The sequence below is a fragment of the Bordetella hinzii LMG 13501 genome (assembly GCF_001548475.1).
GTDB lineage: Bacteria > Pseudomonadota > Gammaproteobacteria > Burkholderiales > Burkholderiaceae_B > Bordetella > Bordetella hinzii.
In genome coordinates this window covers 112705-169325 of the sequence record NZ_LRUJ01000002.1, presented here as the reverse complement: position 1 = coordinate 169325, position 56621 = coordinate 112705, and the positions used below count along the sequence as shown (strand labels likewise).

General features: G+C 66.8%; 51 protein-coding genes, 4 tRNA genes and 1 pseudogene (2 of these 56 only partly in view). 27 read left to right on the top strand and 29 right to left on the bottom strand.

Translation table 11 applies throughout. From position 1 onward, the window contains the following. The 3 genes from pbpC to clpS form a co-directional block, all read right to left on the bottom strand. Positions 1–1042, bottom strand: partial view of a penicillin-binding protein 1C gene (pbpC, locus tag AXA74_RS02205; RefSeq protein ID WP_048940205.1) — the 5' end (the start) only. The gene continues 1115 nt to the left of window position 1, outside the view; 1042 of the gene's 2157 nt are visible here — the first part of the coding sequence; the start codon lies at positions 1040–1042; its stop codon lies off the left edge, out of view. Beyond that, positions 1039–6087: an alpha-2-macroglobulin family protein gene (locus tag AXA74_RS02200; protein WP_370736781.1), complete on the bottom strand. Its 5049-nt coding sequence runs from the start codon at positions 6085–6087 to the stop codon at positions 1039–1041. Before AXA74_RS02200 ends, pbpC begins: the two co-directional genes overlap by 4 nt. Before the next feature lie 240 nt (positions 6088–6327). Next, positions 6328–6642, bottom strand: a complete 315-nt coding sequence (gene clpS, locus AXA74_RS02195; RefSeq protein ID WP_029579595.1) for an ATP-dependent Clp protease adapter ClpS — start codon at positions 6640–6642, stop codon at positions 6328–6330. Positions 6643–6864: 222 nt separating this feature from the next. On the opposite strand from clpS, the gene AXA74_RS02190 reads away from it, so the two are divergent. Further along, positions 6865–7110 carry a cold-shock protein gene (locus tag AXA74_RS02190; RefSeq protein WP_012249572.1) on the top strand — a complete coding sequence of 82 codons (246 nt, stop codon included), beginning with the start codon at positions 6865–6867 and terminating at the stop codon, positions 7108–7110. A 133-nt stretch (positions 7111–7243) separates the two neighbouring features. Further along, positions 7244–7693 carry a DUF192 domain-containing protein gene (locus AXA74_RS02185; RefSeq protein WP_029579596.1) on the top strand — a complete coding sequence of 150 codons (450 nt, stop codon included), beginning with the start codon at positions 7244–7246 and terminating at the stop codon, positions 7691–7693. Positions 7694–7751: 58 nt separating this feature from the next. Here the strand turns inward: AXA74_RS02185 and pcaF are convergent, their stop codons facing one another. The 4 genes from pcaF to xseA all read right to left on the bottom strand — a co-directional run bounded on the left by pcaF (position 7752) and on the right by xseA (position 12651). After that, positions 7752–8957, bottom strand: a complete 1206-nt coding sequence (gene pcaF / locus AXA74_RS02180) for a 3-oxoadipyl-CoA thiolase (protein ID WP_029579597.1) — start codon at positions 8955–8957, stop codon at positions 7752–7754. A 105-nt stretch (positions 8958–9062) separates the two neighbouring features. Further along, entirely contained in the window at positions 9063–10397 is a 1335-nt protein-coding gene (locus AXA74_RS02175) for a chloride channel protein (RefSeq protein WP_080700843.1), read from the bottom strand. Between the two features lie 224 nt (positions 10398–10621). Beyond that, on the bottom strand, positions 10622–11200 hold the full coding sequence (sodB, locus tag AXA74_RS02170) for a superoxide dismutase [Fe] (RefSeq protein ID WP_032956670.1): 579 nt from the start codon (positions 11198–11200) through the stop codon (positions 10622–10624). 92 nt (positions 11201–11292) lie between these two features. Further along, the gene (gene xseA / locus AXA74_RS02165; RefSeq protein WP_029579600.1) at positions 11293–12651 is read right to left on the bottom strand and encodes an exodeoxyribonuclease VII large subunit; all 1359 of its coding nucleotides are present in this window, start codon (positions 12649–12651) and stop codon (positions 11293–11295) included. A 341-nt stretch (positions 12652–12992) separates the two neighbouring features. On the opposite strand from xseA, the gene AXA74_RS02160 reads away from it, so the two are divergent. The 13 genes from AXA74_RS02160 (at position 12993) to rpsT (ending at position 24175) form a co-directional block, all read left to right on the top strand. Then, the gene (locus tag AXA74_RS02160; protein ID WP_029579601.1) at positions 12993–13589 is read left to right on the top strand and encodes a MotA/TolQ/ExbB proton channel family protein; all 597 of its coding nucleotides are present in this window, start codon (positions 12993–12995) and stop codon (positions 13587–13589) included. After that, positions 13586–14002: an ExbD/TolR family protein gene (locus AXA74_RS02155; protein ID WP_032973124.1), complete on the top strand. Its 417-nt coding sequence runs from the start codon at positions 13586–13588 to the stop codon at positions 14000–14002. The genes AXA74_RS02160 and AXA74_RS02155 overlap by 4 nt, the downstream gene beginning before the upstream one ends. After that, positions 13999–15033 carry a tetraacyldisaccharide 4'-kinase gene (gene lpxK / locus AXA74_RS02150; protein WP_029579603.1) on the top strand — a complete coding sequence of 345 codons (1035 nt, stop codon included), beginning with the start codon at positions 13999–14001 and terminating at the stop codon, positions 15031–15033. The genes AXA74_RS02155 and lpxK overlap by 4 nt, the downstream gene beginning before the upstream one ends. Positions 15034–15058: 25 nt before the next feature. Next, entirely contained in the window at positions 15059–15238 is a 180-nt protein-coding gene (locus AXA74_RS02145) for a Trm112 family protein (RefSeq protein ID WP_029579604.1), read from the top strand. A 17-nt stretch (positions 15239–15255) separates the two neighbouring features. Further along, positions 15256–16020, top strand: a complete 765-nt coding sequence (kdsB, locus tag AXA74_RS02140) for a 3-deoxy-manno-octulosonate cytidylyltransferase (RefSeq protein WP_032977655.1) — start codon at positions 15256–15258, stop codon at positions 16018–16020. A gap of 165 nt (positions 16021–16185) precedes the next feature. After that, positions 16186–16842, top strand: a complete 657-nt coding sequence (gene adk, locus AXA74_RS02135; protein WP_032956681.1) for an adenylate kinase — start codon at positions 16186–16188, stop codon at positions 16840–16842. Between the two features lie 93 nt (positions 16843–16935). Continuing rightward, positions 16936–17694, top strand: a complete 759-nt coding sequence (locus tag AXA74_RS02130) for a 3-hydroxyacyl-CoA dehydrogenase (protein WP_029579607.1) — start codon at positions 16936–16938, stop codon at positions 17692–17694. Positions 17695–17754: 60 nt separating this feature from the next. Further along, positions 17755–19314, top strand: coding sequence for a murein biosynthesis integral membrane protein MurJ (murJ, locus tag AXA74_RS02125; protein ID WP_029579608.1), 1560 nt, complete (start codon positions 17755–17757; stop codon positions 19312–19314). Positions 19315–19595: 281 nt separating this feature from the next. Further along, on the top strand, positions 19596–20327 hold the full coding sequence (locus AXA74_RS02120; RefSeq protein ID WP_032964537.1) for a gluconate 2-dehydrogenase subunit 3 family protein: 732 nt from the start codon (positions 19596–19598) through the stop codon (positions 20325–20327). 9 nt (positions 20328–20336) lie between these two features. Further along, positions 20337–22118 (top strand): GMC family oxidoreductase, encoded by a 1782-nt coding sequence (locus AXA74_RS02115; protein ID WP_032977652.1) that lies wholly within the window; start codon positions 20337–20339, stop codon positions 22116–22118. A gap of 18 nt (positions 22119–22136) precedes the next feature. Next, the gene (locus tag AXA74_RS02110; RefSeq protein WP_029579611.1) at positions 22137–22511 is read left to right on the top strand and encodes a c-type cytochrome; all 375 of its coding nucleotides are present in this window, start codon (positions 22137–22139) and stop codon (positions 22509–22511) included. Between the two features lie 185 nt (positions 22512–22696). After that, positions 22697–23716, top strand: coding sequence for a FecR domain-containing protein (locus AXA74_RS02105; RefSeq protein ID WP_032959505.1), 1020 nt, complete (start codon positions 22697–22699; stop codon positions 23714–23716). Between the two features lie 195 nt (positions 23717–23911). Then, complete coding sequence (rpsT, locus tag AXA74_RS02100) at positions 23912–24175, top strand: 30S ribosomal protein S20 (protein ID WP_012417773.1); 264 nt, start codon at positions 23912–23914, stop codon at positions 24173–24175. Between the two features lie 123 nt (positions 24176–24298). Here rpsT and garL read toward each other — a convergent pair whose 3' ends face one another. The 6 genes from garL to AXA74_RS02070 form a co-directional block, all read right to left on the bottom strand. Next, positions 24299–25066: a 2-dehydro-3-deoxyglucarate aldolase gene (garL, locus tag AXA74_RS02095; RefSeq protein WP_029579614.1), complete on the bottom strand. Its 768-nt coding sequence runs from the start codon at positions 25064–25066 to the stop codon at positions 24299–24301. A 46-nt stretch (positions 25067–25112) separates the two neighbouring features. Continuing rightward, positions 25113–26108 carry a Bug family tripartite tricarboxylate transporter substrate binding protein gene (locus tag AXA74_RS02090; protein WP_029579615.1) on the bottom strand — a complete coding sequence of 332 codons (996 nt, stop codon included), beginning with the start codon at positions 26106–26108 and terminating at the stop codon, positions 25113–25115. Positions 26109–26198: 90 nt separating this feature from the next. Continuing rightward, the gene (araD, locus tag AXA74_RS02085) at positions 26199–27941 is read right to left on the bottom strand and encodes an L-arabinonate dehydratase (protein ID WP_032956799.1); all 1743 of its coding nucleotides are present in this window, start codon (positions 27939–27941) and stop codon (positions 26199–26201) included. 14 nt (positions 27942–27955) lie between these two features. Further along, positions 27956–29044, bottom strand: a complete 1089-nt coding sequence (locus AXA74_RS02080) for an Ldh family oxidoreductase (RefSeq protein ID WP_051593900.1) — start codon at positions 29042–29044, stop codon at positions 27956–27958. 81 nt (positions 29045–29125) lie between these two features. Continuing rightward, positions 29126–29863, bottom strand: a complete 738-nt coding sequence (locus AXA74_RS02075; RefSeq protein ID WP_032956804.1) for a FadR/GntR family transcriptional regulator — start codon at positions 29861–29863, stop codon at positions 29126–29128. Positions 29864–29926: 63 nt separating this feature from the next. Then, positions 29927–30856 (bottom strand): dihydrodipicolinate synthase family protein, encoded by a 930-nt coding sequence (locus tag AXA74_RS02070; protein WP_029579619.1) that lies wholly within the window; start codon positions 30854–30856, stop codon positions 29927–29929. A gap of 222 nt (positions 30857–31078) precedes the next feature. On the opposite strand from AXA74_RS02070, the gene AXA74_RS02065 reads away from it, so the two are divergent. Both AXA74_RS02065 and AXA74_RS02060 read left to right on the top strand, forming a co-directional pair. Continuing rightward, positions 31079–32023 carry a Bug family tripartite tricarboxylate transporter substrate binding protein gene (locus AXA74_RS02065; RefSeq protein ID WP_223850598.1) on the top strand — a complete coding sequence of 315 codons (945 nt, stop codon included), beginning with the start codon at positions 31079–31081 and terminating at the stop codon, positions 32021–32023. 85 nt (positions 32024–32108) lie between these two features. Continuing rightward, positions 32109–33062 (top strand): 2-hydroxyacid dehydrogenase, encoded by a 954-nt coding sequence (locus AXA74_RS02060; protein ID WP_029579621.1) that lies wholly within the window; start codon positions 32109–32111, stop codon positions 33060–33062. A gap of 55 nt (positions 33063–33117) precedes the next feature. On the opposite strand, the gene AXA74_RS02055 is transcribed toward AXA74_RS02060, so the two are convergent. Continuing rightward, positions 33118–33408, bottom strand: coding sequence for a DUF3579 domain-containing protein (locus tag AXA74_RS02055; protein ID WP_029579622.1), 291 nt, complete (start codon positions 33406–33408; stop codon positions 33118–33120). A 158-nt stretch (positions 33409–33566) separates the two neighbouring features. Between AXA74_RS02055 and AXA74_RS02050 the strand changes: the two genes are divergently transcribed. The 3 genes from AXA74_RS02050 (at position 33567) to argG (ending at position 37180) form a co-directional block, all read left to right on the top strand. Continuing rightward, positions 33567–34748: an aspartate aminotransferase family protein gene (locus tag AXA74_RS02050; protein WP_029579623.1), complete on the top strand. Its 1182-nt coding sequence runs from the start codon at positions 33567–33569 to the stop codon at positions 34746–34748. Between the two features lie 55 nt (positions 34749–34803). Then, a complete protein-coding gene (gene argF, locus AXA74_RS02045; protein ID WP_032956815.1) occupies positions 34804–35745 on the top strand; it encodes an ornithine carbamoyltransferase in 942 nt (313 codons plus the stop codon). A 97-nt stretch (positions 35746–35842) separates the two neighbouring features. Next, the gene (gene argG, locus AXA74_RS02040; RefSeq protein ID WP_029579625.1) at positions 35843–37180 is read left to right on the top strand and encodes an argininosuccinate synthase; all 1338 of its coding nucleotides are present in this window, start codon (positions 35843–35845) and stop codon (positions 37178–37180) included. A 67-nt stretch (positions 37181–37247) separates the two neighbouring features. Here the strand turns inward: argG and AXA74_RS02035 are convergent, their stop codons facing one another. The 13 genes and pseudogenes from AXA74_RS02035 to rnr all read right to left on the bottom strand — a co-directional run bounded on the left by AXA74_RS02035 (position 37248) and on the right by rnr (position 50368). Next, positions 37248–38435: an FkbM family methyltransferase gene (locus tag AXA74_RS02035; RefSeq protein ID WP_029579626.1), complete on the bottom strand. Its 1188-nt coding sequence runs from the start codon at positions 38433–38435 to the stop codon at positions 37248–37250. 27 nt (positions 38436–38462) lie between these two features. Next, positions 38463–38585, bottom strand: a pseudogene (locus AXA74_RS24835) (pentapeptide repeat-containing protein); the annotation flags it as partial. A gap of 114 nt (positions 38586–38699) precedes the next feature. Further along, positions 38700–40580 (bottom strand): potassium transporter Kup, encoded by a 1881-nt coding sequence (locus AXA74_RS02030; RefSeq protein WP_029579627.1) that lies wholly within the window; start codon positions 40578–40580, stop codon positions 38700–38702. Further along, entirely contained in the window at positions 40564–41685 is a 1122-nt protein-coding gene (locus AXA74_RS02025; RefSeq protein ID WP_029579628.1) for a sensor histidine kinase, read from the bottom strand. Before AXA74_RS02025 ends, AXA74_RS02030 begins: the two co-directional genes overlap by 17 nt. A gap of 50 nt (positions 41686–41735) precedes the next feature. Next, a complete protein-coding gene (locus AXA74_RS02020) occupies positions 41736–42407 on the bottom strand; it encodes a response regulator (RefSeq protein ID WP_029579629.1) in 672 nt (223 codons plus the stop codon). 99 nt (positions 42408–42506) lie between these two features. Continuing rightward, the gene (locus AXA74_RS02015; RefSeq protein ID WP_032977649.1) at positions 42507–42977 is read right to left on the bottom strand and encodes an ExbD/TolR family protein; all 471 of its coding nucleotides are present in this window, start codon (positions 42975–42977) and stop codon (positions 42507–42509) included. Further along, a complete protein-coding gene (locus AXA74_RS02010) occupies positions 42977–43888 on the bottom strand; it encodes a MotA/TolQ/ExbB proton channel family protein (RefSeq protein ID WP_029579631.1) in 912 nt (303 codons plus the stop codon). Before AXA74_RS02010 ends, AXA74_RS02015 begins: the two co-directional genes overlap by 1 nt. Before the next feature lie 21 nt (positions 43889–43909). After that, positions 43910–44695, bottom strand: a complete 786-nt coding sequence (locus AXA74_RS02005; RefSeq protein ID WP_029579632.1) for an energy transducer TonB — start codon at positions 44693–44695, stop codon at positions 43910–43912. A gap of 264 nt (positions 44696–44959) precedes the next feature. Further along, positions 44960–45035 (bottom strand) — tRNA-Val (locus AXA74_RS02000). Between the two features lie 113 nt (positions 45036–45148). Next, positions 45149–45421: an HU family DNA-binding protein gene (locus AXA74_RS01995; RefSeq protein ID WP_005012769.1), complete on the bottom strand. Its 273-nt coding sequence runs from the start codon at positions 45419–45421 to the stop codon at positions 45149–45151. Positions 45422–45747: 326 nt separating this feature from the next. Next, positions 45748–46992 (bottom strand): cystathionine gamma-synthase family protein, encoded by a 1245-nt coding sequence (locus AXA74_RS01990; RefSeq protein WP_029579633.1) that lies wholly within the window; start codon positions 46990–46992, stop codon positions 45748–45750. Positions 46993–47043: 51 nt separating this feature from the next. Continuing rightward, on the bottom strand, positions 47044–47784 hold the full coding sequence (gene rlmB / locus AXA74_RS01985; protein ID WP_029579634.1) for a 23S rRNA (guanosine(2251)-2'-O)-methyltransferase RlmB: 741 nt from the start codon (positions 47782–47784) through the stop codon (positions 47044–47046). 109 nt (positions 47785–47893) lie between these two features. Next, positions 47894–50368, bottom strand: coding sequence for a ribonuclease R (rnr, locus tag AXA74_RS01980; protein WP_126623590.1), 2475 nt, complete (start codon positions 50366–50368; stop codon positions 47894–47896). Between the two features lie 130 nt (positions 50369–50498). On the opposite strand from rnr, the gene AXA74_RS01975 reads away from it, so the two are divergent. Beyond that, a tRNA-Leu gene (locus AXA74_RS01975) sits at positions 50499–50583 on the top strand. Positions 50584–50746: 163 nt separating this feature from the next. Here AXA74_RS01975 and AXA74_RS01970 read toward each other — a convergent pair. Next, positions 50747–51373 (bottom strand): tRNA-uridine aminocarboxypropyltransferase, encoded by a 627-nt coding sequence (locus tag AXA74_RS01970; protein WP_032977667.1) that lies wholly within the window; start codon positions 51371–51373, stop codon positions 50747–50749. A gap of 156 nt (positions 51374–51529) precedes the next feature. Between AXA74_RS01970 and AXA74_RS01965 the strand changes: the two genes are divergently transcribed. Further along, positions 51530–51614: transfer RNA gene (locus AXA74_RS01965), tRNA-Leu, on the top strand. Between the two features lie 150 nt (positions 51615–51764). After that, positions 51765–51849: transfer RNA gene (locus AXA74_RS01960), tRNA-Leu, on the top strand. Positions 51850–51945: 96 nt separating this feature from the next. Here AXA74_RS01960 and AXA74_RS01955 read toward each other — a convergent pair. Continuing rightward, positions 51946–52395 (bottom strand): GNAT family N-acetyltransferase, encoded by a 450-nt coding sequence (locus AXA74_RS01955; RefSeq protein ID WP_029579637.1) that lies wholly within the window; start codon positions 52393–52395, stop codon positions 51946–51948. A 112-nt stretch (positions 52396–52507) separates the two neighbouring features. Here AXA74_RS01955 and AXA74_RS01950 point away from each other — a divergent pair, with 112 nt between their 5' ends. From AXA74_RS01950 to AXA74_RS01935, 4 genes are all read left to right on the top strand, one after another. Further along, positions 52508–53449 carry an AEC family transporter gene (locus AXA74_RS01950; RefSeq protein WP_029579638.1) on the top strand — a complete coding sequence of 314 codons (942 nt, stop codon included), beginning with the start codon at positions 52508–52510 and terminating at the stop codon, positions 53447–53449. A gap of 2 nt (positions 53450–53451) precedes the next feature. Further along, positions 53452–54735, top strand: coding sequence for an arsenic transporter (locus tag AXA74_RS01945; RefSeq protein WP_029579639.1), 1284 nt, complete (start codon positions 53452–53454; stop codon positions 54733–54735). Between the two features lie 114 nt (positions 54736–54849). After that, positions 54850–56073, top strand: coding sequence for a YeeE/YedE family protein (locus AXA74_RS01940; protein WP_032977646.1), 1224 nt, complete (start codon positions 54850–54852; stop codon positions 56071–56073). A gap of 144 nt (positions 56074–56217) precedes the next feature. Next, positions 56218–56621, top strand: the beginning of a protein-coding gene (locus AXA74_RS01935) for an FMN-binding glutamate synthase family protein (protein WP_029579641.1). Its footprint extends 1255 nt past the window's final position; 404 of the gene's 1659 nt are visible here — the first part of the coding sequence; it begins with the start codon at positions 56218–56220; the stop codon falls past the right edge of the window.

Sequence of the window (56621 nt, the reverse complement as noted above, 5' to 3'; positions counted from 1 at the left end):
TGGACCCCGGCGAGCGCACGGCGCGCACCATGTCAACGTGCGCATAGCGGCTATCGTCGGAGAAATCCGCCGAACCCGCATAGGCTTTGATCTCCAGGCTGTCGTTGTCCATCACCAGCACGGCCATGGACACCTTGGGCGGCAGACTATCGACGCGGTCAAGCAGCATGCGCTCGACCGTGGCCTGCATGTCGGCGTCCAGCGTGCTGGCCACCACTGTCTGCCCCCGCGGCTGGCCAGCCAGCAGGCGTTGCGCCGCCAGGGGCGCCAGCCAGCGCGCCCTCAAGGGCGGCGCCACCACATTCTCGATGCGCGCATCGGCCACCCGTCCGGCCGGCCAGATCGACAAGGCCTGCATGCGAGCCAGCACTTTGTCGCGCGCCAGCCGCGCGGCCTCCGGATGCCGGTCGGGGCGCAGGCGCGACGGCGCCTGCGGCAAGGCCGTGAGCAACGCCGCCTCGGCATCGCTCAGGTCGCGCGCGGACTTGCCCAGCCACAGGCGCGCGCCCATCTCCGCGCCCTCGACGATGCCGCCCATGGGCGCATGCGCCAGGTACATCGCGAGGATCTCGTCCTTGCTGTAGTGCATCTCCAGCTGCAGCGCGCGCCAGACCTGGCGCGCTTTGGCCCGCAGGCTGCGCGAGGGCTGCCCGGCCAGCGCCGGATCGAGCATGCGCGCGACCTGCATGGTGAGTGTGGAGCCGCCGGAAACAATGCGGCCATGCGCGGCCCATTGCCAGCCGGCGCGGGCCATGGCCCAGGGATTGATCCCCGGATGCCAATAGAACCAGCGGTCCTCGTAGGCCAGCAAGGTCTGCAGATAGCGCGGCGAGACCTGTTCGGGCGTGACGGGATACCGCCAGACGCCATCACGGCTGGGATAGTTGCGCAAAGGCGTGCCATCGGCGGCAATGACCACGCGCGCGCCCGCCGAGCCGGCCGACGGCAGCGGGTAGACCCGGTCCAGCACGAACAGGGCCGCCAGCGGCAGCGCCGCCAAGGCGGCGCCGGCCAAAGCCAGGCGCCGCCTGCGCCGCGTCATTTGCGCGGCTGCCTGTCGCGGATCTCGATGCTGCTCCATGTGTCGCCCACGCCGCGCAGCTCGGGCCGGTACATGTCTTCAGCGACCACCGAGGGCACACTGTAGCGGCCTGGCGACACCACGCGCGCCAGATAGAAGATATCGACCTTGCCCCGTCCCAGCGTGGCCGCCGCGACATAGCGGTCATCGCGGAACTCGCGATGCTTGATATTGGGATTGGCCATTGCCTCGGCCACCCGGCGCCCGCCGATCTGCCAGTCCTGCATCTCAGGGCTTTGCGAGAGGTTCAGGTTCTCCACTTCGAAGCCGGCCGGCACGCGGTCCACGATGAGCGCATCGGGCACATACTGCGTGGCATCGGCCTGGATCCAGACCACCAGCATGTCGCCGGTCTGCAACAGGCCGCCATCCCAGGCGCTGCCGTCAGGGCGATACCAGCCGCGCTGTAGGCCGATGACATCATTGCGGGGCGCCGGCGCGGTCCGGGGCGTGCCCTGGGCATCGAATTCCACGAACAGCGATTGATTGCCCGTATTGCGCAGGCGCGTGGCCGCCAATTCCGCCGGCCCGATCTCCAGGGTCTGATCCTGCGGGCTGGACAGATTGCGGCTGGTGCCAGCCTGTTGCAGCATGGCCTGCCAGGGCGCGGCCCGGTCGCCGCCGGCCGAATTGGCCGCCAACAACAAGGCCATTTGTTCCTGCGTGGACAGATAGGAGCGGTTCCCCATCCGGGCCGCGGCCTGCTCGAGCAGGTTTTCGCTGCGCGCATCGCGCAAACCGTATTGGTTCAGCAGGGCGTAGGCTTGGGCATAGTCGCGCACGCTGCTGCCGTAGTCGCCCAGCCACTCATCGTAATAGCCGGAACCGCGGCGCGTGATGCCATAGGCGCGCGTCATGCCTTGCTCCAGCGCGGTCTTCATGCGGCCCTCATCGCCCAGCAGCTTGAACGCCGCCGCCAGCTGGATGAGCGGCAAGGGGGAACGCGCCCGCTCGCCATAGTTGTCGAACAGCTGCCTGACCGTGGACAGCGGCGCCTTGCCGTCCCGCGCCAGCGCCAGGGCGGCGGCGGCCAGACCGGCGAAGCGGCGGTGGTCGTTGCGCAGCACCTCCGCGCTGCTGCTGTCGAAACGGCCGCTCTCCAGGCCCTTGCGCAGATTGGCCGACCACGTGCCGAAGTTGTTGGGCGTCTGCTGCAACTGTTCCAGCAGCCACTGCCGGGTGCGTTCCAGGCCGCTGTCGGGCACGTTGAAGCCGCGGTCCCGGGCGTCCTGCATGAAGCCCAGCGCATAGGCCGTCAGCCAGACATCGCGCGAACTGTAATCGCCCCACAAGGAGTAAGCGCCCGTCGCCCCGCGCATGCCCGACAGGCGCGCCAGCGCACCGTCTATCTTGGCTTGGCGCTCGGCCAGGGTGCGCGGCGTCATCCCGAAGCGTTTGGCCGCGGCCTCATCGATGATGACCCAGGGCAGTGTCGCGCTGATGGTCTGTTCGGTGCAGCCATAGGGATAGTTCAACAGGCCCTGCACCAGCCGGTTGACGTTCAGCGGCGGGCGGTTGGACAGGGTCATCGACGCCGTGACCGAGTCGGCATGCCAGTTGGCCAGGAGGTCGGCGGGAGGGGTCCACTCCTCGCCGGGATTGAGGCGGATGCGGCGCGCCCGGCGCTCGGCCGCATAGGCCGGCTGCACCTGCAGCACCGACTCGCGCGTGATGTCCAGGCCATCGCCCTGGACCACCAGGCGCATCAGTCCCAGGCCATAGGAACCCGTCGTGGTCGCGACAAAACGCAGCGTCGCGCGTTCCTTGTCCTTCAAGGTCACGGTGCGGGTGCTGTCGGCAATGGCCAGCGGATCGAGTGCCTGCAGCTTGACCGTGAGCTTGCGCGTCGCGCCGCTCAGATTGGTCAGGTCCAGCGCCACCGCGGCCTGGTCGCCCGGCGTGATGAAGCGCGGCGTGTTCAGTTCCGCCACCACGGGCGCCGCCACCATCATTTCGGTTTCGGCGCTGCCGTAGCGCTCCGCCGAGAACGCCACGGCCATCAGGCGCAAGGTGCCATTGAAGTCGGGCACGTCAAGCTTGATCTCCGCTTCGCCCTGCGCATTGAGCGCCACCACGCCCGAGAACAGATCCACCAGCTTGACCTTCTTGGGCAGGCTGCGGCTGTCGCCGCGCATGGCCGCGTCGCCACCCCACTTCAGGCGCCCCTGGGTGCCGTCCATCTTCTCGATCAACTTGCCGTACATATCCAGCAGCTCCGGCGCATAACGGTGCTTGCCGAAGAAGAAGTCCATGGGATCGGGGGTCGCGTACTGATTGATGTTGAGGATGCCGACATCCACCGCCGACAGCGTCACATAGGCCTTGCCTCCCGAGGCGCCATCGACCTTCACGCGCACCGTGGCGGGCTTCTCGGGTTCGACCTTGGCCGCCGCGCTCAGGCTGACGGCCAGCTTGCGCTCGGCGCTGGCCAGCGGCAGGTAGGCCAGGCCCAGGGCGCGGGCCGGGGTCACGCGATCGCCCTCGCTGCCCGGCCGGAAGACCGTGGCCGATACATAGAGATCGTGACGCTTCCAGGCCGCGTCGACCGGGATCTCGACCTCGGTACCCGTGGCCTTGACCGCCAGCCATTGCGACCACAGCATGCGGTCGCCTTCCACCGTGATCAGGGCCTGGCCGTCGTGCGGCGGCACGACCGTCATGCGAACCTTGCCGCCCGGCTTGGCCGGCAGGTCCTGCAGCTTGAGCTGCACGCGGTCCGGCCGGTTGCCCACGGCATCGGCGTCTTGCGCATTCCAGCCGGCATAGAAGCGATAGCGCGCCACCTGACCGGTCTGCGGATCGGCGATCTCCAGGCGATAGCGGCCCCACTTCACATCTACTGTCAACGAGGCGCGCTCGCCGATGTCAATGACGCGCGAATCCGTCAACTCCTCGGTTTCGGTGTAACCGCTGTTCCAGCCGCGCTGGTCGTCGAAACGCCAGTAGTACTGGCGTTCTTCGCGGTACAGGCGCACCTGGGCGCCATTGACCGGCTGCGGCTTGCCTTCGGCATTGACGCGGATGATTTCGAAACCGGCCGGCGCGCCTTCGCGCGCCACATCGCGGTCAAACAGCGGCCGCAGGCCGATGAGCGTATCGGCCGGCCAGACGCTGCGCTCGATGGAGCGGACCACGGGCCGCCCGCCCGACTCGAGCAGGCTGACCGACAGGCGGACCTTCAGGGGAGAACGGGCCTCGCCCGCCTGGGGATCAACGCTGATCTCGCCATGCCCGCGCTCGTCCAGCTCGCTGTCGGGCAGCTCCTCGAAACGGCGCAGCGTGTCATCGGCGACATCGCCGAAAACAAAGCCCGGCCATTGCCCGGGCAAGGCGATGCGGTCGCGCTTGACCTGGAAACTGGCCAGCACGCGGTTGCCCGCGGCGGGCGCGCCATACAGATAATCGCCCTGCAATGCCACCTGCCAGGTCTCGTCGGGGGCCAGGACCGGCTGCTCCGAGGTCAGGGCGAGTTTCATGCGCTCGGGCAGGAACTCTTCGACCTGGAACTTCCAGCTGGCATCCGGGATCCGCGCCGCGGGGTCCACGCGCAGTTCCAGCATCCAGGTGCCGGTCTGGGCGTCCTGCGGGATATCGATGACCTGCTCGACATAGTTGGGCAGGTCCTTGGCCGGATGCCACAGGGTCGTGCGCGTCACCCGGCCGTCCGGGCGCTTGATGGTGGCCGTCAGGGGGCTGGCCGGCAAGGGCCGCCCGTCCGGGTCGCGCGCCAGCACCGAGACATGGAATTGCTCGCCCGGCCGGTACAGATTGCGCCCGGCATAGACAAAGAGATTGTTGTTGCGGGCCGGGTGACCGCCGATATCGTATTCCGAGAGGTCCAGCGCCGGCTCGCCCAGGGCCAGCAGCGTCATTTCCTTGCCGCGGGTGGCGCGCATCACGCGCGCATTGGCATGCGAGCCGTCAAAACGCACATGGCCCTGGGCGTCCGCGTCGGCCTGGGCCAGGGACTTGCCCGCGCCATCGACCAGTTCCACGCGCACCCCGGACAGCGGCTGGCCCGTCTTCAGGGACACGGCATAGGCTTCGCTGCGATCCGGATAGCGGCGCGCATGCAGGCCGATATCGCTGACGTAGAAGTAGGTGGTCTGGTACTCGTAGCGGAAACGGCCGGGCTGGCTCATCACCGCGATATAGATGCCGGGATCCTGCAATTCCTTGATGTGCTCGACCGGCAGAAAGGTCACGTGACGCCGGTTGGGCTTGTCGTCGGTCACGAAACGCCCCTGGTAGACACTGGTGGTCAGCGTATTCAGGCGATCCAGGTCCCAATTGCTGACCGATCCCTTCAGGCTGCGGTTGTCCGCATAGCGCCAGTCGTCTTCCTCGGGGCCCTCATCGTCGTCCTCGCTGGCGCCGCTCTTGCGGCCGATGCCCAGCACCGTGTCAAAGAACTCGGGCACCCGCTGCGGATCCACGCGCAGGAACTGCACATCGACCTCGGGCATGTTGACGGTCGCCACCGGCAGGCCGCCATTCTGGCCCGCGGGCAAAACGACGCCGCGGCTGGCGAAGTAGAACGAAGGCGGCATGGCCTGCGTGGCGACATCGCAACGCGCCGCCTCGGGCAAGGCGCCGACCGACTCGCCGCCGGGCAAGCCCTCGCGCACGCTGATGGCATAGCGCTTGAGGGGTTGCACATAGGGGAAATACACCACGCGGGGGTTGTCGCCGACGACCCAGCCACCCTGGACGGCGCGTCCCTTGGGTACGGCCTGGCCGGTACTGGCCTGGCTCTGGCCACTGCCGGCGCTGTCATCCGCATCTTGCGGGGCCTCACCCAGCTCGGTCACCTGGAGATAGCGTCCCAGATCCGCCTTGCGGTCCACGGGCTGGGTGAACGTGAGCGCCAGTGCCAGGCTGTCGTTGTATTGGCGCGGCTGGCAATTCAACGCGGCGAAGGGATCGGGCTTGCCCACCGTGGCCTGGCCGGCCGGCTTTGCCGCCGGCGCGCCCGGCGAGGCGGCCTGTTCAGCGGCGGCAATCACCGACTGCTCGGCCTGCCGCGCGGCCTGCGGCGAAACGGACTGCGGCGCGGGCCCGCGCCCGGCCAACCATCCCAGCCCCACGGCGGCGGCCAGAATGACCGCGCCCCCCACTCCCAGCCAGACTTTCTTTTTATTCGCCAAGGCGCACCTCATGCTGCTACGTCTTAGACCGCCGCCAGGACACTGGCCGCAACGGCCTTACTTTAAAAAGGGAATATCGGGCGTCGGCCGCCCCGCGGACTACACCGGTTCCATAATGCACTGCAAGGGATGTTGCCGAGCCCGTGCATACTGCGCCACCTGCGCGATCCGGGTGGCTGCCACATCGCGTGGATAGACACCACAAACGCCACGGCCTTCGTGATGGACCTGCAACATGATCCGGGTGGCTTCTTCCTGGTTTTTGCCAAAGAACTTCTGCAGGACCTTCACCACGAATTCCATCGGGGTGTAATCGTCATTGAGAAGCACGACCTGGTACATCGGCGGCGGCGCGGTGCGCGCCGGCTGTTTTTCGACCACGACATCGTGCTGCGAATCCAAGGTAGAACTCATAGGGCGGCTATTCTATTTAATCGGCCAAATATTCGCGTCACACTTACTCAAAATTACACACAGACATGCGTAGTTTCCATACTTGACGCCAGAAAGAAAAGGAGCGCATTATCCATGCATTCGGGAGCCTTTCAACTCGTTGTAGGGCGACCGTTCCCGGATGGGCTTCAGGCCAAGCCACGGCCCCTTCGTCCAACATACGATTCAAAAGAGGCAGTCCGCATGTCTGACACGACCGCAACCGCCGTCCAAGGGGACAATCCAAAATCCACCGGAACCGTCAAGTGGTTTAACGACGCGAAAGGTTTTGGCTTCATTACACCCGACGATGGCGGAGAAGATCTTTTCGCGCATTTTTCGTCTATCCAGATGAACGGTTTCAAAACCCTCAAGGAAGGCCAGAAAGTCGCTTTCGAGATTATCCAGGGTCCGAAAGGCAAGCAAGCACTCAATATTACGTCGGCCTAAGCAACCCTGACAGACGGTATTATGCAGGCGGAGCCCCGGCTCCGCCTTTTCATTTGCAACCGGCCGGGATGCAACTTTGCGCCACGGCTGGCGGTCCATAGCCGGTATCCACCGACTCCTTTAGCTGTCGTACATGCAGATCCTCTCCGCCCTGATGCGCCCGGCCGTCCTCGCCCTGGCGCTTGCCCCCCTGTCCGCCATGGCCGGCGGCCCGCGCCAAGGCACCCTGCCCACCACGCAATTGTCCACCGGCATCCACGTCATCCAGGCCGAAGTCGCCGATACGGAAGACAAGCGCCGCATCGGCCTGATGAACCGCCAGGAACTGCCAGGCAACAGTGGCATGCTTTTCGTGTTCGAGGCGCCCGACCTGCAGTGCTTCTGGATGCGCAACACGCCGCTGCCGTTGTCGATCGCCTTCATCGCCGATGATGGCACGATATCGAACATCGAAGACATGGCGCCGCAGACCGACGACGCGCATTGTTCGCGCAAGCCCGTGCGCTATGCGCTGGAGATGAGCCAGGGCTGGTTTGCCCAGCGCGGCGTGAAAGCAGGCGCCAAGATCGACGGGCTGCCGTAAGCGCGGCGCCCCATATGCAAAAAAAGGAGCCTCGCGGCTCCTTTTTTTGTGATGCGGATCAGACGCGCTCGACGATGAGCGCGATACCCTGCCCCACCCCGATACACATGGTGCACAGCGCGTAGCGGCCGCCCGTGCGGTGCAGCTGATTGATCGCCGTGGTCGCCAGGCGGGCGCCGCTGGCGCCCAGGGGATGGCCCAGCGCAATGGCGCCGCCGTTGGGATTGACGCGGGCATCATCGTCGGCAATGCCCAGGTCGCGCAGCACGGCCAGGCCTTGCGCGGCGAAGGCTTCATTCAGTTCGATGACGTCCATCTGGGCCAGGGTCAGGCCGGTCTGGGCCAGTACCTTGCGGGTGGCGGGCGCCGGGCCCATGCCCATGATGCGGGGCGCCACGCCGGCGGTGGCCATGCCGACCACGCGCGCGCGCGGCGTCAGGCCGTGGCGGGCGGCGGCCTTCTCGTCGGCCAGCAGAAGCGCGGCCGCGCCGTCATTGACACCCGAGGCATTGCCCGCCGTCACGCTGCCGCCCTCGCGCACCACGCCCTTGAGCTTGGCCAGCGCTTCCAGGCTGGTCTCGCGCGGATGCTCGTCCTTGTCGACGATGAGGGCATCGCCCTTTTTCTGCGGGATGGACACCGGCGTGATCTCGGCATCGAAATAGCCCTCCTTCTGGGCGCGGGCCGTCTTTTGCTGGCTGGCCAGGGCGAACTTGTCCTGGTCGGCGCGCGAGATATTGAAGTCGTCCGCGACGTTCTCGGCGGTTTCGGGCATGGAGTCCACGCCGTACTGGGCCTTCATCAGCTTATTGACGAAGCGCCAGCCGATGGTGGTGTCGAAAATGGCGGCATTGCGCGAAAACGCGCTATCGGCCTTGCCCATGACGAAAGGCGCGCGGCTCATGCTTTCCACGCCGCCGGCCAGCATCAGGCCGGCTTCGCCGGCGCGGATGGCGCGCGCGGCCGTGCCGATGGCGTCCAGGCCCGAGCCGCATAGGCGGTTGATCGTGGCGCCGGCCACTTCGATGGGCAGGCCGGCCAGCAGCGTGGCCATGCGGGCCACGTTGCGGTTGTCTTCGCCAGCCTGGTTGGCGCAACCGAAAATCACATCGTCAAGCTCTTCCCAGCGCACATTGGGATTGCGCGCCATCAGCGCCTTGATGGGAATGGCCGCCAGGTCATCGGCACGCACCGACGACAAGGCGCCGCCATAGCGGCCAAAAGGAGTACGGATCGCATCGCAGATAAAGGCTTGCTGGGTCATGGCTAGTCAGAAAATGAATAGGTGAAACGGGATCGCGGCCATGTTACCGCAGCGTTTCCGGCGCCATCCTGGTGCGGCCGCAGATGTCCAGGCTACGGACGCTGTCTATGGCTTGGACACCTCGGGCGGCCTGGATGCCAGGCGGCGCGCGGCCTCCAGCTGGGCGACACGGCGGAAACGGCCGGCCGAGAAATGATAGAAAGGCTGCGGGCAGAACTGGCGCGACACCACCGAAGCCAGCAGCGAGCCGGCCAATAACCAGAACAGCATGGGCTGGCTGCCCGTCATTTCCATGACCACCACGCTGGCGGTCAAGGGCGACTGCGTGGCGGCGGCCAGGAAAGCCGCCATGGAGATCAGCACCAGCACTTTGCCGTCGACGCTGCCGCCTGTCCATAGCCATAGCTGGTGCCCCAGGCCGGCGCCGGTGGTCAGCGCCGGGGTGAAGATCCCGCCCGGGATGCCGGCCCAATACGAGGCCACGGTAGCCGCGAGCTTGGACAGCCCGAAACCCGCTGGCGCCGCGCCATCGGCAAGCAGCACGGCCGCCGTGCCATAGCCCGTGCCGTAGGTCGCGCCCTGGCTGGCCAGGCCGATCAAGGCCACGGCCAGCCCCAGGCCGAAGGCCGCGGCGATGGGACGGCGGCGCACGGTCTCACGCCAGGCCTGGGGCAATACGCCGGTCAGGCCCTTGCCCAGCAGGCGGGCGAACAATCCTCCCAGGCAGCCATTGAGCAGGCCGCAGGCAGCGACCCACCAGATCATGTGTTCGGCCAGGGCCTGCCCCCCGAACACGCCGAAATAGGGATTGTTGCCCGCCAGCGCCACCACCATGAAGCCGCAGGCCAGCACCCCCAGCAGCACCAGGCGCTGCCAGCGCAGCACGGCGCCCCGTCCCAGTTCCTCGATGGCGAAGATCACTCCGGCCAAGGGCGCGTTGAAGGCCGCCGCCAGGCCGCCGGCCGCGCCGGCGGCGATCAGTTCCTGGGCATGGAAGCCGCGCATGCGCAGCCCCAGGCGCCGGCACAGATTGCCCCAGGACAGCATGACCGCCGCGCCCACCTGCACCGAGGGCCCCTCGCGCCCGATCGAAGCGCCGGCCAGCATGGCCAGGAAGGCGAGCGGGATTTTCCAGAGCGTCTGCCGCAAGGACACCAGGCTGGTCTGCGCCGGGCCCGGACGCAGCGACAAGGCGGCGATGACTTGCGGGATCCCGCTGCCGGCGGCCTGCGGCGCGTAGCGCAGCGTCAGCCAGCGCAGGCCGGCCAGCGCGCAGGGCAGCACGATGAGCGCCAGCCAGCCGTGGGCGCCCACCCATTGGCGGTTCCAGTCCAATGCCCAGTCCGCCAATTGGGCAAAGCCCATGGAAACCAGGGCCACCAGGGCCGCGCCTGCCAACAGCAGCGACACCTGCAGGCTTTTGCGCGACAGGCGCCGCATCTGCCGGGTCTTGCGCCGGGCCAGGCGCCGGGCGCGGGCCCAGGCATGGGCCAGGCGCGAAGAGGAAGAGGTCTGAGACATATTCTTTTTGTGGCGGGACAGGCCAACCATACCCACCACCGCCGTGACAGGCGCCTGATAGCGCGGCCGGCGCCCAAAAGACACGGCCCGGCAGGAGCCGGGCCGTCGATCGTGCAGGGCGCGCCAGGCGCGCCGATTGCCAATCAGGCGAAGTTCTTCGCGGCGAATTCCCAATTCACCAGGGCCCAGAAGTTTTCCAGGTACTTGGGACGGGCATTGCGGTAGTCGATGTAATAGGCGTGTTCCCAGACGTCACAGGTCAGCAGCGCCTTGTCGGCCGTGGTGAGAGGCGTGGCGGCGTTGCTGGTGTTGACGATGTCCAGCGAACCGTCGGCCTTCTTGACCAGCCAGGTCCAGCCCGAACCGAAGTTGCCGGCGGCCGACTTGTTGAAGGCTTCCTTGAAGGCGTCCACGCTGCCCCACTTGGCCTTGATGGCATCGGCCAGCGCGCCGCTGGGTTCACCGCCGCCGTTGGGCGAGAGGCTGTTCCAGTAGAAGGTGTGGTTCCAGACCTGGGCGGCGTTGTTGAAAATGCCACCGGAGGACTTCTTGACGATGTCTTCCAGCGACGCGGTCTCGAACTCGGTGCCCGGAATCAGATTGTTCAGGTTGGTGACGTAGGTCTGATGGTGCTTGCCATAGTGGAACTCCAGCGTCTCCTTGGAGATGCGCGGGGCCAGCGCGTCCAGCGCGTAAGGCAGAGGGGGAAGAGTATGTGCCATAGTCGGTTCCTTCTTTGTTGAATGCACGATCAAGCCCTTCGATTGTATCGGCTCTTCGCGAGGTTTCGCCTTAACCCAGGCTCGGCGCGGGGTTAACGGCTGGATTCAATCTCCGTGACATCGGCACGCACCCTGCCCTGGGCCAGATCAATGCTCACGCGCTCGCCCACCGCCAGCGCGCCGGCCTGGCTGACGACCCGCCCCCGGGCATCGCGCAGCACGGCGTAGCCGCGCGCCAGCGTATGTTCGGGATCCAGGGCGCGCAGTTGTGCGGACAGGGCCTGCAGGCGCGCCCGCCGCTGGGCCAGCAGGCCTTGCTGGCCGCGCGCCAGCCTTTGCATCAGCCCCAGCACGCGGTCCAGCGCGCGCGCCGTCTGCGGCGCGCGGCGCGCCACGCGCTGGCTCAGCGCAGCCAGGCGGCTGCCGCTGGCGGCCAGCGGGCGCTGGGCCGCCGAGGCCAGGCGGTGCCGCAGCGTGTTCAGGCGTTCGCGCTGATGCGCCAGCCGCTGCGCCGGCGAGATCAGCTGGGCGCTGGCCCGGTCCAGGCGCTGGGCAGCCTGCTCCAGGCGGCGCTGCTGCGCCCGCGCCAGGCGCGAGGCCGCGTGGCCCAGCGAGGCCAGCAGCTCGGCCCTGGGCACGCAAGCCAGTTCCGCCGCGGCCGTGGGGGTGGGCGCCCTGACGTCGGCCACGAAATCGGCGATGGTGAAGTCGGTTTCATGGCCAACGCCGCTGATCACCGGCATGGCGCATGCGGCCACGGCGCGGGCCAGGTCCTCATCGTTGAAGCTCCAGAGATCCTCGATGCTGCCGCCGCCGCGCACGAGGAGCAGCGTGTCGACTTCCTGGCGGGCGCTGGCCGCGCGCACCTGGGCCGCCAGGCGGTCGGCCGCATCGGCGCCCTGGACCGGCGCCGGATAGATCACGATCTCGACCTGGGGCGCGCGGCGCGCCAGCGCCGACAGCACGTCGCGCAGCGCCGCCGCATGCAGCGACGTCACCACGCCAATGGCGCGCGGCAGCCGCAGCGGCGCGCGCTTGCGTTCGGGATCGAACAGCCCCTCGGCCGCCAGTTTGTCCTTCAGGCGCAGAAAGGCCTCGTACAGGTCGCCCACGCCAGCGCGGCGCATGGCATCGGCCTGCAGCTGGTAATCGCCCCGGGGTTCGTAGAGCGACACGCGGGCGCGCACCTCCACCTGGTCGCCGGGACGCGGCACGAAACCGACCGCCGAGGCGCGGCTGCGGAACATGACGGTGCGCACCGACGCGCGGGCGTCCTTGAGCGTGAAGTACCAATGGCCGGAAGCGGCCTGCGTGAAGTTCGAAACCTCGCCGCGAACCCATATTGGCGGGATGTTGCGCTCCAGCAATTGCCCCACGGCTTGGTTCAGCTGGGCAACCGACAGGATATCCCGCGCAAATACGTCATCTTTGACAGCAAATCCAATTGTCATGGGGCTCGGAGCGGCGAAATGTGTCCACAGGGCTTGAAATTGCGGGCTCGCATGATAGCGCAATCCATGCCGGCCTGCCGGCTGCCCGGAGCGCCTTGATTTTCCGTGCAAGCCGTTGATTTATATGGATTTAATACAAACATCATATTGCGCAAAAGGGGCGCAATCCACCCTAAACCCAAGACGGGCGTGTGTTTCCAGGAAGTTTTGCACAGAATTATCCACAAAAACTGTGGATAGCTTGCCCTGTCCCCGCGACTTGCCACTGATGCCGGCCCGCCGTTACATTGCCGCCTTATAAGCCTTGCGGCCGACCGGCCGCGACCACAGGAGCACCCGTCTTGCTATCCCTCTTGCGCGATGCCGGCTGGCCGATCTGGCCCTTGCTGGCGACCTCCATCCTCGGCCTGGCCCTCATCCTCGAAAGAGTGCTGTCGCTGCGCCGCTCGCTGGTGATGCCGCGCGGCCTGGGCGAGCAAGTTGGCGAAATGCTGCGCAACCATGAGGACAGCCCGGAGGCGCTGGCCCGCCTGGAGCGCAACTCGCCTTTCGGCCGCATCCTGGCCGAGGTGCTGCGCATGCGCCACGCCCCGCGCGAGAGCTTGCGCGACGCCGTCGAAACCGTGGGACAGGGTGTCGCCCAGGAGCTCAACCGCTATATCCCGGCCATCGGCACCATCGCCATGGTCGCACCCCTCATGGGCCTGTTCGGTACCGTGGTGGGCATGATAGAGATCTTCGGCGCCTACAGCCCGGGCAGCACCGACCCGGCCCAGCTGGCCCACGGCATCTCCGTGGCCCTGTACAACACCGGCTTCGGCATTCTCATCGCCATTCCCGCCATGATCGCCCATCGCTACTTCCGCAGCCGCGTGGACAACTACATGAGCGCCATGGAACAGGCCGCCGCGCGCCTGGCCCGCGGAGTCCGGCCATGAACTTCCGCCGCCGCCGAGGCCCGCAGGATGAGCTGGACATCAATTTCATCCCGCTCATCGACGTGCTGCTGGTCATGCTGATCTTCCTGGCGGCCACGACGACTTTCGCCCGCTACAGCCAGCTGAAGGTGACCCTTCCCCAGGCCCAGGCCGAACAGCTCCAGCCTCCGGCCACGCTGGAGATCGCCGTGAGCCAGGATGGCCATTACGCGCTCAACGGCATCCTGCTCGACAGCAGCGACCCGGCCGCCATGGCCCAGGCCCTGCGCCAAGCGGCCGAAGGCAGGCCCGATGCCGTGATCGTCATCAACGCCGATGCCCAGGCCACGCACCAGTCGGTGGTCAACGTCATGCAGGCCGCGCGCGAGGCCGGCATCGGCCGGGTCAATTTCGCCGCCCAGGCCGCCCGGTGAGGATCCGCGATTTCCTGCACCGCGAGGTACAGCGGCAATGGCGCCGGGGCGGCTGGCTTTCCACCCTGCTGACTCCCTTGTCCGCGCTGGCCGGCCTCGCGGTGCGCCACAAGCGCCAGGCCTACCTGGACGGCCGCAGGACCGGCTGGCGGGCGCCGGTACCGGTGGTCGTGGTAGGCAATATCTACGTCGGCGGCACCGGCAAGACCCCCGTGGTGGTGGCCATCTTGCAGGGCCTGCGCGCGCGCGGCTATACGCCCGGCATGGTGAGCCGCGGCTATGGCGTGCGCATCGAGGGCCCGCCGCGGGTGGGCCAGGGCGAGCTGCCCGCGGCCGCCTTCGGCGACGAGCCCGCCCTCATCGCCGCGGCCACGGGCGCGGCGGTGGCCGTGCATCCGCGCCGCGCCGAGGCGGCCCGGGCCCTGCTGGCCGCCCACCCCGAGATCGATGTCATCGTGGCCGACGACGGCCTGCAGCACCTGGCCTTGGCGCGCGACATCGAAATCGTGGTCCAGGACGAACGCGGCACCGGCAACGGGCGCCTCCTGCCCGCCGGACCGCTGCGCGAACCGCCCAGCCGGCTGGCCGAGGTGGACGCCGTCATCACCAATCTGAACACCGGTCCGGGCCGCGCGCCCCAGGATGGCCCGGCCCGCCAATGGGCGATGTGGCTGGAGCCGCAGGAGGCCCGCCGGCTGAGCGATGGACAGCAGCGGCCTTTGTCGGCCTTCGCGGGCCAGAGCGTGGCGGCGGCGGCCGGCATTGGCAATCCCGGCCGGTTTTTCCGCACCCTGGAGAGCGCGGGGCTGGTGCCCACGCCGCGCCTGGCGCTGCCCGACCACTACGACTACGCCGACTCGCCTTTCGCCGGCCTGCGCGCCGACGCCATCTTCATCACCGCCAAGGACGCGGTGAAATGCGCTGGATTCGACGACCCCCGTCTGTGGTCGGTCCAGGTCCAGGCGCGCTTTTCAGAGCCGGATTTCCTGGACTGGCTCGACAACCGCCTGCGCGCCCTGGCCCCGCGCTAGCCGCGTTCTGCTTTAGAATTCAGCCATGGAATCCCGCCTTCTCGACATCCTCGTGTGCCCGCTGTGCAAGGGCCGTCTCGAATTTCTGCGCGCCGAGGGCGAGCTCGTCTGCCACGCAGACCGCCTCGCCTTTCCGGTCCGTGACGGCATTCCCGTCATGCTGGAAAGCGAAGCCCGCTCGCTTGACGCGGCCACCGGCAGCTGAGCCCGCGAGCCCCGACCTTGAGCTTCGTCGCCCTCGTCCCCGCCCGCGCCGCCTCCACGCGCCTGCCTGACAAGCCCCTGGCCGACATCGCCGGCAAACCCATGGTGGTGCGCGTGGCGGAACGCGCCGCGCGCTCCGGCGCGGCCCAGGTCTGCGTGGCCACCGACGATGTCCGGGTCGAACGCGCCGTCATCGAGCATGGCTTTCAGGCCGTGATGACCCGCGCCGACCATCCGACCGGCACCGACCGCCTGGCCGAGGCCGTGCGCCTGCTGGGCCTGGCCGACGACGCCATCGTGGTCAATGTGCAGGGCGACGAGCCCCTGATCGAGCCGGCCCTCATCGACGCCGTGGCCGGACGCCTGGCCGCCACGCCCTCGGCCGACATCGCCACCTGCGCCTGTCCGCTGGCCGGCGCCGAGGCGCTGTTCAATCCCAATGTGGTCAAGGTGGTCTGCGATACCCAGGACCGCGCGCTGTATTTCTCGCGCGCCCCCATCCCCTGGGCGCGCGATGCCCTGGCCGGCGGCGAGCGCGTCATGGCCCCCGGACTGCCCGCCCTGCATCACATTGGCCTGTACGCCTATCGCGTCGGCTTTCTTCTCCGTTATCCCACCCTGCCCCAAGGCCAGCTGGAACGCTTCGAATCACTGGAGCAGTTGCGCGCCATGGAGTATGGGCACAGTATTGTGGTTCACCGAAGCCCGGCCGCGCCGGCCGCCGGCGTCGACACGCCGGCAGACCTCGAACGGGTACGCGCCATCTACGCCGGAGGGATGTAGCACGGGCCGTGCACGGCCGTGGCGCGCCGTCCTCCGCAAATGGAGCCAGATCAAGGAATCCGCGCGCACTAAGGGTTATTTCCAATGGCGCTGTCTCACATGGGCTGCTGCATTGCGGCATAATCGCCCCCGACCACAAAAAAAACCACCTCTTCAGGAGCACTTATGCGTCTCATCTTGCTCGGCCCTCCGGGCGCTGGCAAAGGCACCCAGGCCGCCTTCATCACGCAGGCCTACGGGATTCCGCAAATTTCCACTGGCGATATGCTCCGCGCGGCCGTCAAGGCCGGCACGCCCTTGGGCATCGAAGCCAAGAAGGTGATGGACGCGGGCGGCCTTGTGTCGGATGAGATCATCATCGGCCTGGTCAAGGACCGCCTGAACCAGCCCGACTGCGCCAAGGGCTATCTGTTCGACGGTTTCCCGCGCACCATTCCGCAGGCCGACGCCCTCAAGGACGCCGGCGTCAAGCTGGACTACGTGGTCGAGATCGCCGTGCCCGACGAGGACATCGTCCAGCGCATGAGCGGCCGTTGGGTGCATCTGGCCAGCGGCCGCACCTACAACGTGCAATCCAATCCGCCCAAGGTGGCTGGCAAGGACGACGTGACCGGCGAGCCCCTGACCCAGCGCGACGACGACCGCGAGGAAACCGTGCGCAACCGCCTGGCCGTCTACCAGAAGCAGACCCGGCCGCTGGTCGACTACTACGCCGGCTGGGCCGCCCAGGACGCCGCCAGCGCCCCGAAGTATCGCAAGATCTCGGGCGTGGGTTCGGTCGACGAAATCAAGGCCCGCCTGGCCGCCGCGCTGCAAAGCTGAGGCATACCCGCCGGCTGCCCTGCCCAGCGCGAGGCAGCCGGTTTTCTTTGCCCGCCGCTCCCGGCCGGGCTTCGGACTTCTTTGAGATCTGACATGGAAATCGCCAACAAGGTATTCATCGTCACGGGCGGCGCATCCGGCCTGGGCGCCGGCACCGCCCGCATGCTGGTCGCCCATGGCGGCAAAGTCGTCATCGCCGACCTGCAGGACGAACCGGGCCAGGCCCTGGCCAAGGAGCTCGGCCAGCGCTACGTGCACTGCGACGTCACCCAGGAAGCCGATGGCAAGGCCGCCGTGGCCGCCGCCCTCGAGCTCGGCCCCCTGTTCGGCCTGGTAAATTGCGCCGGCGTGGCGCCGGCGGCCAAGATCGTCGGCAAGAATGGCGCCCACCCGCTGGACCTGTTCCAGAAGGTGGTGGCCATCAACCTGGTCGGCAGTTTCAACATGATGCGCCTGGCCGCCGAGGCCATGAGCCAGAATGCGCCCGAGCCCACGGGCGAACGCGGTGTGCTGATCAACACCGCCTCGGTCGCGGCCTTCGACGGCCAGATCGGCCAGGCCGCCTACGCCGCCTCCAAGGCCGGCGTGGCCGGCATGACCCTGCCCATCGCGCGCGATCTCGCCAAGACGGGCATCCGCTGCATGACCATCGCCCCGGGCATTTTCGGCACGCCCATGATCTTCGGCATGCCCCAGGAAGTCCAGGACTCGCTGGCCGCCAGCATCCCCTTCCCCGCCCGCCTCGGCCGTCCCGAAGACTACGCCAAGCTGGTGCACAGCATCATCACCAACGACATGCTCAATGGCGAGACGATCCGCCTCGATGGCGCGATCCGGATGCCGCCGAAGTAAACTGCCCGGCAGTCCCGCGCGCCGGCCACGGCCGGCGCGCTTTTTCACTCAAGCGTTCCCATGGCATTGTTCCGCTCGGCCGCAACGGTCAGCAGCTTCACGCTGCTCTCGCGCATCACGGGGTTGGTCCGCGACATCCTGATCGCGCGTGCATTCGGCGCCGGCGCCCTGACCGATGCCTTCTGGGTCGCTTTCCGTATTCCCAACCTGCTGCGGCGCCTGTTCGCCGAAGGCGCTTTCGCGCAGGCCTTCGTGCCCATCCTGGGCGCTGCGCGCACGCGCCATGGCGACCAGGAAGTCCGTGTCCTGCTGGACCGCGTGGCCCTGCTCCTGACCCTGGCCCTCATGGCCGTCACGGTGGCGGGCATCCTGGCCGCGCCCTGGGTCGTGACGGCCATGGCCAGCGGCCTGCGAGACAGCGCGCGCGCCACCGAATTCGGCGCGGCGGTCTGGATGACGCGGGTGATGTTCCCCTACATCCTGTGCATGTCGCTGGTGGCCTTCGCCTCCGGCGTGCTCAACACCTGGCGCAAGTTCGCCGTCCCGGCCTTCACGCCGGTGCTGCTCAATCTTTCCATGATCGCCGCCGCCATCTGGCTGGCCCCGCGCATGGAGGTGCCTATCTACGCGCTGGCCATCGGCGTGATGGCCGGCGGCGTCGCGCAGTTGGTCATCCAGTGGGCCGCCCTCGCCCGGTTGGGCCTGACGCCGCGCCTGACGCCACGGGTGCGCCAGGCATGGGCCGATCCCACCGTGCAGCGCATCCTCAGGCAGATGGCCCCGGCCACGCTGGGCGTGTCGGTGGCGCAGATCTCGCTGCTCATCAACACCAACATTGCCACCTGGCTCAAGCCGGGCAGCGTGACCTGGCTGTCCTTCGCCGACCGCCTGATGGAGTTCCCGACTGCGCTGCTGGGCGTGGCGCTGGGCACGGTGCTGCTGCCCAGCCTGTCGGCCGCCCACGCCCGCCAGGATCAGGCCGGCTACAGCGCCTTGCTGGACTGGGGGCTGCGCATGGTGCTGCTGCTCGGCCTGCCCGCGGCGCTGGGCATGATGCTGCTGGCCGACGGCCTGGTCGCCACGCTGTTTCACTATGGCGCCTTCCAGGCCGGCGACGTACAGCAGACCCGGCTGGCCGTCATTGCCTATTCCGTGGGCCTGATCGGCCTGCTGTCGGTCAAGATCCTCGCGCCTGGCTTCTATGCCAAACAGGATATCCGCACACCCGTGAAGATCGCGATTCTGGTGCTGGTCATGACCCAGCTCATGAACGCCGTCTTCGTGCCGATGATGGCGCACGCCGGCCTGGCCCTGGCCATCGGCCTGGGCGCCTGCCTCAATGCCCTGATGCTGCTTACCGGCCTGCGCCGCCGGGGCGTCTACCAGCCCGGGCGACAGTGGCTGCGCTTTGTCCTGCGCATCGTGCCGGCGCTATTGGCGCTGGCCGCCGTGCTGCTATGGGCCGACCGCCACATCGACTGGATCGCGCTCAAGCACTATCCCCTGCTGCGCGCCGGCTGGCTGGCCGCCGTGCTTGCCGCCAGCGGCCTCGCCTACTTCGGCGTGCTGTTCGCCCTGGGCTTGCGGCCGCGCGATTTCAACCGCCGCGCTGCCTCCTGACCCCGCTTGTTCAGCGGAAATTAAGCTGACAGGCCTAGGCTTGTTGCGTCCTGCCAGTGCAAGTGTGATCCAGGGGTCCTTAGCCGCGCCGTGTCTGCTACGCCCGAGTCCTGAACCTTACGCTGCCTCCTGCCGCAGAGCATCGCGGCCGTCGCAACGCCTTGTGTCGGTGCTCTGAACGCGACGTTATCTATCCCCTTCCGATGACATTCGCCCTCGCCATGGCGCTGGCGGACCCTGCCTTGTCCACCCGGAACAGCAAGCACTACACGGAGGGGTTTATGGAAGAGTTCAAGGAAGGCCGCCGCGTTTTCCTGCGCGGCGCGGTGATCGGAGGCACGGCCGCGGCCGGCGCCGGCCTGCCGCTGGCGGGATTGGCGCAGCAGGCGGCGGCGCCCGCCGCACCCGCGCCGGCCGCCGACGACACACCGGCCGGCTATGTCTTTCTCACGCCCGAGGAAGCCGCCTTTGTCGAAGCGCTTGTCACGCACATGGTGCCGGCCGAAGGCGGCTTGGGCGGCAGCGGCATGGACCTCGGCCTGCATACCTATATCGACCGCGCCCTGGCCGGCAACTGGGGCAAGGGAGACCGTCTCTACCAGCAAGGCCCCTGGCAGCTGGGCACGCCCAACCAAGGCTACCAGCTGGCGCTCTCGCCAGCCGAGCTCATGCGCGCGGGCATCCTGCAGACCAATGCCTACTGTAGCAAGAAGTACGAAGGCAAATCCTTCGACATGGCCAGCGAGGCCCAGCGCGAGGAGGTGCTCAAGGGGCTGGAGGCCGGCAACATCGCCTTCGATGAAGGGCCGCCTTCCAAGGTCTTCTTCGCCATGCTCTACCAGCTCGTCATGGAAGGCATGTTCGCCGACCCGATCTACGGGGGCAATCACGATAAGGCGGTGTGGAAAGACATGGGCTTTCCCGGCGTGGTCGCCACGCACGCGCGCAACATCGTGGACTTCAAGAACAAGCCCTTCCCGAACAAGCCGCTGAGCATCGCCGACCTGGCGTAGGAGCACGACATGGCCAAGAAACTCCCCGAAGTCGACGTCGTGGTCATCGGCATGGGCTGGACCGGCGGCATTCTGTCCAAGGAGCTCGCCGAGACCGGCCTGAAGGTCGTGGCGCTCGAGCGCGGCGAGCATCGCGCCCCCGCCGAGGACTTTTCGGTGCCCCATATCCGCGACGAACTCAACTTCAGCACGCGCCACGGCCTCATGATAGACACCCGGCGCGACACCCTCACGGTGCGCAACAACATCAAGGAAACCGCGCTGCCCATGCGCCGCCTGGGCTCCTTTCTGCCGGGCGACGGCCTGGGCGGGGCCGGTTCGCACTGGAACGGCCACACCTGGCGCTGGACCGACCATGAGTTCAAGGTCCGCTCGCTGTATGAACAGAAATACGGCAAGAAATTCATCCCCGCCGACATGACCGTCCAGGATTGGGGCATCACCTATGCCGAGCTGGAACCCTTCTACGACCGCTTCGAATATGTGGCGGGCATATCGGGCACGGCCGGCAACGTGGGCGGCAAGAAGATGGAGGGCGGCAATCCCTTCGAGGCCGAACGCAAGCGCGACTACCCCCTGCCCGCGCTGGAGCGCAGCCATGCCTGTGATCTATTCGATGCGGCGGCCAAGAAAGCGGGCTACCACCCCTTCCCCATGCCCACCTCCAACGCCTCCAAGCCCTACACCAATCCGGACGGCTCGGTGTTCGGCCAATGCCAGTACTGCGGCTTCTGTGAGCGCTTCGGCTGCGAATCCAACGCCAAGGGCAGCCCGCTGATCACCGTCATCCCGCTGGCCAAGAAACAGCCCACCTTCGAGCTGCGCACCCACGCCTGGGTCACCAAGATCGTCATGGACAAGCAGAAGAAGATGGCAACGGGTGTGGAGTACACCAACATCAGCACCGGCGAGCAGCTGTTCCAGCCCGCCAAGCTGGTGGTCCTGGCCGCCTATGCGCTGAACAATGTGCACCTGATGCTGCTCTCGGGCATCGGCAAGCCCTACGATCCGGCCACGGGCAAGGGCGTGGTGGGCCGCAACTACTGCTACCAGACCGGCGCCGGCGCGACCCTGTTCTTCGAGGAAGGGCATATTTTCAATCCCTTCATGTCCACCGGCGGCCTGTCCACCGTGATCGACGACTTCCACGCCAACTGGGACTTCGACCGCTCGCAGCCCGATGCGCGTTTCGTGGGCGGCTACACCATCAGCGGCGGCATGTACCATGGGCGGCCCATCGAATACCACCCCGTGCCCGCCGGCACGCCGCGCTGGGGCAAGGCCTGGAAGGAAGCGGTGCAGAAATGGTATCTGCGCGCCATGAGCATCGGGTCCTCGGGCAGCGTGATGGCCAACCGCTACAACTTCCTCGACCTGGATCCCACCTATCGCAATGCCATCGGCCAGCCGCTGATGCGCATGACCTTCGACTACAAGGAGAACGAACAGCGCATCTCGGCGCATGCGGCCAAGATCATCAACGAGATTTCGCGCTCGATGAACCCCACGCATTTGAACGAAGCCAAGGCGCGCATGTCATGGTCGGTCGTGCCCTACCAGAGCACGCACAACACGGGCGGCACCATCATGGGCACCGACCCGTCGCTGAGCGTGACCAACAAGTACGGGCAATGCTGGAACGCGCACAACCTCTTCATCTGCGGCGCGTCGCTGTTCGGCCACAACGCGGCCTATAACCCCACCGGCCCGGTGGGCGCGCTGGCCTATCACACAGCCGACGCGATCAAGGGCAAATACCTCAAGCAACCCGGCGCGCTGCTGCACGCCTGATCCAAGGAGTTGGCAATGATGAAGACATCGACAAGCCTGGCCGCCCTCGCCCTTGCCCTGTCCTGTAGCCCGGGCGCCTGGGCCCAGGACAAAGTCCTGGACCTTGGAAAGCAGGCCTATCAGGAGTGCATCGCCTGTCACAGCGTCAAGGCCGGCGAAAACGGGGTCGGTCCCAGCCTGGCCGGCGTGTTCGGCACCAAGGCGGGCGAGGTGCCGGGCTTTCGCTTCTCGGGCCCCATGAAGCGCAGCGGATTGACCTGGGATGCGGCCACCTTGGACAAATACCTGGAGAATCCGCAGGCCCTGGTGCCGGGCACGCGCATGCCCTACTCGGGCATGGCGGACGCGGAAAAACGTGCTGCCCTGGTCAAATACCTCGAAACCTTGAAGTAAAGCCTGAAATACGGATACTATATTTCGCTATATTGCAACAAAACGAAAAGACCACTCAAAAAAGTGGTCTTTTCGATTGGTGGAATGCAAAGAGCCTGCTACGCTAGAGTAAGGTTTGGTAAAAAAGACTATGATTTATTAACCGCATTACTGAGGCCCCCGCGGGGTCCAGCGTGGAAAAAGAAGTGATATCCACCGACATACCGCCGCTCTCGGACCAGGTAATTGATTGGTTGCTCCTGCTGCGTTCCGGCCGAGCAACCCGGCGCGATTACGCGAATTTCATGGCATGGCGTGAAGCCAGCCCCATGCACGAGAGCGCCTGGCAGCAGGTTTCCCAGACCCTGGGCAATTCCATGGCCGGACGGCTGGGGGATGCCTATCCCCTGGGCTACCAGGGCCATGCCGCGGCGGCACAGCCCCGTCCGCCCGCATCCGCCCAGCCCATGCCGCCGCCCGAAGAAGCGCCCGCGCCGTCGCGCCGGCGTTTCCTGGCGGGCGCGCTGGCCGTGACGGCCGCGGCCGGCGCCGGCGCGCTCGTCGCCGTGCGCGATTTCTATCCCTTGTCCAGCGTGGCGGCGGATGCCGCCACCGCCACCGGCGAACGCCGCCGCTACCAGCTCACCGATGGCACCGAACTGCTGCTCGACGCCCGCAGCCGCGTCAACCTGGAGTTCACGGCCACCTACCGCCGCCTGATGCTGCTCGAGGGCGCGGTGGCCGTGACGGCGCCCGAAGACCCCAACCGGCCTTTCCTGGTGCAGACCGCCGAAGGCGTGGTGCGCTCTTCGGGCAAGCGCTACATGGTGCGCCAGCAGGCGCGCCGCACCCTGGTCGTCGCCCACGAAGGCGATCTGGACGTCGAAACCGTGGGCGGCACGCGCGGCAGCATCCCGCAAGGCACGGGGGCCCGCTTCGATGCCGCGCGCCTGGACGCCGCCCGCAGCGAGCTGGCCACGGAGGCCGCCTGGGAAGGCGGCTGGATCAACGCCAACGGGCGTCCCTTGGCCGAAATCGTCGCGGCCCTGCGCCCCTATCGCCACGGGACGCTGCGCGTGTCCATGGCCGCGGGCGGCCTGCCGGTCACCGGCATGTACCCCCTGGACGATTCCGAGGCCGCGCTGCAGGCCTTGGGCGAGCGCATGCCCATCGCCATCCAGCGCCTGACCCCCTGGTTCGTCTCCATCAACGTGGCGGCATCCTGATCCGCCCCCGCTAAATCCCCGCGCCCTCGCCGCCCTGGCCGGCTCGCGGTACACTAGCGCCTGCAAGACGTCGCCGGCAGGCCACAAACACACGGCGCTGCCCGGCCAAAAAAAGCTTTGTCTCAAGGGACTTGCATTCTCCGGCAAGCTTGATACAATATCCGACTTTGCCGAATTCACTAAACTCTAAGCAACATGGCCAATACCGCCCAAGCCCGCAAGCGCGCTCGCCAATCGGTTGAGCGTAACAAGCACAACTCCAGCCTGCGCTCGATGCTGCGTACCGCGATCAAGCGCGTTCGCCAAGCCATCGCTACCGGCGACAAGGCTGTGGCTGGCGAGACGCTGCGCAAAGCCAGCAGCGTTATCGACCGCGTGGCTGACAAGAACATCATCCACAAGAACAAGGCCGCTCGCCACAAGAGCCGCCTGGCCGCCGCCGTCAAGGCGCTCGCCTAAGCAGCTATGCCGCCCTTGGCCCTGGTCCGCGACCGGGGCGCACGGGCAGCATATGAATGCGGCAAAAAAAAGGATGCCCACGGGCATCCTTTTTGCATGGGCGGCTCCCCGCCGCCTGGGCGCTCAAGTCGGAAACGCCTCGCGCAGACCGAAGACGGCCTGCTTGAAGACCCCGATATCCGTGCCCACCGCCACGAAGTGCATGCCCATATCCAGATAGCGGCGCGCGTCGGCGGCCACCGGCGCCAGTATGCCCACCGCCTTGCCGGCCGCGTTGACACGCTGATAGAGGTAGCGGATGGCCTCCTGCACTTCGGGATGGCCGGGGTTGCCCAGATGGCCCAGGGCCGCCGCCAGATCAGACGGGCCGATAAAGACACCATCCACCCCTTCGACGGCCGCGATATCGTCCACGGCCTCGATGCCGGGCCGGCTTTCGATCTGCAATAACACGCAGATATTGTCATTGATGGTGTGCAGATAGTCTGGCACGGTGCCGTAGCGGTTGCTGCGATGCAGGCCCGCCACGCCGCGCATCCCTTGCGGCGGATAGCGCGTGGCCGCCACGGCCTGCCGCGCCTGCTCTTCCGATTCGATGAAGGGAATGAGCAGGTTGTAGAAGCCGATATCCAGCATGCGCTTGATCTCGACCGGATCATTCCAGGAAGGCCGGCCCACCGGCGCGCTCTGGCTGGCCAGCAAGGACTGCAGCTGCTGGACGAAGCCCGGTATTTCATTGGGCGCGTGCTCGCCATCGAGCAGCAGCCAGTCGAAGTCCGCCAGGCCGGCCAGCTCCGCGGTGAGATGGCTGGGCATGGAAAGCCAGAAGCCGATGAGGCGCTCGCGCGCCAATATCCGCTGGCGGAAGCGGTTGGGCAATGGTGAAGTCATGGAGTATCCACTAGGCAAAAAAGACATCTGGCCGGTCGGCCGGTACTCAATCCATGCGGGCGCCCGAGGCCTTGGCGGCCTTGCCCCATTTCTCGATTTCTGCGCTGACAAAGGCCGAAAAGGCCTTGGGGTCATTGCCGACCACGACAAAGCCCACTTTTTCCAGCTTGTCGCGCAAGGCGGGCTCGGACATGGCCTTGACCGTGGCGCCATGCAAGCGCTCGATCACCGCGGGCGGCGTGCCGGCGGGGGCCGACAGGCCGAACCAGGATTCGGCGGCGAAGCCAGGATAACCGGACTCGGCGATGGTGGGGATATCGGGATAGGCCGGATTGCGCTTGGCGCTGGCGACGGCCAGCGCCCGCAGCTTACCCGCCTGCACCTGCGGCAAGACGTTGTCCTGGTTCAGGAAGAGTACGGACACCCGGCCCCCTATGGTATCCGTGATGGCCGCGGCGCCTCCCTTGTATGGCACGTGGACCAGGTTTATGTCGGCGGCCTGCTTGAGCATTTCCATGGCCAGATGGCCGGATGAGCCGTTCCCCGAGCTGGCGTGCGTGTACTTGCCGGGGCTGGTCTTGGCCAGCTTGATGAATTCGGCAAACGTGCGGCCCGGAAACTCCGGGTTGGCGACCAGCACATTGGGGCCCGTGGCCAGCAGCGAAATGTGCGCGAAATCCTTGTCCCTGTACGGCATGGACTGGTAGAGCGCATAGTTGATGGCATTGGAGCCCACGCCTGACAGCAGCAGCGTGTAGCCATCGGGCGCGGCCTTGGCCACGACGTCGGAGCCGATATTGCCATTGGCGCCGCCCTTGTTCTCCACAATGACGGTCTGCCCCAGCTCCTTGCCGAGTTCGGCGGCCAGCAGCCGGCCCACCGCATCGGTGCTGCCCCCCGGCGGGAATGGCACGACCAGGCGCACGGGCTTGTCCGGCCAGGCCGCGGCCGTAGCCGGCAGGCTGGCGAACAGGCCCGCCGAGGCGATCAGGGCCGCCAGGGCGCGGCGGCGATTGATGAACAGGGATTTACGGCGCAGCATGCTGTTGTCTCCTCGTGCCGGCCCGGCCGGCATCTTATGTATTGAGCAAGTCTGAAACCGGCGGGCCGCAAGGCCCGCCCACCACTGGGGTCAATGAATTTCCGGTTCTCCCGGCTCGGCGGTCTTGCGCGTTTGCAGGAAGTCGAAATCGCAGCCGCTGTCGGCCTGGCCGATATGCTTGAGATACAGCACGCCGAAGCCGCGGTCGAACTTGGGCGCCGGCGGCTGCCAGGCCTGCCTGCGGGCCGCCATCTCGGCATCCGTAATGAGCACGTCGATACGCCGCGCCGGCACATCCAGGGCGATCAGGTCGCCCGTGCGGACCAGCGCCAAGGGGCCGCCCACATAGGCCTCGGGTGCCACGTGCAGCACACAGGCGCCGTAGCTCGTGCCGCTCATGCGCGCATCCGAGATGCGCACCATATCGCGCACCCCTTGCTTGAGCAGCTTCTGCGGAATGGGCAATTGCCCCCACTCCGGCATGCCGGGCGCTCCCTGGGGGCCGGCATTCTGGAGCACGATCACGCTGTCGGCGCTGATATCCAGGTCGGGATCGTCGATGCGCTCGGCCATGTCGTTGTAGTCCTTGAAGACCACGGCCGGGCCGGTGTGCACTTGCAGCCTTTCCTCCATGGCGGGCGGCTTGATGACCGCGCCGTCGGGCGCCAGGTTGCCGCGCAGCACGGCCAGGCCGTCGCATGGCACCAGCGCCTGCTCGCGGCCACGGATGACATCGTCATTGAAGACGCGCGCCCCGGCGATGTTCTCGCCCAGGCTGCGGCCATCGACCGTGCCCTGCCCCAGGTCCAGCAGGTCGCCCAGCTGCACCAGCAAGGCGCGCAGGCCGCCAGCGTAATAGAAGTCTTCCATCAGGTATTTGCCGGCCGGCCGCAGATTGGCCAGCACGGGCGTGCTGCGCGCCAGCGCGTCAAAGCGGTCCAGGTCGAGATCGAAGCCGGCGCGGCGCGCCATGGCGATGAGGTGGACCACCGAGTTGGTCGATCCGGACAGGGCCAGGACCGCGCGCACGGCATTGTCGAACGAGGCCGCGCTCAGGAAATCGCTGGGCTTGAGGTCCTGCCAGACCATTTCGACAATGCGCTTGCCGGTCAGGCTGGCCATCTGGCCATGGCGTGAATCGGGCGCCGGAATCGACGAATAACCCGACAGGCACAGACCCAGGGTCTCGACCGCCGCCGTCATGGTCGACGCGGTGCCCATGGTCATGCAGTGGCCGGGGGAACGGGCGATGCCGTCCTCCACGCCCTGCCAGTCATCCTCGGTGATATTGCCGGCGCGCAGCTCGGCCCAGTATTTCCAGGTATCCGAACCCGACCCCAGCGTAACGCCGTTCCAGTTGCCGCGCAGCATGGGACCCGCCGGCACGAATATCGTCGGCAGGTCCATCGAGATCGCGCCCATGAGCAAGGCCGGCGTGGTCTTGTCGCAGCCGCCCATGAGCACACAGCCATCGGCCGGATAGGAGCGCAGCAGCTCCTCGGTCTCCATGGCCAGCAGGTTGCGATACAGCATGGTGGTGGGTTTCTGGAAGGGTTCCGACAGGCTCATGGCCGGCATCTCCACCGGAAAGCCGCCCGCCTGCCAGATGCCGCGCTTGACCTCCTCGACCCGCTGCTTGAAATGGCTGTGGCAAGGATTGATGTCGCTCCAGGTGTTGATGATGGCGATCACCGGTTTGCCGGCATAGTCGGAACGGTGATAGCCCATCTGGGCCGTGCGCGAACGATGGCCGAAGGAGCGCAGGTCTTTCACGCCATACCAGCGATGGCTGCGCAGCTCTTCGGGCAGCTTGCGCTTGGGGGATTTGCTCATTGTGCTGTCTTCCTCTATTGGAGTCCCAATACATAGCGCGCGCCGCTGCGCTCGCAGATCGCGCGCAATTTTTCATCCAGTGCCCGCGATATCGGCACGCCCGCCGCATCTCGCCGCCGCGCCTCGGCCGCCTCCGGGTCGCCGGGCACCAACACCGGCGCCTGCGGATCGGCCGCGGGTGTATCGCGCATGGTATCGATCAGCTCGTCCATCTCGTCTTCGAAAGAGCCCGCATCGCGGAAGGCATCGGGATTGAGGGCGAGGAAAAAATGCCCCACGTCATCGCCTTGCCCGGGCCGGCGCCTGCGCGCATGCCTGGCGGCCAGGGCGCTGCCGCCCAGCGTGCCACCCAGGGTCTGGGCCAGCAGGGCCAGGCCATAACCCTTGTGGCTGCTCATGGCGGCCGTGCCGCCCAGGGGCGTGAGACCGCCTTCCTCGCGCTTGAACAGGAATTGCATGGCCAGGCCAGCGTCCGTCACGCTATGGCCCTGGCCGTCCACGGCCCAGCCTGGCGGCAGGGTCTTGCCGTAGAAGTCATAGACTTTGACCTTGTTGGCCGCCACGGTCGTGGTGGCCATGTCGAGGACCAGGCCTTCGTTGTGCGTGGCGGGTGCGGCGAAGGCCAGCGGATTGGTCCCCAGCATGGGCATGGCGCCGCGCGTGGGCACCATGATGAGCGTGGTGGCGCTGCTGGCCACCAGACCGACCAGGCCGCGCGCCAGGGCCAGCCGGGCGTAGACACCGGCCGCGCCGAAATGATGGGAGTTGCGCACCGAGACCGCGCCCACGCCATGGCTCAATGCCTTGTCACAGGCCAGGTCCATGGCCTGCTGTGACACGGGATGGCCCAGGCCGCCCATGGCGTCGAACAAGGCGCTGGCCGTGCCCTCGCGCACCAGGCGCGGCCGCGCACGCAGCTCCAGCGTGCCGGCGCGCCATTTTTCTTCGTACATAGGCAGCATGGAGATCCCATGCGAATCGACGCCCAGCCGGTCCGTCTCGGCCATCAGCCGCGCGCTGGTGGCTGCGAGGTCCTGGGGCATGCCCCAGGCGGCCAGGACCCTCTCGATCTGTTCGCGCACCCGCGCCACGGTGGCGCGCATGCCTGCTGCTTTGTCGTCTTGCACCGCTTGTCTCCTTCGGGATCCGCCGCCCGGGTCTGCCGCCCGCTGGCGCCATGAGTGTCAGTCGCGCTCCCTGTCGACCAGCCTGTGCCGTGCCTGGCCCAGGTGGAATTGCATCGCCACGCGCGCGCGCTCGCCATCCTGCGTCCGGATGGCCGCCAGGATGGCCGCATGCTCGTCGGCCACGCGCTCGGCGCGCTGGCGCGAACCGGTGCGCGTCAGGTTCAGGGCCAGCCTCATGAAGCCGCTGATGGACTCATGGATCGTCTCCAGCACGCCCAGGTAGAAATCATTGCCGCTGGCCTCGGCGATGCTGGCATGAAACGCCAGGTCCGCCTCGGGCGACACCCTGCCGCCGGCCAGCATGGCCACGAAAGCCTCATGCGCCTGCTCGATATGCTGGAGCTGCTCGTCGCTGCGCCGCAAGGCGGCCAGGCGCGCCGCATCGCCTTCCAGGGCCACGCGCACCTCCTGGGCGCGCAGATAGGCCCCCACGTTCTGCACATCGGGAAAGGTCTTGAGCCGCGGCGCGGGCTGATGGCTGACGAAGGTGCCCAGGCCTTGGTGCGCGGTGATCAATCCATCGGCACGCAGCCGCAAGAGCGCTTCGCGCACCACCGGCCGCGACACGCCGAAGCGGTCGCAGATTTCGTGTTCGGATGGCAGCTTGTCGCCCACGCTCAGCCGCCCCGACGCGATCTGCTCGAAGATCTGTCCGTAGAGCTGGTCGGCCAGGCGCACGCGCTGGCCTCTTTCCAGCGGCGCCGGCTCATCCCCTGTGTGTTTCGTCGTGGCCACGCGGACTCCTGGAAATAGGCGGGCAGGCAGCCGCTATGGTACCCGGGCCGCGCCGCGGAAGCATCAAGCGGCCACGACCTTGCCATCCTGGGCCAGCAAGGCCCGCGCCACCGGCGCGACGCGCTCGCGCTCAGCCGCGTCCAGCCCGCTCAGCAGCGGCAGCATGGGTCCCATGTCCGCCACCCCGGCCAGCGTCACGGCGTCATGCAGCACGCGGATGGGACTGATGCCGTCACGGCAGTCCTCCAGCGGGAGATAGGCCGCGCGCAGGCGTTCGGCCTCATCGAAGCGCCCGGCATGCAAGCTGCGCAGCAACTGCATCGAGCCGCGCGGCGCCACGCACACCGATCCCGAGGTAAAGCTCTTCAAACCGAACTGGCGGAAATGCACGATGGCAGGCCGCTCGCCGATGCCGCTGACCACATAGCGCGCATCCACATCCTTGAGCAGCGACGCCAGATACGCATCCTGCGCGGGATCGTCGCGCACCACCGCATACTTGATGGCCGCGATGCGGCCTTCCTCGATCAGGCGGGCCAGCGTGGCGGGCGCCATGTAGTCAGCCGACTTGATGTAGATCACGGCCGGGCGGCCCAGCGCGTCGCTGAAGCGGCGCACGCCTTCGGCCAGGCCAGCGTCCGTATAGGGAAAGGACATGGGCAGCAGCATGGCCGTCGGAAACGCGCGCGCGCGCAGGATGCGGGCCTGGTCGATGAACTTGCCATAGTCAGGCCCGGCCGAAGGCAGCACCCAGGTGTCGGCCCCCGCGGCGTCGGCCAGCGCGTCGATGACGCTGGCGTATTCGCTCACTGCGATGTTGTAGAAATTGGCGTTGCCGCCGTACATGACATTGCGCACGCCCCCCTCCTCCAGATGCCGCAGCAAAGCCCGGTTGGCCGGCAAATTCAAGGACAGGTCGGCATGGCGCGCCAGCGGCGGCACGGCGATCACGGAACGTTGCAGGTCGGCGGCGGTAACCGGGCTGGTCTTCATGGCGGCGCAAACTCCAGAAAAAATGATGGGGGGCGGGCTTTCACTTGATTGACAAGCATACTACCAATACCTATATTTGTTTTACAAGTGGCAGTCCCATGAAGGCGCCCCGCTGCGCAGCAAGATCACAAGCGATCCCGCGTCGCGTGCCACGGGAGCGCTCGGTCCATGCACGCGACCCGAGGAGACAAGGTGAATCGCTTTCTGCAAACCTGCGCGGCCATGACCCTGGCCGCCTGCGCCGGGTGGCCCGGCGCCGCCCCCGCCGCTTATCCCGAAAAACCCGTCACCATGATCGTGCCCTTCGTGCCGGGCGGGTCTTCCGACATCACCGCGCGCGCGGTCACGCCTGGCCTGTCGCAGCGTCTGGGCCAGACCTTCGTGGTGGAAAACAAGCCCGGCGCCAATAGTTCGATCGGCGCGCAGGCCCTGGCGCGCGCCACTGCCGACGGCTACACCATGATGGTGGGCTCCATCGGCACCTTCGCCATCAACGAGGCGCTCTACCGCAACCTCTCCTACAACCCCAGCAAGGACTTCCAATATCTCACCCAGGCTGTGCGCAACCCCAACGTCCTCGTTGCGCCGCCGAACTTCCCCGCCAACAACGTGGCCGAACTGGTTGCCTATGCCCAGCAGAATCCCGGCAAGGTCTCCTATGCCTCGTCGGGCACGGGCTCATCGGATCACCTATCGGCCGTCATGTTCCGCCAGCGCACTGGCACCACGGGCGTGGACGTGCCCTATCGCGGCGGCGGCGCGGCGATCGCCGACCTGATCGGCGGCCAGGTCAATGTCTCCTTCCAGAACCTGGGCGCGGTGCAAAGCCATATCAAGGCAGGCAAGCTCAAGGCCCTGGCGACCACCGGCCAGGCGCGCATCGCGGAACTGCCCGATGTGCCCACCCTGGCCGAGGCGGGCGTCAAGGATATGGTGGTCTATTCCTGGCAGGGCTTTGCCGTGCCGCGCGACACGCCGGCCGCCGTGGTTACGAAACTGGCCGACGCCCTGCGCGAGACGCTGCGCGACCCGCAAGTCGCCAAGACCCTGCAGGGGCTGGGCTTCGAAGTGGTGGCCAATACGCCGCAGGAGTTCACCCGTTTCCAGCAGGAAGAGGTCAAACGCTGGAAAGACGTCATCGGCAAGAGCGGCATCTCGCTGGAATGATGCGGCCCCGCCCCGGGCGCGCCGGCAGGCGCCCCGGGAATCAAGTAGCATTTTTGCTTTGCCATTTCCCCCAACGTTGAACGCCATGACAAGCAAGCATCGCATCATCCAGGTCGGCTCCCTGGCCGGCTCCCCCTCGGCCAATCAACGGCTGGCCGACAGCTACGACGTGATCGAGCTCTGGAAGTACGAAGACCGCCAGGCGGCCCTGGCCCGATTCGGCCCCGGCGTCACCGCGCTGGTCACCTCGGCCAATATGGGGGCCTCGGCCGAACTCATCGCCGCCCTGCCCGACCTGAAGGCAATCTGCAGCTGGGGCGTGGGCTACGAAACCATCGACGTCGAGGCGGCCCGCCAACGCGGCGTGCAGGTCAGCAATACGCCCGACGTGCTCACCGACTGCGTCGCCGACCTGGCCTGGGGCCTGTTGATTGCCGCGGCCCGCCGCATGGGCCAGGGCGAGCGCTTCGTGCGTGCCGGCCGCTGGGGCCAGGTCCATGGCAGCATCCCGCTGGGCATGCGTGTCAGCGGCAAGAAACTCGGGGTGGTCGGCCTGGGGCGCATCGGCGAGGCCATCGCCCGCCGCGGCCTGGGGTTCGACATGCAGGTGCGCTACCACAACCGGCGGCGGCGCGACGACGTGGACTACGGCTACGCCGCCAGCCTGACCGAGTTGGCCGAGTGGGCGGACTTTCTGGTGGTGGCCACCGTGGGCGGCCCCAGCACCCGCCACCTGGTGGGCCGCGAGGCGCTGCGCGCGCTTGGCCCCAAGGGGATCATCGTGAATATCGCCCGCGGCCCGGTGATCGACGAGGCCGCCATGGTGGCGCTGCTGGAATCTGGCGAACTCGGGTTCGCGGCCCTGGATGTCTTCGAGCACGAGCCCAAGGTCCCGGATTTCTTCAAGACCACGGACCAGGCCGTCGTACTGCCGCATATCGGCAGCGCGACCACCGAGACCCGCATGGACATGGAAAACCTGATGCTGGACAACCTGGCGGCCTACTTCGCCACCGGCAAAGTGATCACGCCGGTGTGACGCCCCATGGGCAAGGCCCCCGAGGGGGCCTTGTCATCCAGCACGCCATTTTCGCCTAAACTTCGCGTTCTTCGGTCTTCAGGCCATTATCACGCGCGAAATCGACCACGAACTTATAAGCGAGCGGCTCCAGTTCGCGCAGGCGCTGGTCGACCACGATGCCGCGCACGCCGTCGATCACGACGGGCAGCACATAGGGCGAATACGTGAGATGGTTGCCGGCGCTGCCAGGCGGCCGGAACTGAGCCATGACGCCAGCCAGGCGCTCCGCCCAGTCGCTGGGACGGAAACGCGCACCGCTTTCGGTGACGCCATGAATAACGAATTGTTTGACGCGAGTTGCCATGGAACCTTCACAACGGGCTGCGCGCGCGGACGCCGGATCGGCCGCGTCTCAAACATGCGACCCGCGCCGCGAATTGTATATGATTGATCCTTTGGTCCGCTTCCGCCCTAGGGCATGAAGGGGCCGCATCCCTGGTTTTTCCCGTGGAGAACACCGCGATGAGCTCGCCGTTGGCCAATATCTATTCCCGCCTGCCGGTGTCCTTCACCCACGGCGAAGGTGTCTGGCTGTGGGATCCCGAAGGCCGCAAATACCTCGATGCCCTGGCCGGCATCGGCGTGTCCTGCCTGGGCCACGCCCACCCGCGCCTGGTGCGCGCCATCTCCGAGCAGGCCGCGCGCGTCATCCATACCTCCAATATCTACGAGGTTCCCCAGCAGACCGCCCTGGCCGCCCGCCTGAACGCGCTGTCCGGCATGGAAGAAGTCGCCTTCAACAACAGCGGCTCGGAAGCCAACGAAGCCGCCATCAAGCTGGCCCGCTACCACGCCTACCAGCGCGGCAACTCCCATGCCCACATCATCACCATGGAGTCGTCCTGGCATGGGCGCACCCTGGGCACCCTGGCGGCGACCGGCAGCGAGAAGGCCCGCAAGGGCTTCGAACCGCTGCCCACCGGCTTCATACAGGTCGCCTACAACGATCTGGCGGCCGTGCGCGCGGCGGGCGACCGCGAAAGCCGCGTGACCGCCGTGCTGCTGGAAGTCCTCCAGGGCGAAGGCGGCATCCGTCCCTCGGACATCGCCTACCTGCGCGGCCTGCGTGAACTCTGTACCGAGCGCGGCTGGCTGCTCATGATCGACGAAGTGCAGTCCGGCATCGGGCGCACCGGCAAATGGTTTGCTCACCAATGGGCCGGCATCCAGCCCGACGTCATGACGCTGGCCAAAGGCCTGGCCGGCGGCGTCCCGATCGGCGCCATGCTGGCGCGCGGACCGGCCGCGGGCGTGCTCACCCCGGGCAGCCATGGCACGACCTTCGGCGGCGGCCCGCTGGCCTGCGCGGCCGGCCTGGCCGTGCTGGACGCCCTCGAGCAGGACGGCCTGCTGGACAATGCCGAATGCGTGGGCGCGCATCTGCAGGAGGCGCTGCGCCAGGCCCTGGCCGGCGTGAAAGGCGTCACTGACGTGCGCGGCCGCGGCCTCATGCTCGGCATCGAGCTCGAACGCCCCTGCGGCGTGCTCGCCCTGCGCGCCATGCAGGCCGGCCTGCTCATCAACGTCACGCGCGACCGCGTGATCCGCCTGCTGCCCCCGCTCATCCTGAGCCAGGCCGAGGCCGATCAAATCGTCGCAATCCTCGTGCCTCTCATCAAGACCTTCCTGGCCGAACAAGCATAATCACAGGCGGCGCGGCCACGAGCCGTGCCGCCGCCCATCGACCTGTGACCTCACCATGACTCCTCCCACGACGCAAAACGGCCCCCTGCGGCATTTCCTGCAGTTCAAAGACCTCACCGCCGCCGAGATCGGCTACGTCCTGGACCGCGCCCGCATCATCAAGGACAAGTTCAAGCGCTATGAGCCCCATATGCCGCTGCACGACCGCACGCTGGCCATGGTGTTCGAGAAGGCCAGCACGCGCACCCGCGTCTCCTTCGAGGCCGGCATGTACCAGATGGGCGGCTCGGTCATCAACCTGACCTCCAATGACTCGCAGCTCGGCCGCGCCGAGCCCATCGAGGACACCGCGCGCGTGATCTCGCGCATGGTCGACATCGTGATGATCCGCACCTTCGAGCAGACCCGCATCGAGCGCTTTGCCTCGCATTCGCGGGTGCCCGTCATCAACGGCCTGACCAACGAATACCACCCCTGCCAGATCCTGGCCGACCTGTTCACCTATATCGAACACCGCGGCCCCATCGCCGGCAAGATCGTCGCCTGGGTGGGCGACGCCAACAACATGTCCTACACCTGGCTGCAAGCCGCCGAGATGCTCGGCTTCACGTTGCATGTGTCCACCCCCGCCGGCTACGAACTCGACCCGGCCCGGGTCGGCAACCCGCCGGCGTCGGTGCTCAAGCAATTCAAGGACCCCATGCAGGCCTGCCAGGGCGCGCACCTGGTCACCACCGATGTCTGGACCAGCATGGGCTACGAGGCCGAAAACGAAGAACGCCGCGCCGCCTTCGCCGACTGGTGCGTGGACGCCGAAATGATGGCCGCCGCCGACCCGCAGGCCATCTTCATGCACTGCCTGCCCGCCCACCGGGGCGAAGAAGTCACCGGCGAAGTCATCGATGGCCCGCAAAGCGTGGTCTGGGACGAAGCCGAAAACCGCATGCACGTCCAGAAGGCCCTGATGGAGTTCCTGCTCCTGGGCGAACTGCGCTGAGGCCTGCGACCCGACCCGCCGGCTGACAGGGGGCAAACGCGCTAAAATAGCCAGCTTGAGCCCCCGCCGTCAGCCTTTTGACGCTTTCGATCACACAATGACTACCATTCTCCCGAACCTTCCCACCGGCCAGAAGGTCGGCATTGCCTTCTCCGGCGGCCTGGACACCAGCGCGGCCCTGCTCTGGATGCGCGAAAAAGGCGCTATTCCCTACGCCTATACCGCCAACCTGGGCCAGCCCGACGAGCCCGACTACGAAGACATCCCGCGCCGCGCCATGCAATACGGGGCCGAGAATGCACGCCTGATCGACTGCCGCGCCCAGCTGGCCGCCGAAGGCCTGGCCGCCCTGCAAAGCGGCGCCTTCCACATCTCCACCGCCGGCCTGACCTACTTCAACACCACGCCCATCGGACGCGCCGTCACCGGCACCATGCTCGTGGCCGCCATGAAGGAAGACGGCGTCAACATCTGGGGCGACGGCAGCACCTTCAAGGGCAATGACATCGAGCGCTTCTATCGCTACGGCCTGCTCACCAACCCGGACCTGAAGATCTACAAGCCCTGGCTGGACCAGACCTTCATCGACGAGCTCGGCGGCCGCGCCGAGATGTCCGAGTACATGCGCCGCGCCGGCTTCGACTACAAGATGTCGGCCGAGAAAGCCTATTCCACCGATTCCAACATGCTGGGCGCCACCCACGAAGCCAAGGACCTGGAGTTCCTCAACTCCGGCATCCGCATCGTCAAGCCCATCATGGGCGTGGCCTTCTGGCGCGATGACGTGGCCGTCAAGGCCGAGGAAGTCACCGTGCGCTTCGAGGAAGGCCGCCCGGTGGCCCTGAACGGCGTCGAGTACGGCGATCTGGTCGAGCTCCTGCTGGAGGCCAACCGCATCGGCGGACGCCACGGCCTGGGCATGAGCGACCAGATCGAAAACCGCATCATCGAAGCCAAGAGCCGCGGCATCTACGAAGCCCCGGGCCTGGCCCTGCTCTTCATCGCCTACGAGCGCCTGGTGACCGGCATTCACAACGAAGACACCATCGAGCAGTATCGCGAAAACGGCCGCAAGCTGGGCCGCCTGCTCTACCAGGGCCGCTGGTTCGACCCGCAAGCCATCATGCTGCGCGAGACCGCCCAGCGCTGGGTGGCCCGCGCCGTCACCGGCGAAGTCACGCTCGAACTGCGCCGCGGCAATGACTATTCGCTGCTGAACACCGAATCGCCCAACCTGACCTATGCGCCCGAGCGCCTGTCCATGGAAAAGGTCGAGAACGCCCCGTTCACGCCCGCCGACCGCATCGGCCAGCTGACCATGCGCAACCTGGACATCACCGACACCCGCGACAAGCTCTTCACCTACGTGAAGACCGGCCTGCTCGCCCCGTCGGGCAATGCCGCCCTGCCCCAACTCAAGGACGAAAAGAAGTAATCCTTGCAAGGCCAAAAAAGCCTGGGCCGCAGCCCAGGCTTTTTTTTCGTCCCGCGGCCACCCTCCGCTAGGCGGCTTCCTCATGCACGTAGAGCACCATGTCCCACACGCCCGCATGATGACCGCGCACGGATTGGCGCTGCCGGCCCAGCGAACGCATAAAACGGCTCAAGGTCAACAGGTCGTTGGGATAATGGTAGGCCGCAATACTCAGGCGGCATTGCGGCTGCGCCAGGTGCCGGGTAGCCCCTTGCAGGATGCCCAACTCCCCGCCCTCCACATCGGCCTTGATCATGGTGGCTTGATCCGGCACCAAGTGATCGAGCGAAACCGCCGGCAAGGCCTCTATCCAGTCTTTGCGCGCCTCGCGCCACTGAGCCGAATCCGAGGGCAGCACGAAACGCGAGCCATGGGGATAAGACGGGTCGGTATAGAAGTCCACCGAGCCGCCATGTTCGGCGCCCGCCACGGCACGTTCGGCCCGGATAGGCAAGAGCCAGGACAGGCTGCGCAGGCTGGCGAAGTCCAGCCGGTTGGGCTCCAGGGCCCATAGCTGCGAATCCGGCCCTACCAGGCCGGCCATGCGCCCCACCTGCTCGCCCTGGCTGGCTCCCACATCGACGTAGATTTCGCGCTCGCGCGGCACGAAAGAACAATGCGGGCTGGCGCCGTTGAAATACTGGTACTCGCTGGAAATCATATAGCGCAGCAAGGGACCGCGATCCAGCGCCAGATAGGCATGAATGCGCGCGGCCAGCGTCTGCTGCGATAGGAGATCCATCTCGGCCATCAAGGCCAGGTAGCTGTCTATCTCGGCGATATAGTGCTCGCGCTCTTCGGCCACCGGCACATAGGTATGCACGGCGCCGCTGGCGGCCATATGGGCCAGATAATCAAAACTGCCCTGCACGCCCTGCCACAACGCCCACTCGCCATGCGTGCCCGGCAAGCACATCAAGCCGATATTGGGGTTGCGGCTTCGTTGGCGCAGATATTCCATCATCGAAATCGCGCCGTCCTGGCTGGGCGGGACCGGCGTCATCGCATTGGCCAGACTAGGTTTTTCGCCGACCTCACAGAAGCCCAGAAAGCGGGGATCGGCACGATAGGTCGCCCCTTGCGCCACTTCATGCAGATGCTGGGTCCAGTTGCTGCAATAGCGCGGCCAAAGCACGTAGAACCCATCCAGCGCGCGCACTCGCGCGATGCGCTCGTCCCCCAGGCGTTTGAGCTCGCGCCAATCTCCCATGACCATATGCCGGCCTCCATACGTGAGCCGGCAGTCAGTGAGCCGGCAGTCAGTGAGCCGGCAGTCAGTGAGCCGGCAGTCAGTGAGCCGGCAGTCAGTGAGCCGGCAGTCAGTGAGCCGGCAGTCAGTGAGCCGGCAGTCAGTGAGCCGGCAGTCAGTGAGCCGGCAGTGTCTTGAGAGTGTGCGGCAGCCGGTGACGCGGCGACAATCAGGCGGAGCGGCGTTGGCCGTAGGATGGAGATGGAAGACGGCAAGCCGTTTCCGCCCCCGTCAGAGCTCCACCTGCATGCCCATTTCGACCACCCGATTGGGCGGAATCTTGAAGAACTTGGTGCTGCGGGTCGAGTTGCGCGCCAGAAAGGCGAACACCGCTCGGCGCCAGCGCGACATGGCCGAGCGCTTGGCCGAGACCACGGTCTGCCGCGACAGGTAGAAGGAGGTGCGCATGGGTTCGAGGTCGATTTCCGGATAGGCTTCGGCCACCTCGCGCAGCGCATCGGGCACATCCGGATCTTCCTTGAAGCCGTAATGGATGATGACCTGCCAGCTCGACGGGCTGATCTGCGCGACCTCGAAGCGTCCGCCAGCCGGGATATAGGGCACGTCGGCCACCCTGATGGAGAGAAACACGACGTGATCGTGCAGCACCTTGTTGTGCTTGAGGTTGTGCAATAGGGCCGGCGGCACATTGCCGCTGTTCATGGTCATGAAGATGGCCGTGCCGGGCACGCGGGCCGGCGGATAGGCTTCCAGCTGCTCCATGAACTCCCTGAGCGGCTGGCGATCCCGGGCCTGGAGCTCCGCCAGCAGCTGGCGGCCGCGCCGCCAGGTCATCATCAGCGTAAAGACAATCACGCCCACCAGCAGCGGCATCCAGCCACCTTCGTGGATCTTGAAGATATTGGCGCCGAACAGCAACACGTCGATAAGCAGCAAGATCCCGAGCAAGATCATCCAGGCCAGCCGCCTGCCGCCCGCGCTCCCCCTGGGCAGCACCGCAAAGGCCAGCACCGATGTCGTCAACATGGTGCCGGTCACGGCGAAACCATAGGCCGCGGCCAGATTCTCCGAGTTGCGGAACACCAGCACCAGCAGCAGCACGGCGCACAAGAGCAGCGCATTGACCTGGGGCAAATAGATCTGGCCCTTTTCGATGGCCGAGGTGTGCAGAATCTGCATGCGCGGCCAGAAACCCAACTGCACCGCCTGGCGGGTGACGGAAAATGCGCCCGATATCACCGCCTGGGACGCCACCACCGTGGCCACGGTGGCCAGGGCCACCAGGGCCACCAGGCCCCATTCGGGGGCCATCAGGAAAAAGGGATTGCGGATGGCCGTGGGATCACGCAAGAGCAGGGCCCCCTGGCCCAGATAGCATAGCGTGAGCGAGGGCAGCACCATGCTGAACCAGGCGCGGCGGATGGCCGGGCGGCCGAAATGGCCCATATCCGCGTACAGCGCCTCGGCGCCGGTCAGGGCCAGCACCACCGCGCCCAACAGCAGAAAGCTCATCAGGGGAAACTCGATGATGAAGCGCAGCCCCCACATCGGATTGAGCGCGGCCAGGACCTCCGGCGTCTGCCAGATCTGCCAGCCGCCCATGACGGCCAGCGTGCCGAACCAAAGCCCCATCACCGGCCCGAAGAGCTTGCCCACCGCGCCCGTGCCATGGGACTGGATGGCAAACAACCCGACGAGCACCACGATGGCCGCCGGCACCACCCAGGGATCCATGGTGTGCGACACCACGCCGATGCCCTCGATGGCCGAGAGCACGGAAATCGCCGGGGTGATCATGCTGTCGCCGTAGAAGAGCGCGGCGCCGAAGATGCCCAATATGATGAGGAACATACGCATCCGGCCGCTGCGCCCGCGCACCGCCAGCTCCAGCAGGGCCAGCGTGCCGCCCTCGCCCTGGTTGTCCGCCCGCAGCACCAGCGTCACGTACTTGAGCGACACCACCACCATGAGCAGCCAGAACAGGATGGACAGCACGCCCAGGATATGGGAGGGCTCGAGATCGGCAAAACCGGTCAGGCAGGCGCGCAGCGTGTACAGGGGGCTGGTGCCGATGTCCCCGTAGACCACCCCCAGGGCACCCATCATCAGGGCCATGGGCCGGGAGGTGCCTGCTTCAGAGGTCTGACTCATAAGGGCGCTCGTGGCGGGTGAGTTGGGCGCCCTTGCGGGGCCCTGGGAAGACAACGGTAAGCCGCGTGCCGCTGAACTCGGGGCGGCTGCTCAGCTTCCACCAGGCGCCGTGCGCATGCGCGATTTCGCGCACGATGGCCAGCCCCAGGCCGGAGCCGTCCGCGCTGGCCGAGGGCGAGCGGTAAAAGGCTTCGAAGACCCGCTCGCGCTCTTCCGGAACGATGCCCGGGCCATCGTCCTCGACCGTGAGCGAGGGCGGATTCTCGCCGATGGTCAGCGTGATCCGGCCCGCCCCGTAGCGCAAGGCATTGTCGATGAGATTGCCCAGCAGCTCGTCCAGCAGCAAGGGGTCGCCGTCGATCCAGACCGGGTGGTCGGGCGCCAGCAGATCGATTTCGACCTGCGAGGCCCGCGTGCGCGGAATCCATTCGGCGCCGCTGGCGCGCACCCATTCGCAGAGATCCAGGCGTACGAAACGGTCTTGCGGCCGCGCATTGGGATCGGCCTTGGCCAGGACCAGCAATTGCTGCCCCAGGCGGATCATGCGGTCGCTGACGACCTTGATGCGTTCGGCTCGCGCCCGCACATCCTCGGGCAAGGGACGGGCCAGCATCAACTCGGACTCCAGCCGCAGCCCGCTCAAGGGCGTGCGCAGCTGGTGCGCGGCATGGCCGATGAAGCGCCGTTGCGCGGCCAGCGAGGCATCCAGGCGCAGCAGCAGATCGTTGATATGGGTCACCAGCGGGGCGATCTCGGCTGGCAGCCCCTGCACCGCCATGGGCTGCATGTCGTCGATGGAGCGCAGGCGGATTTCTTCAGACAGGTGGTTGACCGAGCGCAGCCCCGAGCGCACGCCCTGGATGATCACGCCGGCAAACAGGGCGATCAGCAGTACCTGGCCCACCACCATGAGCCAGAAGAAGTCTTCCAGCATCCAGACCGACATATCGATCTTGTGCGTGATGACCCAGGTCGCCGCCAGGTCCAGCAGGACCAGCAACAAGATGGGGGGCATGAGGCGCACCACCAGGTGGCGCGCCAACGAACCGGACGGCAGCTTCCAGCCTGGCGGTTGCGGCAACGGTTCGGTTTGGGAATCCGGCATGTTGAGGGAAGCGGTTTGCGCCGGCCCTCACGGGCCGGCGTCCGGCGGGCTCAAGCCGCTTCGACGTCCAGCATATAGCCAAAGCCGCGCACGGTCTGGATGCTGGCGCCAGTGCCTTCGAGACGCTTGCGCAAGCGGTATACATAGACTTCGACCGCATTTTCGCTGAAGTCGGCGTCCCAGGCGGACAGGGAATTGACGATCTGGCGCTTGGTCACGACGCGGCCGACGCGGGCCATGAGCATCTCCAGCACGGAAAGCTCGCGCACGGACAAGGCCAGGCGCTGGCCGTTGGCCCGGACTTCGCGGCCCACGGTGTCAAACACGAGGGGCCCGACTTCGATCAGCGGCTGGGCCTGGCCGGTGCGCCGGCGCCCCAGGGCGCGCACGCGGGCGGCCAGCTCGGGCAGGTCGAACGGCTTGGTGACGTAGTCGTCCGCGCCGGCATCCAGGCCGGCGACGCGGTCGTCCAGGCCATCGCGGGCGGTCAGGATGAGGACCGGGACCTGGTTGCCCTCCTGGCGCAGCTGGCGCAGCACCTCCAGGCCGCTTTGGCCGGGCAGGTTCAGGTCCAGCAGGAGCAGGTCGTAGGGCTGCCCCGCCAGCGCCCCCTGGACCTTGTCACCTTCGGTGAGCCAGTCCACGGCGTAGCCCTGGTCGGACAGGAATTCCTGGAGCGCGTGGCCCAGGGTGGTGTCGTCTTCGATTACGAGTACTCGCATCCCGCGATTCTAGCGCGAACCTGGGCCGCGCGCCCAAGTGAAATCTGCGAGTGGCCCCGGAATGGACACCGGGGAGGCCCGCCTCCCCGGCGCCTGCCCTCAGCGCGCGGGCACGGCGGCGGGCCCGGGCGCGGCGGCCGGATCGGCCGCCGCGGGCGCCGGCGTGGTGATGAAGCCGATGCGGCTCATGCCGGAGCGGCGGGCCGAGGCCATGACCTTGGCCAGGGTTTCGTAGCGGGTGTTCTGGTCGGCGCGGATGCGGATCTCCGGCTGGGGCTTGTCACCCGCCACCGCCTGGAAGCGGAACGGCAGGTCTTCCAGGGTGACGGGCTGTTCGTCCCAGAAGAGCGAGCCGCTGGCATCGATGGCCAGGTCTATCGTCTTGGGATCTTCCTGGATCTGCTCGGCCGTGACCTGCGGCATGTTGATCTTGATCGAATGCGCCAGCAGCGGCGCCGTGATGATGAAGATCACCAGCAGCACCAGCATCACGTCGATGAGCGGCACCATGTTGATCTCGGACACGGTGTGGCCGCCCGACCCTTTGTTGTCGAAGCTGCCGAACGCCATTATTCGCTCCCTCGCGCATCGGCGTGCGCGCCCTGGCGCCGCAGGGCGCGGACCTTGCCATCCGACACGGCCACCTGCTGGCCGGTGGTCAGGAAGGCGAATAGATCGTGCGCGAAGGCATCCAGGCGCGACAGGAAGACACGGTTGTTGCGCACGAAGGCGTTGTACGCCAGCACCGCCGGAATGGCCACGGCCAGGCCCAGGCCGGTCATGATCAGCGCCTCGCCCACGGGGCCGGCGATACGGTTGATGGTCACGCCATCGGACAGGCCGATACCGACCAGGGCGTGATACACGCCCCAGACCGTGCCGAACAGGCCGACGAAAGGCGCGGTCGAACCGACCGAGGCCAGCACGGTCAGGCCGTTTTCAAGCTTGGCGGTCTCTTCGTCGATCACCTTGCGCATCGTGCGGGTCACGAACTCGCCGTTGCTGCCGGCCTCTTCCAGCTTGGTCGCGCCGAACTTGGCGTGATGGCTTTGCGCATGGATGGCATGGCTGGCCAGATGCGAGAAGGGATCGCGCGCGCCGTGCGTGATGATTTCGTTTTCGACCTGCTGCAAAGAGCTGGCATTCCAGAAGTGGTTCAGGAAATTGGCCGCGCGCTTGCGCATGCGCAGGTTGCTGAAGGCCTTGACCACGATGAGATACCAGGTCACCAGCGACATCAGGATGAGGATGATGAACAGCGTCTTGCCGACAAAATCGCTCTGGGCCACGAAATGCAGAAAGCCCATGTCCGGCGCGGGCGCGGGCGCGGCGTTCAGGGCCGTGGCCGCCTGCTGCAAGGCTTCCGGGGCGGCCGGCGGGGCGGCCGGCGGCGTGGCCGACGGAGCCGCGCCTGCGGCGGGCGCGGCCGGGGCCGCTGCCTGGGCCACGACCATCATGGCGTTTTGGAGTGCGTTGAACATTTCAGTTCCCTTTTGCTTGAATCACTTAAGTCCGAAATCGAACGGAATCCTGGCCATGGCGGTCTGGGGAACCCCGTTGCGTGTCAGTGGTTTGAACCGCGCCTTGCGCACGGCTTCCAGGGCCGAGTTATCCAGCCGGCGGAATCCCGAGGAGGTATCGATGCTGGCCTTGTCGACATAGCCCTGCGGATTGATCGTGACCAGCACGATGACGCGGCCCTGCTCGCGGCGCCGGATCGAGTCCGAGGGGTACTTGGGCGCCGGACGATCGCCGAGGTATTCGACGCTGGACATGAAGACCGGCTCTTCGGGCGCGGGCCCCTGTTTGGGCGCCTGCGTGACCTGCTCGCCATCGGTGGCGCCGGCCGGCGGCGTCTGCGGCTTGGGCTCGGCCTGGACCTCGGTCTTGGGTTGAGGCTTGGGCTGCGGCTTGGGTTTGGGCTTGGGCTTGGGCTTGGGTGGCGGCGCCGGCTCGGGCGCCTTTTCCACGATGGGCTCGGGTTCCGGCTCGGGCTTGAGCTCGGGTTCGGGCTCGGGCGGCGGGGGCTCGACCACCGGTTCGGGCGGCGGCGTCTCTTCGACGGGAGGCTCGGGATTGGGCTCGGCCTTGGCGACCTGAGGGACGGGAGCCTCGATGACGCTCACCATGACAGGCTCCTGCTCGAGCATGACGGGTGCTTCGGTGTGGTTCAGGAAGATGGCTCCGATCACCGCCGCGTGCACGGCAAGCACGGCGATGCCGGCTCCCACACGCAACCCCATGGACGCCTGCGGGGTAGTAGTCCAACCGTATTGAAGGCTAGGCATGAATCAGCCAGAAACATTAACGAGTACGCCAGCACGCAACCAGGATCGTTGTCCCCGGCCACTCGCTGGCGTTTCCAAGTCCCCCACGATATATCAAATGCGAATGATTCGCAAGTTTAATCCGCTTGGCATCGCCGCCCCGGCTTGGCGGGCGCGCCGGCCAATGGTTGCGCGCGCAAAGACCGGCGGACGTGGGCGCGGACGCCAGAAACACAAAAGCCCTTGAACCTGGGGTCCAAGGGCTTTGAGCCTGACGCGCAGCTTTGGTGGGTGCTACAGGGGTCGAACCTGTGACCTACGCCTTGTAAGGGCGCCGCTCTACCAACTGAGCTAAGCACCCATGCGCGGGGCCACTCAAAGTCTTGCGCGGCCCGAAGTATAGCGAACCGCGCCTGAGTCGGCAAATCGATGACGGGCAATCCCCGGGAAGCTTCCGACTTGCCTGACAGCCTGTCAGTTGACGGCGTCCTTCAGGGCCTTGCCCGGGCGGAACTTCGGCACCTTGGCCTTCTTGATCTTGATGGTCTCGCCCGTGCGCGGATTGCGGCCGGTGCGGGCGGCGCGCGAGGACACGGCGAAGGTGCCGAAACCCACCAGCGTAACCGTGCCGCCCTTCTTGAGCGTAGTCTTGACGGCACCGATCAAAGCGTCAAGCGTGCGGCCGGCAGCCGCCTTGGAGATATCGGCTTTGCTGGCGATGTGATCGATGAGTTCGGTTTTGTTCATTCAGAATTACCCCTCACAAGGTATGAATTACGCGCCCCGCGCAGCGCGAAAGCGCCGATCTTGGGCTCGCGCCAGAACAGACGAGTGACGATTTAATATTTCTTGCGCTGCAAAAGCACAACCTTTTAACTGCTGCGTCGCAGCCCCGGAGCAGGCTTTTTCAAGCTGCGGGAAAGCTGCGACGCAGAGACGTATTAGGCCCCGGGCGACTGAGACTGTCAAGCATTAACCAAGCGAGAAGCCGCGCCAATACTAGCTTTTAGCGCTTTGCGCAATAAACAAAAACGCTAAGCGTATGCCGCGCGCGCAACACCGCGCGCGCGCCCTCAGCCCATCGATCCCTTGAGCGCCTGATCAAAATCGTGCAGCAGGTCGGCCTCGTCTTCGATGCCTACCGAGACGCGGATAAGGCTGTCGGCGATGCCCATTTGCGCCCGGCGTTCCGGACCCATCTCGTAATAAATGGTGTGCGCGGCCGGCAGGGCCAGGCTGCGCGTATCGCCCAGATGGGTGGCGTTGAGCACGATATTCAGGCGGTTCAGGAAATCGAAGCAATCGATGCCGTCGGCCAGCTCCACCCCGAGCAGGCCGCCGTAGCGCCCCTGCCGGAACAGGCCGCCGGCGCGCTCGTGCTGCGGATGCGAGGCCAGGCCCGGATAATGGACCTTGGCCACACCGGGATGCGACTCCAGCAGGCGCGCCAACGCCAGCGCGTTGCTGCAATGCCGGTCCATGCGCAGCGCCAGCGTCTCGGCGCCGATGGCGATGCGGTGCGCCGGCTCGGCGGCCAGGGTACCGCCCATGTCGCGCAGGCCCTTTTTCTTGATCTGGGTCAGGCCCCAGGTGGTGGGCGGCCCCTTGCGATAGGTCTCGAAGATATTGGCGTAGCCCGACCAGTCGAACAGGCCGGTATCGGTGACCGACCCTCCCAAGGCATGGCCATGGCCGCCGATGTACTTGGACAGCGAATTCATCACCAGCGATGCGCCCACCTCGCGCGGCTGGAACAGCCAGGGCGAGGTCAGCGTGTTGTCCACGACATAGACCAGGCCCTGCTCGCGGCAGATCCGGCCTATGCCGGCCAGGTCGGCGACCTGGGTGCCCGGGTTGGCGATGGTTTCGGTAAACACCATGCGGGTGTTGGGCCGCAGCGCGGCGCGCACCTGTTCGGCGTCGGTGGCATCGACCGACGTCACCTCCACGCCCAGTTCGATCAAGGTGCCAAGCAGGCTGTTGGTGTTGCCGAAAATAAACTGGCTGGACACCAGGTGATCACCGCGGCGCAGCAGCGTCGTGAAAATCGCCGCCAGCGCGGCCATGCCGGTCGCAAAGCTCACCGTGCCCTTGCCGCCCTCCATCTTGCTGATCTTGGCCTCCAGCGCGTTGGTGGTCGGCGTGCCCTGGCGCGCATAGGTAAAGCCCGCCTTGCCCTGGAACACTGCCGCCAGTTCGCGGGAATCTTCGTAGGCGAACTCCGAAGAAGGATGCATGGGCTTGTGCACCGCGCCGTGCTCGACGGCCTGCGTGCGGTCGGAATGGAGAATCGTGGTGGTGAAGCCGTTCTGGTGCATGGTAGTGCCCGGCGCCGGATTGCCGGCAGAAAAGTGGCGGAAAAACGGGGGTTAGGAAGCGCGGCGCTGGCGCACGGTCTCGTACAGGCAGACCGCGCTGGCGACGCTGACGTTCAGGCTCTCGACCGAGCCCAGCATGGGAATATTGACCAGCTCGTCGCAGGTCTCGCGCGTCAGGCGGCGCATGCCCTCGCCTTCGGCGCCCATGACCCAGGCCATGGGTTGGCGTGCGTCCACGGCGTGCATGTCATGGCTGGCCTGGTCATCGGTGCCCACCAGCCAGACACCGCGCTCCTTGAGCTCGCGCATGGTGCGCGCCAGATTGGTGACCATGATGTAGGGAACCGTATCCGCGGCGCCGCAGGCCACGCGCTGCACGGTGCTGTTCAGGCCCACCGCACGGTCCCGCGGAGCGATGACGGCATGCACGCCCGCGGCGTCGGCCGTGCGCAGGCATGCACCAAGATTGTGCGGATCGGTCACGCCATCGAGGATGAGCAGGAAGGCCGGGCCTTCGATTTCGTCGAGGACCTCGTCCACGCCCACGGCCAGCGGACGCTCGTCGGCCAGGGCCAGCACACCCTGATGGCGCGTGCCTCGCGCCATGCCGTCCAGCCGCTCGGCCGGCACGGGATGCACGCGCCGGCCGGCGCGCTCGGCCTGCTCGATCAGCGTCTGCATGCGCTTGTCGCGGCGCGACGCCTCGACATAGATGTCCTTGATGGACTCGGGCGCGTGGCGCAAACGCGCGACGACTGCGTGAAACCCCGCCAGGACCTGGGTCGACGCCATGGTGATGACTACCTTTGAAAAACAGGATATCCCGCCGCGACGGCGGCGGGCCGGGGCGCCGCCTGACGGCTCGCCCCTTGCAATCCCGCAATGTTACCGCGCCCGGCGCTCAATGGCGGCCGCGCACCGCCTTCTTGGCGGCCGCCCCTGGCCGCTTGGCCGGCGTGGCCGGCACTTTGTTGGCCTTCTTGGCTTCGGCGCGGCGTTGCTTGGCTGTCTGCCCCTTGAGCGCGGCAGGCTTGGGCGCGGCCGCTTTCTTGACCCGCCGGGGCTCGTCCGGATTGCGCGTGCTCTGCTTGCGCAGGGCTTCGTAGCTCGTCCCCTTGACCAGCCGGAACTCGATGCGGCGCGCCTCCAGGTCCACGCGCGAAACCTGCACCTGCACCTTGTCGGTCAGCCGGTAGCGCATGCCCGTGCGCTCGCCGCGCAATTCGTGCAACGAATCATTGAACTGGAAATACTCGCTGCCCAGCTCCGAGACGTGCACCAGGCCCTCGACATGCAGGGTGTCCAGCGTCACGAAAATACCGAAACTGGCCACGCCGGTGACGGTGCCGCTGAAATCCTCGCCGACCCGCTCCTTGACGAACCAGCACTTGAGCCAGGCCTCGACATCGCGCGAGGCCTCGTCGGCGCGCCGTTCGCTGGCCGACAGGATGAGGCCGAGCTTTTCCCAGATGGCATGCTCATGCTCGCGCTGGCTGCGGCCGATGACCACCGGCTGGGCCTGCAGGTCGGGCACATAGCGCTGGCCGGCCAGCAAGGCCTTGATGACGCGATGCGTGAGCAGGTCGGGATAGCGCCGGATGGGCGAGGTGAAGTGCGAATAGGCCGGATAGGCCAGGCCGAAATGGCCCATGTTGTCCGGGCTGTAGACCGCCTGCTGCATGGAGCGCAAGCTCATGGTCTGCAGCAGCGGGAAATCCGGACGTCCGCGCACCGAATCGAGGAACTCGCCGTAGTCCTTGGCCGTGGGCGTATCGCCACCGCCCAGGGACAGGGCCATGGTGCGCAGGAAATCGCGCAAAGCCTGCAGGCGCTCGGGCGTCGGGCCTTCGTGGATCCGGTACAGCCCGGGATGCTTGCTGCGCTGCATGAAGTCGGCCGCGCAGGTGTTGGCGGCCAGCATGCATTCTTCGATGAGCTTATGGGCATCGTTGCGCACCATGGGCACGATCTGTTCGATACGGCCCAGTTCGTTGCACACGATGCGCGTCTCGACGGTTTCGAAGTCGATGGCGCCGCGCTTCTTGCGCTGTTGCGCCAGCAGCTGGTAGAGCTCGTAGAGATGCTGCACGTCCGGCAGCAGCTTGCCCAGCGCCAGCGCGGCCGGCCCGCCGGGCTGCTGCAGGGCCTCCCAGATGCTGGTGTAGGTGGTGCGCGCATGCGAATGCATGACGGCGCTGTAGAACTGATAGGCGGTGACCGTGCCGGCCTTGGCCCCCGTGGCCGGAATCACCATGTCGCAGACCAGCACCAGGCGGTCCACGTTGGGATTGAGCGAGCACAGTCCGTTGGACAGCGACTCCGGCAACATGGGGATGACGCGGCGCGGGAAGTACACGCTGGTGCCGCGCTCGACCGCGTCGTCGTCCAGGGCGTCGCCGGGCCGCACGTAGTGACTGACGTCGGCGATGGCCACCAGCAGCCGCCAGCCGGGACGCTTGCGCTGGCCCGTACCCAGGTCCACCGGCTCGCAATAGACAGCGTCGTCAAAATCGCGCGCGTCTTCGCCGTCGATGGTGATCAGCGGCACATCGCGCAGATCCACGCGCTGCTTGAGATCGCTTTTGCGCACGCTGTCGGGCAGGCGCGCGGCCTGCTTGCGCGCGGCCTCGGAGAACTCGACGGGCACATCGAACTTGCGCACCGCGATTTCGATTTCCATGCCGGGATCGTCGATCTCGCCCAGCACTTCGAACACCTTGCCCAGCGGCTGGGTATGACGGGTCGGCTGCTCGATGATCTCGACCGACACCACCTGCCCATGCTGGGCGCCGTTGGTGTCGCCCGGCGGAATCAGGATGTCGTGCTTGATGCGCTGGTCTTCGGGCACCACGATGGACAGCCCATGCTCGTGCAGGAAACGCCCCACGAGTTTGTTGGTGCGCCGCTCGATCACCTCGACGATGGTGCCCTCGGGCTTGCCCCGGTACTCGCCCGAGGGCTTGACCAGCACGCGGTCGCCGTGCAGCACCTTGAGCATCTCGCGCGGCGACAGGAAGATGTCCGGGCCGCCGTCATCGCGCACCAGGAAACCGAAGCCGTCGCGATGGCCCTGCACGCGCCCGGCGACAAAGTCCAGCTTGGTGGCCAGCAGCAGCACGCCCTTGCGGTTGGGCAGCAATTGGCCATCGCGCTCCATGGCGGCCAGCCGCCGCTCGAAACCCACCACGGTCGCTTCGCGCTCGACGCCCATGCGCTGGGCCAGCTCGGCGGGCGACAACGGCGCGCCGGCGGTGCGCAAGGCATTCAGGATCTCTTCGCGCGACGGGACGTCCGGATCGAAGTCCGGCGGAGCATCGGGCAGGACCGGTGTAGATCTATTATTTTTGTTCGCGTCGTTATTCGATCGTTTTGCCAAAGCTGAAAATCCCGTATATAATGCGCAGCTTCTGTGGCCAGCCCAGTGCGACACTGAAAGCCAAACACAGCTTTTTTGCGAAGTAGCTAGTCTACGTGAAATCCACCGCAAAAATGTTGTCAGGCACAGTGCCCAGGTGGCGGAATTGGTAGACGCGCATGGTTCAGGTCCATGTGCCGCAAGGTGTGGAGGTTCGAGTCCTCTCCTGGGCACCACAGTTTCCTTCAGGCAGTTTGCCCGCAAACTGCCTGATAAATAAGCGATACAGGCAGGATATGCTGCCTACCCGGAACCCCGTGCCGCGCAAGCGTGCCGGGGTTTTGTTTTTTGGCCGGCCCCTGCCCTGCTTGCGGGCGGCGTTATCCACGCCGCCCCGCCCTACCCCCCGGCCCGCTCTTTCCTGGCGCGGCTGCCCTCGCGTCGCAGATGATGCGCCTCATAGCGCGCGCGGCCCATGCCGTCGATCTGCCCTTGCACCAATCGTTCCAGCGGCGCGAGCAAGGCATCGAAACGATCGGTGGACTCCAGCGCATTCAGGGCGGCGGCGACAGCTTCCAGCGTGGAAAGCGCGCCCGGAAGGTCGGCATGCCTGACGCGATAGCGCCCCGGACCCTGGGCCGGCAGGCCGAGCCGGGGCAGCGCGGCCAGCGCGGGGTGGCGCGCGACCATGGCGCGCGCCCGGCGCCAGGTCGCGTCCGGCACAATCAGCAGGCGCCGTGGCGCCTCTGGCGCGGCGGGCGCCGCGGGCCTGGCATCCTGCCCCGGAAACAACAGATAAGCCTGCCATCCCGGCCGCGTCCAAAGCGCTTCGTCGAAATGCTCGGCCACCACCCGCGCCGCGCGCGCCAGGCCCAGCCAGGCCAGCCGGGCGGTATTCAGCGCATGCCCGGCCTCGCGAGGGTCCTGGAGGATGAGGACCCGTGTATCCGACTCCAGCTTGGGAACGAGAGAGCACAGGCAATGCGAGAGCGGACGCTCGCAACGGACGCAATGCGGACGGGACATGGAACGCGGATGGCAAAAGACAGGAAGCGGCGGCCAGGCTATAAGCATACCCGCCCGCCTCATCCGCCCACTTTTTTTGCGGGCAACTTGCACACCCCCCGAAAAGTGTGCATAATTCGCGTCCTGCTGATGACACGGCGACGTGAAATCAACAGAGCCCAGGTGGCGGAATTGGTAGACGCGCATGGTTCAGGTCCATGTGCCGCAAGGTGTGGAGGTTCGAGTCCTCTCCTGGGCACCAATATCAACATCGTGATGATCCGCACGATGCGCCAAAAAACCCGAATCATCTTCGGGTTTTTTCTTTCAGGATCGCCGGCTCATGCCCGGCACAAAACAGCATGGTCGTCCGTTTGACTGTGAGCGGAACGATGCAGGCATCACAGCTCATGCCCAGGTGGCGGAATTGGTAGACGCGCATGGTTCAGGTCCATGTGCCGCAAGGTGTGGAGGTTCGAGTCCTCTCCTGGGCACCAATACAGATACCGCGAAGACTTCGCGGTACGCCAAGAAAGTGAAAGACCCCGGATGCGCAAGCCTCCGGGGTCTTTGCTTTGCGGGCCCGCGGCGCATCAGGCGCGCGCAAGCTCCCGCGTCATGACGACATGCGCGATGCCGGCCTCGACAAACTCGTCGCCGTCGGCCTGAAAGCCATGGGCTTCGTAAAAGGCCTTGGCATGGGTCTGCGCATGCAGGACCAGCATGCGATGGCCGTCGCCGTGCCCCTGCTCGATCAGGGCGTCGAGGATCTGGCCGCCTACGCCGGAGCCGCGCGCCGGCTTGCGCACCGCCATGCGCCCGATGTGGCCATCCGGCAACAGGCGGCCGGTGCCCACGGGCCGCCCCTGGGAGTCGTAGGCCACCGCATGCACCGACACCGCATCCTCGTCGTCGAGCTCGACCTCCGGCGGCACCTTCTGCTCCAGCACGAAAACCTCGTGGCGCACCTCGGTGGCGTGTTCGCGCAGACGGTCCCAGGTGCCGATGACGATACGGACGGGATAAGAAGACGGGGTGCTCATGGCGGCGGTTCCAGCAAGTTGTCGTACCGCGATTGTCTCAGGCCCGACGGCCGGCTCCAAGCCCCCGCGCGCCTTCAGTAGAATGGCGGCTTTTCCAAACCCGCCAAGCGCCATGTCCGCCGTCGTCAACGCCACGCTGCCGGTCTTTGCCCTGATCCTGACCGGCTGGCTTGCCGCCCGCGCCCGCGTGCTGGGTCCCGGCGCCACCGAGGCACTGAACCGCTATGTCGCCTACCTGTCCCTGCCAGCCCTGCTGTTTCGCGCCATGGCGCAGGCCAGGCTGGACGAACTGCTGCACTGGGGTTTCATCGCGGCGTTCTGGGGCGGGATCTGCGTCACCTTTGCGACGGCCATGCTGGCCGGGGGGCTGCGCGCCCGTCTCACCGACCGCAGCATCGAAGGCCTGGCCGCCTCCTACGCCAACGCCGGGTACATGGGCATCCCGCTCTGCCTGGCCGTGCTGGGTCCGGCCAGCATGCCGCCGGCCATCATCACGACGCTGCTGACTGCCTGCGCCTTGTTCGGCTGCGCCATCGCCCTCATCGAATACGACCAGCATCGCCAGCGCCATTGGGGCGCCACCCTCTATAAAGTGGGCCGCGCGCTGGCGCGCAACCCGCTGCTGATCGCCCCCCTGGCGGGCGCGCTGTGGTCCTGGCTGGGCCCCGCCCTGCCCCAGGGACTGGACCGCTATGTCGAACTGCTGGGCGCCTCGGCCAGTCCCTGCGCCCTGGTCACCATCGGCCTTTTCCTGGCCCAGGCCCAACCGGCCTCGGGCGGCGCCGCCGTCGGCCGGCTGGTGGCCGGCAAGCTGCTGCTGCAGCCCGCCGCCACCGCGGTGCTGGCCTTCTGGGTATTTTCCATGCCCGCGCTATGGGCCTGGTGCGCGGTGCTCATGAGCGCGCTGCCCATCGGCACCGGCCCTTTCATGCTGGCGCAGCTCTATGGCCGCTCGGCCACCACGACGTCGCGCGCCATCCTGCTGTCGACCATTCTGTCGGTCATCACCATCTCGGCCCTGGTGGCCTGGATCCAGCACTTCCACCCGGCCTGACCATGCTCGCACTCGCCTTGTTCGTCCTCACGCTCACCCTGGTCATCTGGCAGCCGCGCGGCCTGAATGTCGGCTGGAGCGCCTGCATCGGCGCGGCGCTGGCCTTGGCCACCGGCGTCGTCCAGCTCTCGGACATCGGTGTCGTATGGCATATCGTCTGGAATGCCACGGCCACCTTCATCGCCATCATCATCACCAGCCTCATCCTCGACGAGGCCGGCTTTTTCGAATGGGCGGCCCTGCACGTGGCGCGCTGGGGGCGGGGCAGCGGCCACCGCCTCTTCGTGCTTATCGTGCTGCTGGGCGCGGCGGTCACGGCCCTCTTTGCCAATGACGGCGCCGCGCTCATCCTCACGCCCATCGTGATGGAAATGCTGCTGGCCCTGGGCTTCGGCCCGGCCGCGACCCTGGCCTTCGTGATGGCGGCCGGCTTCATCGCCGACACGGGCAGCATCCCGCTGATTGTCTCCAATCTGGTGAATATCGTCTCGGCCGACTTCTTCGGACTGGGCTTCAGCCAATACGCAGCCATCATGGTGCCCGTCAATGGGGTGGCCGTGGGCGCGTCGCTGGCCATGCTGTGGCTGTTCTTTCGCCGCGACATCCCGCCGCGCTACGACCTGGCCAGCCTGCCGGCGCCGCGCACCGCCATCCGCGACAGCCTGACGTTCCGCGCCGGCTGGATCGTGCTGGCCCTGCTGCTGGCGGGATTTTTCCTGCTCGAACCACTGGGCGTGCCGGTCAGCGCCATCGCCGCGCTGGGCGCGGCCGGCCTGCTGCTGATCGCCGGACGCCGGCATATCGTGGGCACCCGCCGCATCATGCGCGAGGCGCCCTGGCATATCGTGGTGTTTTCGCTGGGCATGTACCTGGTCGTCTATGGGCTGCGCAACGCCGGCCTGACCCAGGCCCTGACCGGCCTGCTGGAACGCTGCGCCGAAGCCGGCGTCTGGGGCGCCGCCATGGGCACGGGCATCGCCACGGCCCTGCTGTCCTCGGTCATGAACAACCTGCCCACCGTCCTGATCGGCGCGCTGTCCATCGCCGACGCCCAGGTCGCGCACGAAAGCAGCCGTCTGGCGATGATCTACGCCAATGTGATCGGCAGCGATCTCGGCCCCAAGATCACCCCCATAGGCAGCCTGGCCACCCTGCTCTGGCTGCACGTGCTGGCGCGCAAGGGCCTGGTGATCTCCTGGGGCTATTACTTCCGCGTCGGGCTGGTGCTGACCGTGCCGGTGCTCTTGGCCACGCTGGCGGCCCTGGCCTGGCGGCTGAGCCTGTAGCGATATATCTTATGGATATATCAAAACAATTAATTATTATTTTTTGAAATTTACCATGCCGCCTACACTGGCGTGACGGGCGCACCAGCGCCCTTTTCCGTTTTTCGCCGAACCATGAGCACACCCGCCTCCGTCCTGCCCCTTTCTCCGGCCGCCCCCATCCAGATCAATCGCAAGCCGCTCCTGGTGGCCCTGCTTCTGGTCCTGGCCGGCGCCGTCTACCTGCTGCAAGCCGTCAGCTGGCGCCAGAGCGCGCTCTGGATCGTGGGCGCGCTGCTGGGCGTCACCCTCTATCACGCCTCCTTCGGCTTTACCCAGGCCTGGCGCGTCTTCGTCTCCGACCGCCGGGGCGCCGGCCTGCGCGGGCAGATGATCATGTTGGCTTTCGGCGTCATCCTGTTCTTCCCTTTCCTGGCCGCGGGCACCCTCTTTGGCCAGCCCATCAACGGGCTGGTCTCGCCGCCGGGCGTCTCCGTCCTGTTGGGCGCCTTCCTCTTCGGCGTCGGCATGCAGCTGGGCGGCGGCTGCGCCTCCGGGACCCTGTTCGCCGTGGGCGGCGGCAATACCCGCATGATCGTCACCCTGGTGTTCTTCATCATCGGCTCGGTCATCGCCACGGCGAACTTCCCCTGGTGGTCCAGACTGCCGGCGCTGCCGCCCACCTCGCTGATCAAGACCTGGGGCCTGCCGGCCGCGCTCATCGCCAACCTGGCGGTCTTCGCCTTCATCGCCTGGCTGACCACGGTGCTCGAGAAACGCCGCCACGGCCAGCTGATTTCCTCGGCCGCGCGCACCAGCCGTCCGGCGACGCTGCTGCAGGGTCCTTGGCCGCTCGTCTGGGGCGGCGTGGCCCTGGTGATCCTCAATTTCGCCACGCTGGCGCTGGCCGGCCGTCCCTGGGGCATCACCTCGGCCTTCGCGCTGTGGGGCGCCAAGATCCTCGATGCCTTCGGCGGCGATGTCGCCAGCTGGGCCTACTGGAGCAAGCAGCAGGCCGCCCTGGCCGCGCCGGTCACCCGCGACGTCACCTCCGTCATGGACATCGGCCTGATGCTGGGCGCGCTGGCCGCGGCGTCGGCGGCCGGCAAGTTCGCCCCTGTCTGGCAGGTCCCGGCCCGTTCTCTGGCCGGCGCCATCATCGGCGGCCTGCTGCTGGGCTATGGTTCGCGCCTGGCTTTCGGCTGCAATATCGGGGCCTATTTCAGCGGCATCCTGTCGGGCAGCCTGCATGCCTGGCTGTGGCTGCCGGCCGCCTTCCTGGGCAGCGCCCTGGGCGTGCGCCTGCGCCCCCACTTCGGCCTGGCGGTCGAAAAAACCCCGGCGCATTCGAGCTGCTGAACCGCAAGTCCCCGCCACACAGAGCCGCCCCCCGGAGCCTGGACACCCCGCCAGGCCCCGGGGTGTTTTTCTTGGGCCCGGCGACCCAGGCCACGCCGGAAGATTCTGTTATGGTTGGCGGCAACCAGTCCCTCGGAGAGGCATATGCATTGGATCGCCGGCCGCTATACGGCCTTCGCCCTCATCGTGATAGGCGCCGTCCTCAGCTTCGTGCTGGCCGGCCTGCGCGGCCCCGGCTGGCTCTGGGCCGCCCTGCCCCTGGCGGCGCTCAGCCTGCTGGGTATCTATGACATGGTCCAGACCCGGCATGCCATCCGGCGCAACTACCCGGTCATCGGCAATCTGCGCTTCCTGTTCGAGTTCATCCGGCCGGAGATACGCCAGTACTTTCTCGAAGACGACACCGATGCCGCGCCCTTCTCGCGCGCGCAACGCTCCATCGTCTATCAGCGCGCCAAGCAGGAGATCGACAAGCGCCCCTTCGGCACCCAGGAAGACGTCTATGGCGACCGCTACGAGTGGATCAACCACTCGATGTCTCCCGCGCA

What these genes read in the sequence shown, in the direction of transcription:
- clpS (WP_029579595.1), bottom strand. Translation starts at nt 6,642, where the DNA reads ATGAGTTCTACCTTGGATTCGCAGCACGATGTCGTGGTCGAAAAACAG.
- AXA74_RS02190 (WP_012249572.1), top strand. Translation starts at nt 6,865, where the DNA reads ATGTCTGACACGACCGCAACCGCCGTCCAAGGGGACAATCCAAAATCC.
- AXA74_RS02185 (WP_029579596.1), top strand. Translation starts at nt 7,244, where the DNA reads ATGCAGATCCTCTCCGCCCTGATGCGCCCGGCCGTCCTCGCCCTGGCG.
- pcaF (WP_029579597.1), bottom strand. Translation starts at nt 8,957, where the DNA reads ATGACCCAGCAAGCCTTTATCTGCGATGCGATCCGTACTCCTTTTGGC.
- AXA74_RS02175 (WP_080700843.1), bottom strand. Translation starts at nt 10,397, where the DNA reads ATGCGGCGCCTGTCGCGCAAAAGCCTGCAGGTGTCGCTGCTGTTGGCA.
- sodB (WP_032956670.1), bottom strand. Translation starts at nt 11,200, where the DNA reads ATGGCACATACTCTTCCCCCTCTGCCTTACGCGCTGGACGCGCTGGCC.
- xseA (WP_029579600.1), bottom strand. Translation starts at nt 12,651, where the DNA reads ATGACAATTGGATTTGCTGTCAAAGATGACGTATTTGCGCGGGATATC.
- AXA74_RS02155 (WP_032973124.1), top strand. Translation starts at nt 13,586, where the DNA reads ATGAACTTCCGCCGCCGCCGAGGCCCGCAGGATGAGCTGGACATCAAT.
- AXA74_RS02145 (WP_029579604.1), top strand. Translation starts at nt 15,059, where the DNA reads ATGGAATCCCGCCTTCTCGACATCCTCGTGTGCCCGCTGTGCAAGGGC.
- adk (WP_032956681.1), top strand. Translation starts at nt 16,186, where the DNA reads ATGCGTCTCATCTTGCTCGGCCCTCCGGGCGCTGGCAAAGGCACCCAG.
- AXA74_RS02130 (WP_029579607.1), top strand. Translation starts at nt 16,936, where the DNA reads ATGGAAATCGCCAACAAGGTATTCATCGTCACGGGCGGCGCATCCGGC.
- murJ (WP_029579608.1), top strand. Translation starts at nt 17,755, where the DNA reads ATGGCATTGTTCCGCTCGGCCGCAACGGTCAGCAGCTTCACGCTGCTC.
- AXA74_RS02120 (WP_032964537.1), top strand. Translation starts at nt 19,596, where the DNA reads ATGGAAGAGTTCAAGGAAGGCCGCCGCGTTTTCCTGCGCGGCGCGGTG.
- AXA74_RS02115 (WP_032977652.1), top strand. Translation starts at nt 20,337, where the DNA reads ATGGCCAAGAAACTCCCCGAAGTCGACGTCGTGGTCATCGGCATGGGC.
- AXA74_RS02110 (WP_029579611.1), top strand. Translation starts at nt 22,137, where the DNA reads ATGAAGACATCGACAAGCCTGGCCGCCCTCGCCCTTGCCCTGTCCTGT.
- rpsT (WP_012417773.1), top strand. Translation starts at nt 23,912, where the DNA reads ATGGCCAATACCGCCCAAGCCCGCAAGCGCGCTCGCCAATCGGTTGAG.
- garL (WP_029579614.1), bottom strand. Translation starts at nt 25,066, where the DNA reads ATGACTTCACCATTGCCCAACCGCTTCCGCCAGCGGATATTGGCGCGC.
- AXA74_RS02090 (WP_029579615.1), bottom strand. Translation starts at nt 26,108, where the DNA reads ATGCTGCGCCGTAAATCCCTGTTCATCAATCGCCGCCGCGCCCTGGCG.
- araD (WP_032956799.1), bottom strand. Translation starts at nt 27,941, where the DNA reads ATGAGCAAATCCCCCAAGCGCAAGCTGCCCGAAGAGCTGCGCAGCCAT.
- AXA74_RS02080 (WP_051593900.1), bottom strand. Translation starts at nt 29,044, where the DNA reads ATGCGCGCCACCGTGGCGCGGGTGCGCGAACAGATCGAGAGGGTCCTG.
- AXA74_RS02070 (WP_029579619.1), bottom strand. Translation starts at nt 30,856, where the DNA reads ATGAAGACCAGCCCGGTTACCGCCGCCGACCTGCAACGTTCCGTGATC.
- AXA74_RS02065 (WP_223850598.1), top strand. Translation starts at nt 31,079, where the DNA reads ATGACCCTGGCCGCCTGCGCCGGGTGGCCCGGCGCCGCCCCCGCCGCT.
- AXA74_RS02060 (WP_029579621.1), top strand. Translation starts at nt 32,109, where the DNA reads ATGACAAGCAAGCATCGCATCATCCAGGTCGGCTCCCTGGCCGGCTCC.
- AXA74_RS02055 (WP_029579622.1), bottom strand. Translation starts at nt 33,408, where the DNA reads ATGGCAACTCGCGTCAAACAATTCGTTATTCATGGCGTCACCGAAAGC.
- AXA74_RS02050 (WP_029579623.1), top strand. Translation starts at nt 33,567, where the DNA reads ATGAGCTCGCCGTTGGCCAATATCTATTCCCGCCTGCCGGTGTCCTTC.
- argF (WP_032956815.1), top strand. Translation starts at nt 34,804, where the DNA reads ATGACTCCTCCCACGACGCAAAACGGCCCCCTGCGGCATTTCCTGCAG.
- argG (WP_029579625.1), top strand. Translation starts at nt 35,843, where the DNA reads ATGACTACCATTCTCCCGAACCTTCCCACCGGCCAGAAGGTCGGCATT.
- AXA74_RS02035 (WP_029579626.1), bottom strand. Translation starts at nt 38,435, where the DNA reads ATGGTCATGGGAGATTGGCGCGAGCTCAAACGCCTGGGGGACGAGCGC.
- AXA74_RS02030 (WP_029579627.1), bottom strand. Translation starts at nt 40,580, where the DNA reads ATGAGTCAGACCTCTGAAGCAGGCACCTCCCGGCCCATGGCCCTGATG.
- AXA74_RS02025 (WP_029579628.1), bottom strand. Translation starts at nt 41,685, where the DNA reads ATGCCGGATTCCCAAACCGAACCGTTGCCGCAACCGCCAGGCTGGAAG.
- AXA74_RS02020 (WP_029579629.1), bottom strand. Translation starts at nt 42,407, where the DNA reads ATGCGAGTACTCGTAATCGAAGACGACACCACCCTGGGCCACGCGCTC.
- AXA74_RS02015 (WP_032977649.1), bottom strand. Translation starts at nt 42,977, where the DNA reads ATGGCGTTCGGCAGCTTCGACAACAAAGGGTCGGGCGGCCACACCGTG.
- AXA74_RS02010 (WP_029579631.1), bottom strand. Translation starts at nt 43,888, where the DNA reads ATGTTCAACGCACTCCAAAACGCCATGATGGTCGTGGCCCAGGCAGCG.
- AXA74_RS02005 (WP_029579632.1), bottom strand. Translation starts at nt 44,695, where the DNA reads ATGCCTAGCCTTCAATACGGTTGGACTACTACCCCGCAGGCGTCCATG.
- AXA74_RS01995 (WP_005012769.1), bottom strand. Translation starts at nt 45,421, where the DNA reads ATGAACAAAACCGAACTCATCGATCACATCGCCAGCAAAGCCGATATC.
- AXA74_RS01990 (WP_029579633.1), bottom strand. Translation starts at nt 46,992, where the DNA reads ATGCACCAGAACGGCTTCACCACCACGATTCTCCATTCCGACCGCACG.
- rlmB (WP_029579634.1), bottom strand. Translation starts at nt 47,784, where the DNA reads ATGGCGTCGACCCAGGTCCTGGCGGGGTTTCACGCAGTCGTCGCGCGT.
- AXA74_RS01970 (WP_032977667.1), bottom strand. Translation starts at nt 51,373, where the DNA reads ATGTCCCGTCCGCATTGCGTCCGTTGCGAGCGTCCGCTCTCGCATTGC.
- AXA74_RS01955 (WP_029579637.1), bottom strand. Translation starts at nt 52,395, where the DNA reads ATGAGCACCCCGTCTTCTTATCCCGTCCGTATCGTCATCGGCACCTGG.
- AXA74_RS01950 (WP_029579638.1), top strand. Translation starts at nt 52,508, where the DNA reads ATGTCCGCCGTCGTCAACGCCACGCTGCCGGTCTTTGCCCTGATCCTG.
- AXA74_RS01945 (WP_029579639.1), top strand. Translation starts at nt 53,452, where the DNA reads ATGCTCGCACTCGCCTTGTTCGTCCTCACGCTCACCCTGGTCATCTGG.
- AXA74_RS01940 (WP_032977646.1), top strand. Translation starts at nt 54,850, where the DNA reads ATGAGCACACCCGCCTCCGTCCTGCCCCTTTCTCCGGCCGCCCCCATC.